This window comes from Brevibacterium spongiae, assembly GCF_026168515.1.
GTDB classification, from domain to species: domain Bacteria; phylum Actinomycetota; class Actinomycetes; order Actinomycetales; family Brevibacteriaceae; genus Brevibacterium; species Brevibacterium spongiae.
This window is the reverse complement of sequence record NZ_CP093443.1, coordinates 2,295,283-2,352,953: the sequence shown is the minus strand read 5'-3', so window position 1 is coordinate 2,352,953 and position 57,671 is coordinate 2,295,283. Positions and strand designations below refer to the sequence as shown.

General features: G+C 65.4%; 47 protein-coding genes (2 of these 47 only partly in view). 29 read left to right on the top strand and 18 right to left on the bottom strand.

Annotated features, from left to right (window positions below; translation table 11 throughout):
• Positions 1–308, bottom strand: partial view of a ribonuclease D gene (locus L1F31_RS10680; protein ID WP_265417279.1) — the start only. Its footprint begins 844 nt before the window's first position; 308 of the gene's 1,152 nt are visible here — the first part of the coding sequence; it begins with the start codon at positions 306–308; the stop codon falls past the left edge of the window.
• Positions 309–325: 17 nt separating this feature from the next.
• A complete protein-coding gene (locus L1F31_RS10675) occupies positions 326–940 on the bottom strand; it encodes a DUF3000 domain-containing protein (protein ID WP_265417278.1) in 615 nt (204 codons plus the stop codon).
• A gap of 213 nt (positions 941–1,153) precedes the next feature.
• On the opposite strand from L1F31_RS10675, the gene hemE reads away from it, so the two are divergent.
• The 3 genes from hemE to hemQ all read left to right on the top strand — a co-directional run bounded on the left by hemE (position 1,154) and on the right by hemQ (position 4,444).
• A complete protein-coding gene (hemE, locus tag L1F31_RS10670; protein WP_265417277.1) occupies positions 1,154–2,200 on the top strand; it encodes a uroporphyrinogen decarboxylase in 1,047 nt (348 codons plus the stop codon).
• Between the two features lie 4 nt (positions 2,201–2,204).
• The gene (gene hemG, locus L1F31_RS10665) at positions 2,205–3,602 is read left to right on the top strand and encodes a protoporphyrinogen oxidase (RefSeq protein WP_265417276.1); all 1,398 of its coding nucleotides are present in this window, start codon (positions 2,205–2,207) and stop codon (positions 3,600–3,602) included.
• A gap of 131 nt (positions 3,603–3,733) precedes the next feature.
• Positions 3,734–4,444: a hydrogen peroxide-dependent heme synthase gene (gene hemQ / locus L1F31_RS10660; protein WP_265417275.1), complete on the top strand. Its 711-nt coding sequence runs from the start codon at positions 3,734–3,736 to the stop codon at positions 4,442–4,444.
• Between the two features lie 178 nt (positions 4,445–4,622).
• Here the strand turns inward: hemQ and L1F31_RS10655 are convergent, their stop codons facing one another.
• The gene (locus L1F31_RS10655) at positions 4,623–4,877 is read right to left on the bottom strand and encodes a hypothetical protein (RefSeq protein ID WP_265417274.1); all 255 of its coding nucleotides are present in this window, start codon (positions 4,875–4,877) and stop codon (positions 4,623–4,625) included.
• A 115-nt stretch (positions 4,878–4,992) separates the two neighbouring features.
• Between L1F31_RS10655 and L1F31_RS10650 the strand changes: the two genes are divergently transcribed.
• Complete coding sequence (locus tag L1F31_RS10650) at positions 4,993–5,478, top strand: MarR family winged helix-turn-helix transcriptional regulator (protein ID WP_265417273.1); 486 nt, start codon at positions 4,993–4,995, stop codon at positions 5,476–5,478.
• A 2-nt stretch (positions 5,479–5,480) separates the two neighbouring features.
• On the opposite strand, the gene L1F31_RS10645 is transcribed toward L1F31_RS10650, so the two are convergent.
• A complete protein-coding gene (locus L1F31_RS10645) occupies positions 5,481–6,032 on the bottom strand; it encodes a GNAT family N-acetyltransferase (protein ID WP_265417272.1) in 552 nt (183 codons plus the stop codon).
• Positions 6,019–6,471 (bottom strand): peptide-methionine (R)-S-oxide reductase MsrB, encoded by a 453-nt coding sequence (gene msrB / locus L1F31_RS10640; RefSeq protein ID WP_265417271.1) that lies wholly within the window; start codon positions 6,469–6,471, stop codon positions 6,019–6,021. The genes L1F31_RS10645 and msrB overlap by 14 nt, the downstream gene beginning before the upstream one ends.
• A 124-nt stretch (positions 6,472–6,595) precedes the next feature.
• Between msrB and L1F31_RS10635 the strand changes: the two genes are divergently transcribed.
• Positions 6,596–7,795, top strand: a complete 1,200-nt coding sequence (locus L1F31_RS10635) for an alpha/beta hydrolase family protein (protein WP_265417270.1) — start codon at positions 6,596–6,598, stop codon at positions 7,793–7,795.
• A 33-nt stretch (positions 7,796–7,828) separates the two neighbouring features.
• Here the strand turns inward: L1F31_RS10635 and L1F31_RS10630 are convergent, their stop codons facing one another.
• Both L1F31_RS10630 and L1F31_RS10625 read right to left on the bottom strand, forming a co-directional pair.
• A complete protein-coding gene (locus L1F31_RS10630; RefSeq protein WP_265417269.1) occupies positions 7,829–10,588 on the bottom strand; it encodes a penicillin acylase family protein in 2,760 nt (919 codons plus the stop codon).
• A 155-nt stretch (positions 10,589–10,743) separates the two neighbouring features.
• Positions 10,744–11,610: a DUF817 domain-containing protein gene (locus tag L1F31_RS10625; RefSeq protein WP_265417268.1), complete on the bottom strand. Its 867-nt coding sequence runs from the start codon at positions 11,608–11,610 to the stop codon at positions 10,744–10,746.
• Between the two features lie 299 nt (positions 11,611–11,909).
• Between L1F31_RS10625 and L1F31_RS10620 the strand changes: the two genes are divergently transcribed.
• Together L1F31_RS10620 and L1F31_RS10615 are read left to right on the top strand one after the other, a co-directional pair.
• Positions 11,910–13,721, top strand: a complete 1,812-nt coding sequence (locus L1F31_RS10620; protein WP_265417267.1) for an N-acetylmuramoyl-L-alanine amidase — start codon at positions 11,910–11,912, stop codon at positions 13,719–13,721.
• A 47-nt stretch (positions 13,722–13,768) separates the two neighbouring features.
• On the top strand, positions 13,769–14,431 hold the full coding sequence (locus L1F31_RS10615; protein WP_265417266.1) for a Rossmann-fold NAD(P)-binding domain-containing protein: 663 nt from the start codon (positions 13,769–13,771) through the stop codon (positions 14,429–14,431).
• A gap of 61 nt (positions 14,432–14,492) precedes the next feature.
• Here L1F31_RS10615 and L1F31_RS10610 read toward each other — a convergent pair whose 3' ends face one another.
• On the bottom strand, positions 14,493–15,059 hold the full coding sequence (locus tag L1F31_RS10610; RefSeq protein ID WP_265417265.1) for a dihydrofolate reductase family protein: 567 nt from the start codon (positions 15,057–15,059) through the stop codon (positions 14,493–14,495).
• A 6-nt stretch (positions 15,060–15,065) separates the two neighbouring features.
• Positions 15,066–15,953 carry a L,D-transpeptidase family protein gene (locus L1F31_RS10605; RefSeq protein WP_265417264.1) on the bottom strand — a complete coding sequence of 296 codons (888 nt, stop codon included), beginning with the start codon at positions 15,951–15,953 and terminating at the stop codon, positions 15,066–15,068.
• Between the two features lie 60 nt (positions 15,954–16,013).
• Between L1F31_RS10605 and L1F31_RS10600 the strand changes: the two genes are divergently transcribed.
• From L1F31_RS10600 to L1F31_RS10585, 4 genes are all read left to right on the top strand, one after another.
• Positions 16,014–17,381: a DUF6636 domain-containing protein gene (locus L1F31_RS10600; RefSeq protein ID WP_265417263.1), complete on the top strand. Its 1,368-nt coding sequence runs from the start codon at positions 16,014–16,016 to the stop codon at positions 17,379–17,381.
• 189 nt (positions 17,382–17,570) lie between these two features.
• A complete protein-coding gene (leuA, locus tag L1F31_RS10595) occupies positions 17,571–19,337 on the top strand; it encodes a 2-isopropylmalate synthase (RefSeq protein ID WP_265420427.1) in 1,767 nt (588 codons plus the stop codon).
• Between the two features lie 91 nt (positions 19,338–19,428).
• Entirely contained in the window at positions 19,429–20,157 is a 729-nt protein-coding gene (gene recO / locus L1F31_RS10590; RefSeq protein ID WP_265417262.1) for a DNA repair protein RecO, read from the top strand.
• A complete protein-coding gene (locus tag L1F31_RS10585) occupies positions 20,154–20,930 on the top strand; it encodes an isoprenyl transferase (protein WP_265417261.1) in 777 nt (258 codons plus the stop codon). The genes recO and L1F31_RS10585 overlap by 4 nt, the downstream gene beginning before the upstream one ends.
• Before the next feature lie 220 nt (positions 20,931–21,150).
• Here the strand turns inward: L1F31_RS10585 and L1F31_RS10580 are convergent, their stop codons facing one another.
• Positions 21,151–22,950, bottom strand: coding sequence for a DEAD/DEAH box helicase (locus L1F31_RS10580; RefSeq protein WP_265417260.1), 1,800 nt, complete (start codon positions 22,948–22,950; stop codon positions 21,151–21,153).
• A 429-nt stretch (positions 22,951–23,379) separates the two neighbouring features.
• Here L1F31_RS10580 and L1F31_RS10575 point away from each other — a divergent pair, with 429 nt between their 5' ends.
• Both L1F31_RS10575 and L1F31_RS10570 read left to right on the top strand, forming a co-directional pair.
• Positions 23,380–24,762 (top strand): glycine--tRNA ligase, encoded by a 1,383-nt coding sequence (locus L1F31_RS10575; RefSeq protein WP_265417259.1) that lies wholly within the window; start codon positions 23,380–23,382, stop codon positions 24,760–24,762.
• Positions 24,763–24,873: 111 nt separating this feature from the next.
• Complete coding sequence (locus L1F31_RS10570) at positions 24,874–26,148, top strand: YibE/F family protein (protein ID WP_265417258.1); 1,275 nt, start codon at positions 24,874–24,876, stop codon at positions 26,146–26,148.
• Between the two features lie 89 nt (positions 26,149–26,237).
• Here the strand turns inward: L1F31_RS10570 and L1F31_RS10565 are convergent, their stop codons facing one another.
• Positions 26,238–27,629: an aspartate aminotransferase family protein gene (locus L1F31_RS10565; RefSeq protein WP_265417257.1), complete on the bottom strand. Its 1,392-nt coding sequence runs from the start codon at positions 27,627–27,629 to the stop codon at positions 26,238–26,240.
• Positions 27,626–28,111, bottom strand: a complete 486-nt coding sequence (locus tag L1F31_RS10560; RefSeq protein WP_265417256.1) for an Lrp/AsnC family transcriptional regulator — start codon at positions 28,109–28,111, stop codon at positions 27,626–27,628. The genes L1F31_RS10565 and L1F31_RS10560 overlap by 4 nt, the downstream gene beginning before the upstream one ends.
• A 193-nt stretch (positions 28,112–28,304) precedes the next feature.
• Here L1F31_RS10560 and L1F31_RS10555 point away from each other — a divergent pair, with 193 nt between their 5' ends.
• Entirely contained in the window at positions 28,305–29,633 is a 1,329-nt protein-coding gene (locus tag L1F31_RS10555; RefSeq protein ID WP_265417255.1) for a M24 family metallopeptidase, read from the top strand.
• A gap of 107 nt (positions 29,634–29,740) precedes the next feature.
• On the opposite strand, the gene L1F31_RS10550 is transcribed toward L1F31_RS10555, so the two are convergent.
• Positions 29,741–31,129 (bottom strand): L-lactate permease, encoded by a 1,389-nt coding sequence (locus L1F31_RS10550; RefSeq protein ID WP_265417254.1) that lies wholly within the window; start codon positions 31,127–31,129, stop codon positions 29,741–29,743.
• Positions 31,130–31,190: 61 nt separating this feature from the next.
• Between L1F31_RS10550 and L1F31_RS10545 the strand changes: the two genes are divergently transcribed.
• The 9 genes from L1F31_RS10545 (at position 31,191) to L1F31_RS10505 (ending at position 42,648) form a co-directional block, all read left to right on the top strand.
• Positions 31,191–31,739 (top strand): helix-turn-helix domain-containing protein, encoded by a 549-nt coding sequence (locus tag L1F31_RS10545; RefSeq protein WP_265417253.1) that lies wholly within the window; start codon positions 31,191–31,193, stop codon positions 31,737–31,739.
• A 248-nt stretch (positions 31,740–31,987) separates the two neighbouring features.
• The gene (locus L1F31_RS10540; RefSeq protein WP_265417252.1) at positions 31,988–33,715 is read left to right on the top strand and encodes an ATP-binding cassette domain-containing protein; all 1,728 of its coding nucleotides are present in this window, start codon (positions 31,988–31,990) and stop codon (positions 33,713–33,715) included.
• A gap of 109 nt (positions 33,716–33,824) precedes the next feature.
• A complete protein-coding gene (gene dusB, locus L1F31_RS10535; RefSeq protein WP_265417251.1) occupies positions 33,825–35,012 on the top strand; it encodes a tRNA dihydrouridine synthase DusB in 1,188 nt (395 codons plus the stop codon).
• A gap of 2 nt (positions 35,013–35,014) precedes the next feature.
• Positions 35,015–36,334, top strand: coding sequence for a deoxyguanosinetriphosphate triphosphohydrolase (locus L1F31_RS10530; protein WP_265417250.1), 1,320 nt, complete (start codon positions 35,015–35,017; stop codon positions 36,332–36,334).
• Positions 36,335–36,337: 3 nt separating this feature from the next.
• Positions 36,338–38,449, top strand: coding sequence for a DNA primase (dnaG, locus tag L1F31_RS10525; RefSeq protein ID WP_265417249.1), 2,112 nt, complete (start codon positions 36,338–36,340; stop codon positions 38,447–38,449).
• Between the two features lie 138 nt (positions 38,450–38,587).
• On the top strand, positions 38,588–39,232 hold the full coding sequence (locus L1F31_RS10520; protein WP_265417248.1) for a TetR/AcrR family transcriptional regulator: 645 nt from the start codon (positions 38,588–38,590) through the stop codon (positions 39,230–39,232).
• Between the two features lie 11 nt (positions 39,233–39,243).
• Complete coding sequence (locus L1F31_RS10515) at positions 39,244–41,076, top strand: MDR family MFS transporter (protein WP_265417247.1); 1,833 nt, start codon at positions 39,244–39,246, stop codon at positions 41,074–41,076.
• Positions 41,018–41,983 carry a D-2-hydroxyacid dehydrogenase gene (locus tag L1F31_RS10510; protein WP_265417246.1) on the top strand — a complete coding sequence of 322 codons (966 nt, stop codon included), beginning with the start codon at positions 41,018–41,020 and terminating at the stop codon, positions 41,981–41,983. The genes L1F31_RS10515 and L1F31_RS10510 overlap by 59 nt, the downstream gene beginning before the upstream one ends.
• Positions 41,980–42,648: a hypothetical protein gene (locus L1F31_RS10505; RefSeq protein WP_265417245.1), complete on the top strand. Its 669-nt coding sequence runs from the start codon at positions 41,980–41,982 to the stop codon at positions 42,646–42,648. The genes L1F31_RS10510 and L1F31_RS10505 overlap by 4 nt, the downstream gene beginning before the upstream one ends.
• Positions 42,649–42,798: 150 nt before the next feature.
• On the opposite strand, the gene L1F31_RS10500 is transcribed toward L1F31_RS10505, so the two are convergent.
• Complete coding sequence (locus L1F31_RS10500) at positions 42,799–44,226, bottom strand: glyceraldehyde-3-phosphate dehydrogenase (RefSeq protein WP_265417244.1); 1,428 nt, start codon at positions 44,224–44,226, stop codon at positions 42,799–42,801.
• 43 nt (positions 44,227–44,269) lie between these two features.
• Positions 44,270–45,322, bottom strand: coding sequence for a YhjD/YihY/BrkB family envelope integrity protein (locus tag L1F31_RS10495; RefSeq protein ID WP_265417243.1), 1,053 nt, complete (start codon positions 45,320–45,322; stop codon positions 44,270–44,272).
• 138 nt (positions 45,323–45,460) lie between these two features.
• Here L1F31_RS10495 and L1F31_RS10490 point away from each other — a divergent pair, with 138 nt between their 5' ends.
• Entirely contained in the window at positions 45,461–46,276 is an 816-nt protein-coding gene (locus L1F31_RS10490; RefSeq protein WP_346732458.1) for a DedA family protein, read from the top strand.
• A gap of 19 nt (positions 46,277–46,295) precedes the next feature.
• On the opposite strand, the gene L1F31_RS10485 is transcribed toward L1F31_RS10490, so the two are convergent.
• The gene (locus L1F31_RS10485; protein ID WP_265417242.1) at positions 46,296–47,339 is read right to left on the bottom strand and encodes a glutathione S-transferase family protein; all 1,044 of its coding nucleotides are present in this window, start codon (positions 47,337–47,339) and stop codon (positions 46,296–46,298) included.
• A 251-nt stretch (positions 47,340–47,590) separates the two neighbouring features.
• Entirely contained in the window at positions 47,591–49,399 is a 1,809-nt protein-coding gene (locus L1F31_RS10480; protein WP_265417241.1) for an AMP-dependent synthetase/ligase, read from the bottom strand.
• Between the two features lie 190 nt (positions 49,400–49,589).
• On the opposite strand from L1F31_RS10480, the gene leuS reads away from it, so the two are divergent.
• Together leuS and nadE are read left to right on the top strand one after the other, a co-directional pair.
• Complete coding sequence (gene leuS, locus L1F31_RS10475; RefSeq protein WP_265417240.1) at positions 49,590–52,505, top strand: leucine--tRNA ligase; 2,916 nt, start codon at positions 49,590–49,592, stop codon at positions 52,503–52,505.
• 122 nt (positions 52,506–52,627) lie between these two features.
• The gene (gene nadE / locus L1F31_RS10470; RefSeq protein ID WP_265417239.1) at positions 52,628–53,461 is read left to right on the top strand and encodes an NAD(+) synthase; all 834 of its coding nucleotides are present in this window, start codon (positions 52,628–52,630) and stop codon (positions 53,459–53,461) included.
• Between the two features lie 135 nt (positions 53,462–53,596).
• Here the strand turns inward: nadE and L1F31_RS10465 are convergent, their stop codons facing one another.
• Positions 53,597–54,313 carry a hypothetical protein gene (locus tag L1F31_RS10465; protein ID WP_265417238.1) on the bottom strand — a complete coding sequence of 239 codons (717 nt, stop codon included), beginning with the start codon at positions 54,311–54,313 and terminating at the stop codon, positions 53,597–53,599.
• A gap of 97 nt (positions 54,314–54,410) precedes the next feature.
• Here L1F31_RS10465 and L1F31_RS10460 point away from each other — a divergent pair, with 97 nt between their 5' ends.
• From L1F31_RS10460 to L1F31_RS10450, 3 genes are all read left to right on the top strand, one after another.
• Complete coding sequence (locus L1F31_RS10460) at positions 54,411–55,718, top strand: UDP-glucose dehydrogenase family protein (RefSeq protein ID WP_265417237.1); 1,308 nt, start codon at positions 54,411–54,413, stop codon at positions 55,716–55,718.
• The gene (locus L1F31_RS10455; protein ID WP_265417236.1) at positions 55,715–56,590 is read left to right on the top strand and encodes a DegV family protein; all 876 of its coding nucleotides are present in this window, start codon (positions 55,715–55,717) and stop codon (positions 56,588–56,590) included. Before L1F31_RS10460 ends, L1F31_RS10455 begins: the two co-directional genes overlap by 4 nt.
• 151 nt (positions 56,591–56,741) lie before the next feature.
• A protein-coding gene (locus tag L1F31_RS10450; RefSeq protein ID WP_265417235.1) for a ComEA family DNA-binding protein crosses the window boundary here: on the top strand, positions 56,742–57,671 show its 5' portion. Its footprint extends 3 nt past the window's final position; only the first 930 of its 933 coding nucleotides appear in the window; the start codon lies at positions 56,742–56,744; its stop codon lies off the right edge, out of view.

Here is a 57,671-nt window from a genome sequence, read left to right as displayed (position 1 = left end):
GCCGGGCGCATCCCACGTTCCTGCAGGCACGGCAGATCCTGAGTGACGGAATGGATGACCCACTCATCGGAGCCGAAGGCGGGATTGAGATCGCTGAGGTCCCCGAGAGTCTCGGAATCGAGGAGGAAGGTGCCAGCATCCTCCCTGCGGAGCTGAATGAGGAAGGCCCGCTGTCCGTATCTGATGCCCGAGGCCCGTTCGGCGTCGATGGCGATCGGCCCACCGGCGGCAGTCAGACTGGCGACCGAGGAGGAGAGCCCCTCCGGGGTGTCGACAACGTCGGGGACGCCGTTAGCGGGTGTTTCCAAAAGCGGTAGTTCAGATGTCATCGACGGCGCCCGGGCAGGGCAGTGACTCCTTCAGGAAGTGGTGGCAGTCCGGCGACTGTGCTGAGCAGATCGATCCAGGCCTCGAAGTGATTGCCGATCAGATCCGGCTCGTCAATCACAGGTGTCCACGAGGCGCGCAGCTCCAAGTCTATCGTGGCCGGACGATCGGCCAAGGTGCCGAAGCTCTCCGACAGCACTCGCGTCGTCGTCCCGCCGGCAGCCAGCACCTGGCAGTCATTGGACTCCAGGGCGTCTTCGAGCCAACTCCACGCGACGTGACCGAGCAGCGTCTCATTGCCGAGCTCGTGCTCGAGCTCAGCCCGAATATAGGAGACGACCCGGAAGCTGCCTTCCCATTCCTCGGGTGCGGCAGGGTCGTAGAGGACGACGATGCGGCCGGTGGCGAGTTCGTCGATGGTCTCGCCGCTGGCGCGCAGGAAGGTCTCGTCCGCGCTGACTTCGGCACCGAGCGCATAGGAATAGGGCGCGAGCTTGGCCGGGGCGGGGATCTCGGAAATCGACACATTGTTCGTGCTGCGTGCCTGACGCAGCACCGAAGTCACGGCCGAGAACTCCGCCGGAATGCGATTGAGAGGTGAGGTGTTGACCACACTTGCCACGATAGATGAGCGCACCGGGCGGGGGAATCACCCACGCCGAGGCGACCCCGGAGATTCCGGACAAGCTGATCGAACTGCGCATCCGGTCGGTGAGATCCGTGCGCTCGAGGGGTCACACTGCACCGCGAAAAGCCGGTTAAGACTCCCCGTCTTGAAACCGCACTCAGGTGGGCACCGGCAGACGAAGAATGGGAGGATGGAGACATGACATCACCTCTTTTGGCCGCCCTGCGTTCGGAGCCGGTGCCGCACACTCCCGTCTGGTTCATGCGACAGGCAGGACGCTCCCTGCCCGAGTACCGGAAGCTGCGCGAAGGCACGAAGATGCTCGACGCCTGCCGAGACCCCGAACTCGTCTCGGAGATCACCCTCCAGCCCGTGCGTCGACACGGAGTGGACGCGGCCATCTTCTTCTCCGACATCGTCGTGCCCCTGCAGGCCGCAGGCGTCGACGTCGAAATCGTGCCCGGCGTCGGACCGGTCATCGACAGCCCGGTGCGCAGCCGCTCCGATATCGCGGCACTGCCAGAACTCGACGCCGCCGACATCCCCGACATCACCGAGTCGATCCAGCGCGTGACCGCCGAACTCGGGGATGCGACCCCGCTCATCGGCTTCGCCGGAGCCCCCTTCACCCTGGCCAGCTACCTCATCGAAGGCGGACCGAGCAAGAACCATGAGAAGACGAAGTCGCTCATGGCCTCCGACCCTGATGCCTTCTCCGAGCTGCTGGCGAAGCTCGCCCGCATCTCCGCCACCTTCATCGACGTGCAGCTGCGGGCCGGTGCGAAGGCATTCCAGCTCTTCGACTCCTGGGCCGGCTACCTCAGCCGTGAGGACTACGACGCCCATGTGCTTGAGCATTCCGCCTCAGTGTTCTCGGCACTGGCCGGCCACGAGGTCCCCAGCATCCACTTCGGCGTCCAGACCGGAGAGCTGCTGAACTCCATGTCACAGGCCGGCTCCACGGCAGTGGGTGTCGACTTCCGCGTCGACCTCGCCGCTGCCGCCACCCGAGTCCAGCCCGGCCAGGCACTCCAAGGCAACCTCGATCCCGCGCTCCTCTTCGCCCCTTGGGAGGCGCTGGCTCCACGCGTCGAGGCCATCGTGAGGAAGGGACTCGACCTCGACGGCGGGTTCGTCTTCAACCTCGGCCACGGCGTGCTGCCGGACACCGACCCCGAGGTGCCCGGTCGCATCGTCGACCTCGTGCACGAAGTCTCGGCTGACATCCTCGGTCGCCGCGGCTGATCCGATGCGCCACATCACCGTCGTCGGGGGAGGGATCTCCGGTCTCGTCACCGCTTACCGGCTCTCCGCTGACCACCGGGTCACCCTGCTCGAGGCGGCCGACCGCCTCGGCGGCTGTCTGAAGCCGACCACCCTCGGCGGGGCAGTGCCCGTCGGCATCGACTCCGGTGCCGAAGCGAGCCTCAACCGTCGACCCGAGACCCGAAGTCTCGCCGCCGAGCTCGGTCTCGACCTCGTGTATCCGTCGACGCGTCACAGCTCGCAGGTGCTGGGCCAGGGTCGCCTCCACGCGATCCCGAAACGCACCATCATGGGGGTGCCCGCCGAGGCGGGCGAGGTCGAATCCCTCATCGGCACCGAGGCGGCCCGCCGCCTGAGCAGCGAAACGCTCACTCCCCCGATTGACGGCGCCGACATCTCCTTGGGCGATTTCCTGGCCGCCCGCCTCGGCGACGCCATCGTCGACTCGCTCGTCGAGCCGCTCCTCGGCGGGGTCTACGCCGGCCGCTGCCGGGACCTGTCCCTGGCCGAGACCGTACCGGCGCTTCTGCCCGCCGCGGTCGACGGCACCTCGGTGCTCGACCTCGTCTCCGAACTCCTCGCCGCCCGCGACGCGAACGCGAAATCCGGGGCGCAGGAACCGGTGTTCATGAGCTTCGAAGGCGGAATCAACCGCCTCATCCCCGCCCTGTCAGAAGGGCTCGAAAACAACGGCGGGGAGGTCCGCCTCGGTGCCGGTGTCACCGAGATTCGCCGCGAGGCAGAGTCCTGGACTGTCACCGGGGACGGTTTCGATCTCACGAGCGAGGGTCTCGTCCTGGCCACGCCCGCCCACGTCAGCGCGCGCCTCCTCGCCGAGGCGGCACCTGAAGCGGCAGGGTCACTGACGTCGATCCCGTATGCCTCCACAGCACTCGTGGCCGCCCTGGTCGACCTCGACGGAATCGAACTGGAGGGCTCTGGATTCCTCGTGCCCGCCACCGAGGGCACGTTCATCAAGGCCGCGACGTTCGTGTCGAACAAATGGCCGTGGACGGCCGATCACATCCCGGCGGGCACCGCGCTGGTGCGGATGAGCATCGGACGCTTCGGCGACGCACCCGAGGTGTGGAGCACCCTGGACGATGACGAGCTCATCGAGCGCGCCTTCGCCGACTGGAGATCGATCACCTCCCGTCAGAGTGCACGAATCCTGGCCGCCGAGGTCCAGCGGTGGAACTCTGCGCTGCCGCAGTACCTGCCCGGACATGCCGCGGCCATCGCCGATATCGATGCGCAGATCGCCCGCATCGACGGTTTGGGCCTGGCCGGGTCGGCGTTCGGCGGGGTGGGGATTCCGGCCTGCATCGCCCGCGCCGAGGCGGTTGCGCAGTGCCTGCGAGCCCGGAGCGCCGATACGTGAGCAGCCAACCTGAGCATCCAACCTGAGCAACCGACCTGAGCAACGGGCCTGAGTAACAGGCCTGCGTAACTGGCCTGAACAACCGACCTGACCGACCGAATGACAATGAACAGAGCACAGAAGGAGCAGGAATGAGCGACTACACTCAGCCGACCGAAGCCCAGATCGAAGAAGCGAACAGCCAGACGAGGTACATCGCCTACTCTGTCTTCGCCTCGGCCGGTGAACTCGGCGACGCAGACCGCGCCGAACTCGCCGAGGAACTGCAGAGCGGCCTCGGACCGCTCAAGGAGCAGGGACTCGTCGTCCGCGGCATCTACGACGTCTCCGCTCTGCGCGCCGATGCTGACGTCATGTTCTGGTACCACGCTCCGACCATCGAGCTCGTCCAAGCGGCGTACTCGGTGATCCGGCGCAGCCTCATCGGCGGAGTCCTCGAGCCGGTCTGGTCGGTCGTCGGAATCCACCGTCCGGCCGAGTTCAACAAGGCCCACCTGCCGGCGCTGCTTGTCGACGAAGTCCCCGGCGACTACATCTGCGTCTACCCGTTCGTGCGGTCCTACGACTGGTACCTCCTCGACCCGGCCGAGCGGTCGACGATGCTGCGCGACCACGGCATGGCCGCCGCCGCATACAAGGACATCAAGGCCAATACGATCGCCTCCTTCGCGCTCGGCGACTACGAATGGCTGCTCGCCTTCGAAGCTCCGGAGCTCCACCGCATCGTCGACCTCATGCGGGACCTGCGCAACACCGAGGCGCGCCTGCACGTGCGTGAAGAGGTTCCGTTCTACACGGGACCGCGCAGGGAGCTTGTCGACATCATCTCCGACTGGCGCTGACCGACTTCGGCCGGGGGCGGGCTCAGTCCACCAGGTGGGCTCAGCCCACCTCCGCCTGTCGGTGAGAGGCGATGAGGCCGCCTCTGGGGCGCGGTCCGACAGTCGCTGAGACATGAAAGGGCCGCCGCACCATTCCGGTGCGGCGGCCCTTTCATATGCGTTGTAGGGGATTCTCCAGTCAGTCGGTGGACTTCTTCACGACGTAGGAGTGGCCGTTGCCATCGGTGCGCATCTCCAGGCCCATCGCGTCGAGCTGCTCGTGACGCAGGGACTCATCCTCGAAGTATCCTCCGGGACGCGTGTTGTCGACCTGTGCCGGCCCGACGATCTTGCGGAAGAAGTTATTCAGCCAGCCGACGCCGCGCTGCGAGTTGTGCTGCGAGCGCGAGGGTTTGCCGGAACCGTCAGGGGGAGTCTGCGAAGAGGATGGCATGTGAGGATCCTATCGACGAAGCACCGCAGCGGCGGGCTGATGGGCAATTGCGGAATCTACTGACAGTGTACACTAATCATTAGTGCACTAACTAGTTCAGGTCGAAAGGGAGACGATGCTCGAATCAGATGGTGCGGGGGAGCGATTGGAGAACCCGCTGGCCCTGGAGAGTCAGATCTGCTTCGCTCTGGCCGTGGCATCGCGCGGAGTGATCGGCGCCTATCGTTCGGTGCTCGAGCCGATCCACCTCACTCACCCGCAGTACCTCGTCATGCTCGCCCTGTGGCAACACGAGAAGCTGACGATGCGAGAGATCGCCGGACTGCTGCGACTCGAACCGGCCACCGTCTCACCGCTGATCAAGAGGCTCGAAGCGCTCGACTATGTGACGAAGACCCGCAGCGACCACGATGAGCGGATCGTCGAGGTCACGCTCACTCCCACTGGCCTGAATCTGCGGAAGACGGCCGAGGCCATTCCCGGAACGATGATGGACAAGCTCGGCATGGACGTCGACGGAGTGCGCGAGCTGCATGCTGTGATGCAGCAGATCATCGCCTCCGTCGACGCCGCCGAGGCCACCGAGGCGGGTGCCGGCTGAGGTCAGTCAGCGGGTCGTTCCATCGGGGTGTGTTCGAGGCCGTCTTCGAGGAAGCGCGGACCATTGGGTGTGAAGCCGAAGGAGCCGTAGAGTCCCTCGAGGTGTGACTGCGCATTGAGCGTCAATGGCGAATCCGACCAGGCATCGACGATTCCTGCCAGCAGCCTGCGGCCCCACCCCTGTCCCCGCGCCTCGGGGTGGGTGGCGACGCGGCTGATGCTGCGCGCTCCGGGTCGGGCGGCCGGCCCGTCGGGGACGTGAGCCGGAAGCAGTCGGGCATAGGCCCACGGGGACAGATCACGGCCGAAGGCGGCACCATGGGTGTCAGCCATCTGACCGGCCGGTCTCGGGTAGAAGATGTGCAGCGTCTCCGGCAGGGTGTCCACACCGTCGGCATCGAGGAAGACGCACTCCTGCTCGACGACGAAGGCACGGGATCTCAGCTGCAGGATTCCGTAGAGCTCCTCAGGCGTCAGCTCATCGAACGTCTTCACGACCGGTGCGACCACCTCGGCGATGACTGTGTCGGTGGCAGCCGGCTCAGCCCTGTGCATCGGCGGTGTTGAGCTTGAGCGAGATCGAGTTGATGCAGTAGCGCTGGTCGGTCGGGGTGTCGTATCCCTCGCCCTCGAAGACGTGACCCATATGGGAATCGCAGTTCGCGCACCTGACCTCGATGCGCTCCATGCCCAGTGAGCTGTCCCGGATGTAGCGGACCCGGTCCTCGGCCAGCGGAGCATAGAACGACGGCCACCCGCAGTGGGAGGAGAACTTCGTGTCCGAGGGGAAGAGATCGGCACCGCAGGCCCGGCACTGGTACATGCCGGCCGCCGTCTCATCGTTGTACTCACCGGTGAAGGGCCGTTCAGTCGCTCCCTGACGGAGCACCGCATACTCCTCGGGGCTGAGGACATCCTGCCAGCGGATCTCCTCGGGTGCGGTGCCTGTCTCCTCGGGTGCACTACCTGCAGCGTGCTGCGATGGCTGGGACATTCGAACCTCCGGTGTTGAACAGTGACTGATGTGGGGGTGAACAGGCATGCGCACCCCTCTGTCGAACATAACAGCGTTTGGCTCCTGCTCATTCCGTAGGCAACAATGAAGACAGGAGGTTTTCATGTCCCGCGAGACGAAGTTCCCCGCCCGCCTGCTGGTGGCCGCTGTCGGTGTCGGCGCCGGTGTCGGCGCATTGATCTCAGTGGCGTCCTCGGGCCTGGCCGCCTACTTCGCCCGGAAGATCGTCGTCCCGGAGCATGCGCCGGAAGAACTCGACATTCTGCACATCGACGGCTTTCCCCCGAACATGCGCATCCATCTGCCCGCCGATGAGGAGACCACGGTGCCCGGCACCTACGGTCTCTACTTCAATCAGGGAGCAGGGCACGCGGTGATCGGCGACATCGTCGAATACGATCCGCGCTCTCGCACGGTCTCCCGTGAGATCCTCTCCGTCACCCGCGGTGACATCCGCCGAGCCTGGCGCGGACGCTGGACCGGAATCGTCTACCCCGACCCGGTGGCCGCGGGAGTGAACTTCGACGACATCGAGATCCGTACCGACGCCGGCAGCCTGCCCGCATGGCTGCTGCCCACCGATCATCCGGAACCGCAGGAGACCTGGGCGATCCTCATCCACGGTCGCGCGAGCACCCGAGCCGAAGGTCTGCGTGCCGCCCCCGTGCTCAACACCCTCGGCATGCCCGCGATCGCCATGTCCTACCGCAACGACGCCGAGGTGCGGGTGGAGACCACCTCCCGCTACGGACTCGGCGACACCGAATGGATCGATGTCGACGCGGCCATCGACTTCGCCGTAGCGAATGGTGCGAAGAACGTCGTGCTCTTCGGATGGTCCATGGGCGGTGCCATCGCCCTGCAGGCGGCCGCACGCGGACGCAATAAGCGCTTCGTCACCTCGCTCGTCCTCGACGGACCCGTCGTCGACTGGGTGAATGTGCTCGATGGGCAGGCGAGGAAGAACCTGCTGCCGACCCCGATCGCCAAGCTCACCCTCGAGATGATCACTCAGCCGTGGGCGCGCCCGATCACCGGGTTGGAGACTCCGCTCGACCTCGACCGGATGGATTGGGTGACCCGGGCCGCTGAGCTCGACGTCCCCGTCCTGCTCATCCACTCCGACGACGACGAATTCGTGCCCTCGGGTCCGTCCCACGCCCTGGCTTCTGTCCGGCGTGACCTGGTGACGATGCCCGACTACAGCAAGGCCCATCACACGAAGGAGTGGAACATCGACCCGGTGCGCTGGGAAGACGATGTCGCGAACTTCCTCGAGGCGAAGATCCTCCCGAAGCCCTGAGCTGGGCTGAAGACCTGAGCGGGTGAGCGGGACTCAGGGTTCGAGGGTGAGCGTGTCCTCGGCCGCCGCAGCGACCGCCTGCTTCGAGTACGGCCAGGGACGGTTGACGTTCGCTGCCCAGTCGTTCGTCTGATCATCGTAGTGCGGGTGGAATGCGTGCCCCGAGGCGCCGGTGAGGTTGATCCAATTCGAGGCGTCGAAGTTCGACAGGTCGACCATCTGGCGCATCGATGGCACCCAGTTCGTCTCATACCCGACCGAGGCATCCCAGCCGGTGGCGTGGACGACACCCGAACCGCCGGAGACCTCGTAGGGCCCGCGGTTGAACAGCTTCTCGACCGGTGTGATCCCCGATTCGCCGAGGCTGGCGTTGCGGATCGTCAGCCGGTGCAGAATGCCCCAGCGCCAGGTCGCAGGCTCGGAGCCGAGCAGATCCTCGGTCGTCGTCCACGCCGTCTTCATGGCTTTGCGCAGCGCCTCGTCCTGACTGTCGACGCCCTTGCTCTTCCACCAGGAGGATTCGGGGTCCTCGAGGAGATTCGACATCACGAGATACCACCGCGAACCGCCGCTGGGGGAGACGCCCTCGGGCAGCTTGTCCGCGATCACCTGATCGAGCAGAGTCTTCGAGAGCACATTGAAGTAGGCGGCTGCGGCACTGTTGGCTGCATCGCTGCCGTTCCACTTCTTGAGCATCTCCTTGGCGCGGAGAATATCCTCATCGCCTCTCGAATGGACCTTCGTCGCCACGGGCACGAGCTTCGAGGCGAACGGGTTGAGGTCATCGCCCTGGATCGCGCTCATATCGGCGGGCTTGAGCTTCCTGCCCTCGGCGACCGCGTCCTTGATGCGCTTCGTGATGCGACGTGCCCGGTCGCCGTAATCGAAGTCTCCGCCCAGATCCACGGTCTCGCCAGGGGCCGCGACGGGGTTGTTCGCAGTCACGATCCAGCCGCGTTCGGGGTTGTACAGGCTCGGCAGGTCCTCGAAGTCGATCCAGCCCTGCCAGTCCTCCTCGGACTTCCAGCCCCGGCGCGGCACGGTTCCGTCGGCAGTGCCGCGCCGCGGGATCATGCCCGGTGCCTGGTAGCCGATATTGCCGGCGACATCGGCATAGACGAGGTTCTGGGAGGGAACGTCGAAGAGGGAGGCCGCGTGCCGGAATTCCTGCCAGTTCGTCGCCTTGTTGATCGCGAACACCGCCGAGGCGGTCGTGCCCGGGCGCAGCGCCGTCCAGTCGAGGGCGAGCCGATAGTGCTCCTCATCGGGACCGGACTTCGGGTTCTTCGTATCGGCCCCCGTCGCAGCGTCGAGGGCCCGGCGATAGGAGCCGTCGAGTTCGGACACGAGCGGCCCGTTGCTGGTGGAGCGGATGGTGATCTCGCGTGATTCCTCGCCTGCGACCTTCACCGTCTCCTTCCGGACCCGAACCGGCTCATCACCGTCATCGCGGATGACTCGGCCATCGCGGATCTTCTCGACCACGAGGTCGGTGACATCGGCGCCGAGGTTCGTCAGTCCCCAGGCGATCGACTGGTTGTGGCCGATGACGACGCCCGGGAGCCCGGAGAAGGAGAACCCGGTGACGTCGAAGGGGCATTCCTCGGTGACCTTCTTGCACCGCAGACCGACCTGGTACCACACGGAAGGCATCGCCGGGGCCAGATGCGGGTCATTGGCCAGCAGCGGGGATCCGGACTTCGTGTGCTCGCCGGAGATCACCCACGAGTTGGATCCGATATCGTCGCTGTTCATGCCCAGCATCTGCGGCAGTGATGCGACCGTCGACCTGAGTTCGAGCAGATCATCGGCGGCGCCTGGGACATCGGCGTCCGCGCTGCCGGCGGCTGATCCAGCCGCAGGGTCGCCGGCATCGGCTGCGTCCGGGGCATCGGTGACGGTGCCTCCGGCCCGTGCCTCCTCGTCGTCGGCGGACGCGTCTGCCGAATCTGGCGCAGGATCCTGGCTGTCGGCGGGAACCTTGCCACGCCGACTGCCGTTCTTCGCCGCCTTCTCACCGGCGATGCCGCCGAGGATCGTGGGGCGAGTCTCGTACGGGTAGTCAGGGTACAGATCGTCGACCTGCTGCTCATCGAGTTCTGCGGAGAGGACTGTGCGGTCGATTTCGTCTTCGAGGTTCGACCGCAGATCCCAGGCCATGGCCTTGAGCCAGGCGACGCTGTCGACGGGAGTCCACTTCTCGATCGTCGTTCCACCGGTCTGCAGGCCGAGGACGGTGTATTCGAGGGACACCTGACTGGGGGACTTGTCCTTGAGGTAGGCGTTGACCCCGTCCGCGTAGGCCTGGTAATAAGCGAGGCTCGTCGGATCGAGCTTCTTCACTTCCTCCTCGGCGACCTTGCGCCAACCGAGGGTGCGGATGAACGTGTCGGTGCCGAGCTGAGATTTCCCGAAGAGCTCGGACAGCCGACCCGAGGTGACGTGGCGGCGGAAGTCCATTTCCCAGAAGCGGTCCTGAGCATGGACGAATCCTTGGGCAAGGAACAGGTCGTGTGCGGTCTCTGCTTCGATGGTGGGCACGCCCGATTCGTCGCGGTGAACCGTGACCGCGGCGTCGAGACCAGGCAGAGAGATCTCCCCATCGGTGGTGGGAAAGGACCGGCGGACCAAGAAGACACCGATGAGCGCAAGCAGAAGTGCGAGGACGAGGATGCCGGCGAGCACCCGGATGAGGATGCGGCCGCTCACCGACAGGGAGGAACCGCCGGATGGGCGGAACACCTTGAGCAATACGCTCGATTCCTTCTCATTCTGCGCATCGGGTTCCGCCATGAGTCTCCTTCGGCCGTCCATAAACCTTCGGTTCACAGTATCAGTGCAGGCGGCGCCCACTGGGGGTATCAGCGGTTTCTGCAGGTGTGTCGATGGCGGTTCGGCCGGGTGAGACGCGGATGTCTGACCGGGTCAGACGCGAATGTCCGGAAGGTTCAGTCGCGGATGTCCGGTACGTCCGGCTCGGGAGGCTTCGGCTTGTGGACGAAGGTGACGAGGACGACGGAGATCATCATGAGCAGGAACCAGGCGACGAGCTTTGTCAGCGGCACCAGATGCCAGCCGTCGTCCTGACTCGGGTACAGCCACGCACCGGCCGCGGTGCCGATGTTCTCAGCCAGCCAGATGAAGAAGGCGACGAGCACGAAAGCGAGGAGCACCGGCATCGTCGGTCTGCTGCGGTGCACACTGAAGTGCATGCGGCACCGGAAGAAGACGATGACGGTCAGGCCGACGAGGACGAGGCGGAAGTCGACGATGAAGTGGTGGGTGAAGAAGTTGATGTAGATGGCGGCGGCGATGACTGCGGTGAGCCACCTCGGCGGGTAATGGGTGAACCTCAGGTCGAAGAGACGGTAGACGCGGACGATATAGGATCCGACGGCGGCGTACATGAACCCGGTGAACAGTGGAACCGCACCGATGTGGAGGACCCCGCCGGGGGCGTAGTTCCACGAACCGACCGCAGTCTTGAAGATCTCCATGCCCGTGCCGACGATATGGAAGAGGATGATGACGATGAGTTCGCGTCCGGTCTCCAAGCGTGCGGCGAGCATGCCGATCTGGATGACGACGGCGAGGATGACGAGGAAATCGTTGCCGGCCACAGCCGCGTCTGCGGGATAGAGCCAGGACGTGGCGATGATGGCGACGAGCATGAGCGCGCCGAACAGGCACGCCCACGCCTGTTTGATTCCGAAGGCGAGGAACTCCCGGACTCCTGCGGGGACGCGGGGGAGGAGACGGTCTGCAAAGGCATCGAGGACGGCCTCGAGCCGGGTGAGTTCGCTGCGTGCGGCCATGGGTTCCTTCGGTGGGGAAGCAGAAGGCAAGTTTATCGCGGCTCTGCTGCGATACGGGGCGGGCGGTGATCGCGGGACCAGCACACGACGGCGGAGAACAACGGGCACAGGTGAATTCCTGAACGAATTATGCGAGTCCTCTTCACGATCGCTCGAGATCCCTTTAATCTGAGCATCAGCGCCGCAGAGTCTCTGTGGCCGGGCAGAGCCGACACAGCAGTGACGTGGGCGAAGCCGACCCAGATTGTTGGATTCCGTCGGGCCCACCCGACAGGCATGCTGAAGGGGACCTCGAACCGATGAAACCGACTCGACTGCTGGCACCGGCTCTGGCCGGTGCACTCATCGCCGCGATGACGTCCGGACCAGCGCTCGCCGCCTCGACGCCGTCGCTCGGCGGCACGGGCACGACAGACAGCGCCCCCGCGGCAACCGACAGCGCTCCAGCTGCGGACGAGACTAGTCCTGCTACGGACGGGAGCAGTCCTGCTGTGGGCGAGGGCAGTCCGACTCCGAGTGACGGCAGTCCCGATGTGAAGGACAGCGCGCCGGCCGCCACCGATGACGCCCTTGTGGTGAGCCGGAACGCGGGAACGACCACGAAGACCTATTCCGTGGCGTCGGCGAAACTCAAGGCCCTCAAACTCGACGACTCGTCGGTCACCATCATCGGAGCGAGCTGGAAGGGCAAGGACCCGGAACTCGAAATCCGCTATCAGGATGATTCCGGGTGGTCGTCCTGGGAAGAGATGCCCGTCGACGACGGAGCCGGCCCAGACGAGACCTCAGCCGAAGGCAGACAGATGCCCGCACAGGAGAACGGGACCGAAGCCGTACCCGTCGTCGACTCCACTGCCGTCGAGATCCGTCCCGGCACCTCGGGCAAGGGCACCAAAGATCTCTCTGTCACGACCGTCGCCACCAAAGTCACCGCTGCCGATGCGGCTGTGACGAAGAAGCCCGCCTCGGTGACCGCCCAGGGTGTGAAGGCACAGGTGTCCCACCACGAACTCAAGGCGAACATCGTCACCCGGAAGGAGTGGGGAGCCGACGAGAAGCTCGTGCGGTGCAAGACCGATAAGACGACCACCTCGAAAGGGGTGTTCATCCACCACACGGCAGGATCGAACTCGTACACGAAGTCCCAAGCCCCCGCCATCATCCGCGGCTACCTCGCCTTCCACACGAAGGAACGCGGGTGGTGCGACCTCGGCTACAACTTCCTCGTCGATAAATACGGCACCATCTACGAAGGCCGTGCCGGCAGCATCGATCTGTCCGTGACCGGAGCCCACGCCTCCGGATTCAACTCGTACACGATCGGCATCAGCGTGCTGGGCACCTACACCGGATCCGCTCCCAGCACAGCCGCGCAGAACTCCGTCAAGCGCCTCATCGCTTGGAAGGCCAACCAGTACGCGTTCAACCCGACGGGGAAGATGACACTGACCTCCGGCGGAGGCAGCACGAGCCGGTACCCCGAGGGCAGGAAAGTCAGCCTCAATGTCGTCTCCGGGCACCGGGACACCAGCTACACAGCCTGCCCGGGCAATGCCTTCTATTCGCGACTCGGAGCGATCCGGTCGGGTGCGAAGGCGATGCAGTCCGATGTCGGCGGCTATCCGACGAAGGGCGCGATCGGCACCTACTACCGAGCGCATTCATCGCAGACCGGTGAGGCCCGCAGCGTCGAAGGCAAACTGTCCAACCCGAACGGCGCCTACCAGCGCTTCGCCAAGGGCACCGTCTACTGGTCATCGAAGACCGGAGCGCACCTCAACAAGGGCGGGATCCGCAACGGATACCAGCGGGCCGGCTACACGAAGGGCTTCCTCGGGTTCCCGAGCAGCGATGAGAAGGCCTTCAAATACCGCAAGAGCGCCTACTACCAGAACTTCGCAAACGGTATGATCACCTGGTCATCACAGACCAAGGGGCAGCCGATGCGCGGAGAGATGCTCAAGAAATGGAAGGCCCTGGGCTGGGAGCGCAGCAGCCTCGGTCTGCCGAAGTCCAGCGAGTTCGCCTCAGCAGGCAAGACGCGACAGAACTTCGAACACGGGTACATGACGTATACGAAGAAGGACGGCGTCAAGGTCTACGTGAAGTGACCGACGGGATTCGGCGGTTCGTCGCAGGAGGGGCTTAGACTCGCATCATGCATATCCTCCTCTTCGGTGCTTCCGGCCATGTCGGCACGGGCATCGCCCAGCACCTCGGCCCCGACCACAGCATCACCGGGGTTGTGCGCAGACCTCCGGACGCTGATGCGCCCTATCAGCCGCTTGTCGTGCCTGCGTGGGTTGACGAACCCGACGAGGTGATCACCGCACTCGCCGCCTCCGAGGCGGGCCCGGTCGATGCCGTCATCGCAGCAGTCGGCGGCTGGTACATCGACGCACCGGTGCTGGAGCGAGGTCTGGCGAAGTTCGACACCGACTACGACGCCTACCTGCGCGGCCATTTCACGGCGTGCGCGATCACGCAGCAGCTGTCGACCAAGAACGACCGCCGTCCGGTGCATCTGGCCCTCAACGGCGTCGCGAGCGTCGAAGCCCTGTCGGGGTCCGGGGCGATCAGCGTGTTCGGAGCCGCACAGAAGATGCTCATCGAGGTGGCCGCCGCCGAAACGCCGACTGTGGACTACCGTGAGCTGCGGGTCATGGCTCCGATCGGCGGGGATGACCGCAATGACCTCAGCGGGGGAGTGGAAACGGTCGGGCTCGCCGAGGTGGCCGCCTCGGCGAGTGCGATCCTCACCTCACCCGATCGCTTCGATGTGAGCACGGAGATCCATGCGGGAGGAACCGCAGCCGACTGACTGACCGACTCAGTCCAGACGCAGGGACAGCTGTCCGCCGTCGTCAGCTGTGGGCGAGTGGTCAGGCTCTGCGGTAGCGGAGGAAGACCTGATCGTCTTCGGTGCGGACCTCGATGAGCCGCAGCTCGATGTCAGCCTGCAGGCCCGAGAAATGACTGCCTGCCGTATGGATGTAGCGGGGGCTGATGCTCAGCAGCAGTTCGGCACCCGGGTAGTGCTCGAGCAGGCGGAAGGCGAGGTTCGGACCCGACTCGCACACGATGAGATCCTCACCGGCGTCAGTGTCGGCGCGCGTTGCCAAGGAGGCGACCACCTCGGCGAGGGTGTCCCGGGTGAACTGACGGGCGCGGTAATCCACCCCGATATCGCCGAGCTGTCGGGCCAGGAGGTCCGGATCCGATTCAGTGAGCACGTGCACGGGCGTGTGTTCGAGGGCCTTGCCCGGAGCGTTGATGACCGGCAGCTGCGGGTTGAGCGCGGTGCGACGGTCGATGATGAGCGCTGAGGCCCGACGGCGCAGAGCGATGAAATTGCGGAAATCAGCTTCGGTCGACACCCCGGTCGACCAGTTGTCCTGCGCGAACGATCCGTTGATGGATTGGACGAGGGAGATGATGAGGCGGCGCACTGGCTCCTACTTCTTCAGCTCGGTTTCGGGGCCCATGGCGATGCGCGGATGGTCATCGGGGTCGATGGTGCGCATGATCCATGTGAGGTCGGCCTCGTCGAGGGTCACACAGCCATTCGTCCCCGAGTCGTGGTCGAGGTGCAGCCAGATTCCGCCGCCCTTGTCCCAGCCCATCGGCCGGGTCTTGTCCGTGGGCGGGGTTCCCGGTTTGCGGTTGTAGTCGATGGCGATGATGTAGTCGAACACGGATTCGTAGTCCGCACCGTAGGCGACTGTCGCCGACGAGGGCAGACGATCGTCCTGAGTGTAGGGCAGCTTCGTGCCCGGGTTCGGTTTGAATCCTCCGGCGTCGCTGAGTGTGAAGACGCCGATCGGGGTCGTCTTATCGCCTTCTCGTCGATCCTTCAGCCAGCCGTTGCTGCCGTTGTGAGCTGAGAATGTCTTGAGCTTCTTCCACTTCTTGTCCTCGAACTCGAAGAAGCTCAGCGTCGAGTTCTCCGAATCGGCATCGGGCGAGGTCGCGACGAGCACCTGAGAGGTCTCCTCGGGGATCTGGTCCGCATACTCCTTCGCCAGCCCGGGAACGGGAACCTCATGGGCGGGGCCGTTCGCCTCGGCGTCGCTCGAGGCCTGGCCGGAGTCGGTGGCGGCATCGTTTGGGGACTGGTCTGCGCTGTCCGGGGACTGGCCGGAATCGGCACCGGCAGGTGAGACCTGCTCCGGAGCCGCAAAGTCGCCGAAACTCGTCTGCTGGGCTGGAGCGGCCACAGCAGTGGATTCGACGTTCGCGGCGGATTCGCCCCCGCCGTCGGAATCGGTGCCGCAGGCGGTGAGCAGCAGAGTGAGCGCAAGGAACGCAGGCACGCTCGCACGCCGGTGGACACCATTGGACATGCGGCTATCATCTCATGAACCTTGAGAACTCCTGAGTAATGACTATGCGAAAATGACGATATGAGCATTCCACCCGTGCCGAACCACCCTCCGCGCCCCGGGCGTCGGAAACCGGCCGAGGAGTCTCCGGAGTCGATCACAACGCAGTTGTTCATCGGCCAGGACGAGTCCGCGGCCGCGGATGGTTCTACTCAAGCGCTGACCCCCGCAGAACTGAAGAGGCTGCGGTCGATGGTCGAATCCGACGGCACCGACGCCACCGAGGTCCTCAGCCTCGAGGAGCTGCGTCAGCTCGCCGCGGCTGACGGATACGAAACCGGTGGACTTCCCGCCGCGCCGCGGAAAGCGAACTCCGAGGACATCGCCGCGGCAGAAGCCGCCTCGGCGCCGAAGCAGTGGAACCCGCTGCCGAACTCGACTGCCCAGGCGGGTGCCGAGCATCCGTCGGATCCCGCACAAGCCTCAGGCTCTGCGCATACCTCAGGTCCCGCGCATTCCTCAGGCTCAGCACATCCGCACGAGGGCCGATGGGGCCAGGAATTCGGGGCGGCCGGACACGCTGCCGCAGGGCAGCCGCAGGCAATGCCGTCACCCGGTGAAGCGCAGGTCGGCGGGTCCCATCCCGCTGGGGCTCACCCCGGTGGGGCTCAGGCTGGCGGGGCTCAATCTGGCGGATCTCAACCAGGGGGACCGCAGCCGATGCCTGCCGGATACGCTCCTGCCTACGCCGCAGCTCCGGCCGGTGCCGCAGGAGGCGGTTACGGTCCAGGCCCCCACGGCCCCGATGGACCCGGCTACGGTGGTCCCGGCGGACCGGGTGGCCCTGTCGGACCGGGCGGCTACGGCGGACCCGGAGGACCCGGAGGACCGTATGGTCACCGGCCCGAGACGAAGAAGGTCCCGGTATGGCTGTGGGTGCTTGCGACGATTGCGCTGGTCCTCGCCCTCGGCATCGTCGGCTACATCGTCTGGGACTCCACCCAAGGCTCCGACGACACCTCGGCCGCTCCCACGGACGAACCGTCGATCGGACAGACCGACGACCCCGAACCCACCGACTCAGGCAGCTCCGAACCACCTGTGGCCAAGGAGTCCTTCACGTCCCCGTCAGGCAATATCGCCTGCACCATCGACTCCGAACGCGCCCGCTGCGTGATCAAGGACTACGACTACTCGCCCCCGGCGAAGCCCGATGACTGCCGACTCGACGACTGGGGCGCCATCGTCGTGGCAAACAAGGAGGGCGCAGGATTCTCCTGTGTCGAAGCCCCCGAATCCGGCGGTGCCGCACGTGTGCTCGGCTACGGCGAATCCATCTCCGCCGAGGGAATGACCTGCACGTCCTCCGAAGAGGGCATGGAATGCAAGTCCGACGACTCGGGAGTCGGATTCAACGTCCGCCGCGCCTCGGTCGACTTCCTCAAGTGAGGGAGCAGGGCCGCCTCGGCGATCTTAGGATGTGGACATCATTGGGTCTGACGGAAGGTTGAGGTCTACGGTGATGCTGTGGCACACAGGTTCCTCCTCCTTCCTTGCCGCGACGAGTCCTGAACGGACAGCACACTCGTCGCGGAGTCTTCCTATGCTGGTCAAGCGTTGAGAAACTGAGATAGAGGAATCATGAAACTGCAGAAGCCCACTCCGATGCCGTTCAGCAAATACAAGTCGTTCCAGGACCGCATCAACCTGGACATGCGCGACCGGACATGGCCCGACAAACTCATCCGCAAGGCCCCGCGCTGGCTGAGCACCGATCTGCGTGACGGCAACCAGGCACTCATCGATCCGATGACGCCGGACCGCAAACGCAAGATGTTCGATCTGCTCGTCAAGCTCGGCTTCAAGGAGATCGAGGTCGGATTCCCCGCCGCCAGCCAGGTCGACTTCGACTTCGTCCGCGAGATCATCGAACAGGACGCGATCCCCGACGATGTGCGCATCTCCGTGCTCACGCAGGCCCGAGAGGACCTCATCGAGCGCACCGTCGAATCCCTCGTCGGCGCGAAGATGCCCACCGTCCACCTCTACAATGCGACCGCCCCGGTCTTCCGCAAGGTCGTCTTCGGCTTCGACGGCGAAGGCTATGACCAGACCCGCGATATCGCCCTGCAGGGCACACAGGCGGTGATGAAGCACGCGGAGTCGCTGCTCTCCGACGCGGACTTCGGATACCAGTACTCGCCGGAGATCTTCGTCGACACCGAACCCGATTTCGCGCTCGACATCGTCGGCTCCGTGCTCGACATGTGGCAGCCGGCCGCCGGTCGTGAAACCGTCGTCAACCTGCCCGCCACTGTCGAACGCGGAACTCCCAACACCTATGCGGACCAGATCGAATGGTTCTGCCGCAACATGCCCTACCGCGACGAAGTGGCCGTGTCCCTGCACCCGCACAACGACCGGGGCACCGGCGTCGCCGCCGCGGAGCTGGGCATGATGGCCGGAGCCGACCGCATCGAAGGCTGCCTGTTCGGCAACGGTGAGCGCACCGGCAACCTCGACCTCGTGACCGTCGCCCTCAACCTGTACACGCAGGGCGTGGACCCCGAACTCGACTTCTCGGACATCGACGAAGTCATCCACACCGTCACCGAGTGCAACCAGATCGGCGTCCACGAACGTCACCCCTACGGCGGCGACCTCGTCTTCACCTCGTTCTCCGGCTCGCACCAGGACGCGATCAACAAGGCCTTCGCCGACCGTGAGAAGAAGGCGAACGCCCAGGGCACGCCCGTCGACCTCATGGAATGGGACATGCCCTACCTGCCGGTCGACCCGAAGGACCTCGGACGCTCGTATGAGGCGATCATCCGTGTGAATTCGCAGTCCGGCAAGGGCGGCGTGACCTACCTGCTCAAGAGCGAATACGGCCTCGACCTGCCGCGCCGCATGCAGGTCGAATTCTCCCGCGCAGTGCAGCAGCACACCGAGTCAGGCGGCGAGGTCACCGCCGAAGAGATCCGTCGCATCTTCAACTACGAATACCTGCCCGCCGACGACCGTGAGAAGGCCTGGGGCCGCTTCCAGATCGTGGGTCTGCGCACAGAGTCGGGCAATGTCGACGAATCCGGTTCCTCCGCCGAGCGCATCGAGGTCGACCTCATCGTCGACGGTCAGGAACGCACGTACGAAGGTCGCGGCAATGGGCCGATCGACGCGCTCGTGAAGATCCTCATCGACCAGTTCGATGTCGATGTCCGCCTGCAGGACTACTCCGAGCACGCAATCGGCTCCGGCGCCGACACCATGGCCGCCGCCTACGTCGAGCTCGCGGTCGAGGACCGCGTCGTCTGGGGTGCCGGACTGCACCCGAACATCACGAAGGCCTCGCTCAAGGCAGTCGTCTCGGCCGTCAACCGCGCAGCCCGGGACCGTCAGGCCTGAAGCTTCCGGCGGAGAACGCCGCGGTCGATCTCACAGCAGTCGCAGAGCGCGGCGGGGATGATTCCCCGCCGCGCTCTGCGATAATGGGCGGGTGCACAATTATCGTGATGAAGGCATCGTGCTGCAGGGGCACAAACTCGGCGAAGCCGACCGCATCGTCACCGTGCTCACCCGCAGCCATGGCCTCGTCCGGGCCGTCGCCAAGGGGGTGCGGCGGACGAAATCGCGTTTCGGCTCCCGCCTCGAGCCCTTCATGCTCATCGACGTGCAATGCCATGTCGGACGCAACCTCGACATCGTCACCCAGGTCGAGCTCATCGAACCCTTCGCCCGCGGAATCGCCACGGACTTCGATGTCTATTCGGCCGCCTCGGTGATGGCGGAGACCGCACGCAGCATCACCGAAGTCGAACCTCAATCTCGCACCCACTTCCTCCTCCTCGTGTCCGCGATCCGCTCACTGTGCAACCGCGAACACCCGCCGAGGCTGTCGCTGGATGCCTACCTGCTGCGCGCGATGTCCGTGGCCGGGTGGGCCCCGAGCCTGCTCGACTGCGCTCAGTGCGGCCGACCCGGACCACACCGCGCGTTCTCCGCCTCCCTGGGCGGGGCCGTCTGCACGAACTGCCGACCCTCCGGGGCGGCACTGCCCGATACCGACGCCCTCGAACATATGGCCGCGCTGCTGTCCGGCGACTGGGAGCGTGCCGAGGCGTCTGACTTACACGATCAGATCGACGGCTCGAAGCTCGTCTCCGACTGGGTGTCGTGGCACCTCGAACGCAACATCAGATCATTGAGAGTTCTGGAGAGCACATGAGCTATCCCGCACCACCGGCCCACCCCAGCGGAGCGGAGCCTCCGCGCATCGACGCGAAGTTCGTGCCGAACCACGTCGCGATCGTCATGGACGGCAACGGTCGGTGGGCGAACCAGCGGGGACTGCCGCGGACGGAAGGGCACAAGGCCGGTGAGGCCTCACTGCTCGACGTCATCCACGGCGCCATCGAGATGGGCGTGGACTATCTGTCTGCGTACGCGTTCTCCACGGAGAACTGGAAACGCTCACCCGAAGAGGTGCGCTTCCTCATGGGCTTCAACCGCGATGTCATCCGCCGTCGCCGCGACGAACTCAACGCACTCGGTGTGCGGATCGTGTGGTCCGGGCGGCGTGGCCGGCTGTGGCGGTCGGTCATCGACGAACTCGAATCCGCTGCCGAGATGACCAAACACAACACCGGCCTGGTGCTCCAGTTCTGCGTCAACTACGGGGGACGGTCCGAGATCGTCGACGCGATCAATGAGATCACCGCCGAGGTGGCCGCCGGGAAGCTCAGGCCAGGCAAGGTTTCGGAGAAGACCGTTCGCTCCCGCCTCTACGCACCCGGAGTGCCCGATGTCGACCTGTTCCTGCGGTCCTCGGGGGAGCAGCGGACCTCGAACTTCCTGCTCTGGCAGTCCGCCTATGCGGAGATGGTCTTCCAGGACGTGCTGTGGCCAGACGTCGATCGGCGCACTTTGTGGGCCGCGATCGAAGAGTACGCCCGACGTGACCGTCGCTTCGGCGGAGCCGTCGACACGCCCTCGGCCTGAGCGCGTTCACGTCCGCTTCAGCTCGGTGAACTGACACCAGCTTGGTGCATGGACCAAGCTGCTGTCGGTTCACCAAGCTGGTAGGCGGCGCGGTTCAGGCAGCCGCGGTTCAGGCAGCGCGGTTCGACCGGCGAGATCGCCACACACAAAACGGCCCCGCAGCTCGATGCTGCGGGGCCGTTGCCGACGAATGGTGACGCCTACGCCGATGTCGGCATGATCAGTAGCGGTCGCGGGCGTAGTCGTTGCCGCGTCCGCCGAACTTCTTGCCGCCTCGGCGATCACCGCGGAAGTTGCGGCCGTCACCGGGCTGCTTGTCGAAGTTGCGCTTCTTGAACGGGCGTCCCGGGCGACCTGAATCGGGCCGGATGTCGATGGGGCGGCCCTGAATCTCAGTGTGTGCGAGCTTGCGCAGCACCGAGGGATCGAGATCCTTGGGCAGGTCGACGAGCGTGTGGTTCGCACGGATGTCGATATGACCGATCTGCTTCGAGGTGATGCCACCTTCGTTCGCGATCGCACCGACCACGGCACCCGGCTGCAGGCGCTCGTTGCGTCCCACGGCCAGACGGTAGGTCGTCATGTTCTCATCACGGGCGCGTCCGCCGCGACCCGGACGTCCGCCGTCACGGCCGCCATCGCGGTCGCGTCCCTGGCGACGTGCCGGCTCCGGCATCGGTTCGGCCTTGAGCGTGTTCGACTCGAGGACGAGGGAGGCCAGGGCTGCGGCGATGTTCGAGGCAGGAACATCGCGGGAGAGCGAGTACTGCTCGATGACGTCGGTGAGCTCGGACAGCTCGGTCTGAGCCAGCACATCGTCGATGCGCTTGGTGAACTTCTCAACACGCGTGTTCGTCAGCTCTTCGACGCTCGGCAGGGTCAGCGCTTCGACCTTCTGCTTCGTAGCGCGCTCGATCGAGCCGAGCATGCGCTGCTCACGCGGGGTGACGAAGAGGATCGCTTCACCGGAGCGTCCGGCACGACCGGTTCGGCCGATGCGGTGGACATAGGACTCGGTGTCGTGCGGAATGTCATAGTTGACGACGAGCGTGATGCGTTCGACGTCGAGACCACGCGCAGCCACATCGGTGGCGACGAGGATGTCGATCTTGCCCTCACGCAGCATATCGATCGTGCGCTCACGTGCCTGCTGCGGGATGTCGCCGTTGATCGCGGCGGTCTTGAAGCCGCGGGCACGCAGCTTCTCCGCGAGCTCCTCGGTGGCCTGCTTGGTGCGCACGAACATGATGATGCCCTCGTACTGCTCGACCTCGAGGATGCGGGTCAGGGCGTCGAGCTTGTGCGAGTGCTGGACCATGAAGTAGCGCTGACGGATGTTCGCACCGGTCTGCGACTTCGCAGCGATCCGGACTTCCTTCGGATCGTCGAGGTACTTGCCGGTGATCCGGTGGATCGAGGTCGGCATAGTGGCCGAGAACAGAGCGACCTGACGGTCCGGGCCGACCTGGCTGAAGATCTCTTCGATGTCCTCGGCGAAGCCCATCTTGAGCATCTCGTCGGCCTCATCGAGGATGAGGTGCTTGAGGCTGCCCAGCTTCAGGGAGCCCTTCTTGAGGTGGTCGATGACACGGCCCGGGGTGCCGACGACGACCTGCGCACCGCGGCGCAGACCCGCCAGCTGCGGGCCGTAGGCCTGACCGCCGTAGATCGGGAGGACGGAGAAGTCGTCGAGGTTCGTCGCATACGAGGTGAACGCCTCGGCGACCTGGATCGCGAGTTCGCGAGTGGGGGTGAGTACGAGAGCGAACGGGCCATCGTCGGCGCGCCCCGCCTCGGCGAGGTCGGACAGGGCCGGCAGGGCGAACGCTGCGGTCTTACCGGTTCCGGTCTGGGCGAGACCGATGACGTCACGGCCCGACAGGAGGGTCGGGATCGTCTCGGCCTGGATGGGGGTGGGGATCTCGTAGCCCTGGGCCTCTACGGCCTTGAGCACGAGCGGGTGAAGTCCCAGTTCGGAGAATCTCGGAGTGGTTTCGTCGGTTGCGGACACATCGGTCATGAGTGATCTCTCTCACGTCGGCACACACTTGATCGCAGATGACTGTAGTGGCGATCTACCCAGCGGCCGCTTGTGCAATCTTCGTGAGCAATCCGGGCCGAAACCGTAGAGATCCAAGAACTCGCTTGGACAGACGTGAAAACGTCGGTACGGAGAATAGGTTTGGGTGTGCCCCAAGTCTACATGCCGCACCCGCACCGAGGTGGCTCCTGAGGGAGAATCCGAATGTGAGATCAGTCGCCCCCTGGGCTCCAGCTGCGCGCCTACCGCGCTCCCCTCGCGTGACCGCGAACGGGTATCGGGGCAGGTCGGACACGGGTATCTGGGCAGGTCGGGCCGTCATTGAGGAAGCGGCGACGTGACCAGTTAGGCTGGTACCTGCGCGCCACGGCAGCCGGCCGTCGGCGAACTGAATCAAGGAGAGAACAAGTGGCACAGTCCAAGTTGGATGCCGTCATCGCCCTGGCCAAGCGCAGAGGATTCGTCTTCCAAGCCGGAGAGATCTACGGCGGTTCCCGCTCGGCATGGGACTACGGTCCCTTGGGCGTGGAGCTCAAGGACAACATCAAGTCTCAGTGGTGGCAGCAGTTCGTGCGCGGCCGCGAAGACGTCGTCGGCCTCGACTCCTCGATCATCCTGCCCAAGCGCGTGTGGGAAGCCTCCGGTCACGTCGCGACCTTCGTCGATCCGCTCGTCGAATGCCTCAACTGCCACAAGCGCCACCGCGAGGACCACCTCGTCGAGGCCTATGAGGCGAAGAACAAGAAGGCCCCTGAGAACGGCATGGCCGATATCGTCTGCCCCGACTGCGGAACCCGCGGTCAGTGGACCGAACCGCAGGAATTCTCCGGGCTCGTCAAGACCTACCTGGGTCCCGTCGACTCGGAGTCCGGACTGAACTACCTGCGTCCGGAGACCGCGCAGGGCATCTTCGTGAACTTCAACAATGTGCTCACCGCTGCCCGGAAGAAGCCGCCGTTCGGCATCGGCCAGGTGGGCAAGGCCTTCCGCAATGAGATCACTCCGGGCAACTTCATCTTCCGCACCCGTGAGTTCGAGCAGATGGAGATCGAGTACTTCGTCCACCCGGACGAGGCCGATGACTACTACAAGCAGTGGGTCGAAGAGTGCTGGGCCTGGTTCCTCGACCTCGGCATCTCCGAGGACAATGTCCGCCGCCTCGACGTGCCCGCCGAGGATCGAGCGCACTATTCGGCCGGAACCATCGACATCGAATACCGCTTCGGCTTCCAAGGATCCGAATGGGGCGAGCTCATGGGTGTGGCCAACCGCACCGACTACGACCTCGGCACCCACACCGAGGTGTCCGGGGCGAAGCTGCAGTACTTCGATCAGGCCAGCGGCGACCGGTACACCCCGTATGTCATCGAACCCTCCTTCGGTCTGACCCGGTCGATGATGGCCTTCCTCGTCGAGGCCTACACCGAGGACGAGGCACCGAACACGAAGGGCGGGGTCGACAAGCGCGTCGTGCTCAAGCTCGACCCGCGCCTTGCCCCGGTCAAGGCCGCGGTGCTGCCGCTGAGCCGCAATGAGAAGCTGACCCCTGCGGCCAAGGAACTGGCTGCCAGTCTGCGTCGGCGCTGGAACATCGACTTCGACGATGCCGGCGCCATCGGCCGCCGCTACCGTCGTCAGGACGAGATCGGCACCCCGCTGTGCATCACCGTCGACTTCGACACCCTCGACGACCAGGCGGTCACGATCCGCAAGCGTGATGACATGAGCCAGGAACGTGTGAGCATCGACCAGGTGGAGAAGTACCTGGCCGACCACCTCGGCGGAGCCTGACACCTCCCATTTGCTACCCGACGGCGCCCCAGCAACCTGGCGCAAGGTTGCTGGGGCGCCGTCGGGTAGTTCTTTCATCGGTCAGCCACCTCCTGAAGGCCCGCCATGCATATGACGTCCCAACACGAACCGAAGGCCTCGCCGCGGGTTCGCCTGATCATGATCGCCTGCCTCATTCCGCTCGTGCTCGTCACGATCGTCGGAATCGTGCTGCTGTGGCCCGGGAACACGGACACGGAGCTGCCTGGAGGAGGGCCGACGACGAACTCCGCCGAAGGCGCCTCGTCCACCGAAGCGACCGTCACCGGTGTCGACGCGACCGCATGCGAGGCGGGGGAGACGGACCCGATGATCCGCGCCGACTGCACGCGCTACACGGTCGAAGCCGGAGGCAGAGAAGGCAGTCTCTACGTCACACCCGACGCCGTCAAGGCCGGAGTGGACGTCGGTGACACGGTCAAGGTCCTCGACTTCACGCAGTCACCGGACCGTGCCGAGTTGGGCACCGACTACGTCTTCATCGACTTCGACCGGGATGTGCCGATGCTGGCACTGGCGATCCTCTACGCTGTGGTCGTCCTCCTCGTCGCCGGCCTGCGTGGTCTGCGGGCGCTGATCGGACTCGGGTTCGCCGGTGCCGTGCTGTTCGTGTTCATGCTGCCGGCGATGCTTGATGGCAGACCGCCGCTGCTCGTGGCGATGGTCGCCGCGAGCGCGATCATGGTCATCGCCCTCTACCTCGCTCACGGAATCTCGGCACGGACATCGACGGCCCTGTTCGGCACGGTGCTCGGCATCGTCATCACGGGCATCCTCGGTGCGTGGATGACGTCGTGGGCGAACCTGGGCATCGCCTATTCGGAGGACGGCTACCTGCTCGTCGATACGACGGATCTGGCGATGACCGACATCATCGTGTGCGCGATCCTCATCACCGGCCTCGGAGTGCTCAACGACGTCACGATCACTCAGGCCTCGGCCGTCTGGGAGCTGGCGACGGCGGCACCGACTATGAAGCCGGCGCAGCTCTTCGCCCGCGAGATGCGCATCGGCCGCGACCACATCGCCTCGACCGTCTACACGATCACCTTCGCCTATGTGGGTTCGGCGCTGATGACGCTCATCATCGTCTCCGCCCACGATCAGCCCTTGTTCGACACATTCACCCTCGGAGACATGTCCGTGGAGGTGGTGAGCATCCTCGTGTGCTCGATCGGGCTGGTCATTGCGATCCCACTGACGACCGGACTCGGAGTCCTCGTCGTCCGCTCGGGGCTGCGCCCACAGAGGCAGACCGCACCGACAGCGGAAGAGGACGAACCCGGCACGGCCGCTCCGCTCACGCGCAGGGAGGCCCGACTCCTCGATCGCGACCGCGGCCGCTGAGCAGCCTCCCACCACGTTCTAGAACTACCCGACGGGCCCCCAGCAACCTCGCGCGAGGTTGCTGGGGGCCCGTCGGGTAGTAACTGGGGTCAGAGTTTGGTCCAGGCTTCCGTGAGGACGCCGCGGATGATCTGCTCCATCTCATCGAACTCGCTCTGGCCCACGGTCAGCGGGGGAGAGAGCTGGATGACCGGGTCACCACGGTCGTCGGCACGGCAGTACAGGCCGTTCTCGTACATCTTCGCCGACACGAAGTTCTTCAGGATCCGCTCGGATTCCTCATCGGTGAACGACTCCTTCGTGTCCTTGTCCTTGACGAGTTCGATTCCGTAGAAGAATCCCTCACCGCGGACATCTCCGACGATCGGCAGGTCCTTGAGCTTCTCGAGCGTGAACTTGAACGCCGCTGCGTTCTCGTGCACGTGATCGTTGAGCTTCTCGGCCTCGAAGACGTCGAAGTTCGCCATGGCTGCGGCACAGGCGACAGGGTGTCCGCCGAACGTGTAGCCGTGGTAGAAGGTCTCGTCCCCGCCGGGGCCGAAGGGCTCGAAGAGCCGATCGGAGGCGATCATCGCACCCAGCGGCGCATACCCGGAGGTGATGCCCTTGGCCGAGGTGATGATGTCGGGGACGTAGCCGAAGTCGTTGCAGGCGAACATGTCGCCGACGCGACCATAGGCGCAGATCGTCTCGTCCGAGACCAGCAGCACATCGTGCTCAACGCAGATCTCGCGAACACGGTCGAAGTATCCCGGGGGCGGCGGGAAGCAGCCACCGGAGTTCTGCACGGGCTCGAGGAAGACTGCGGCGACGGAGTCCGCACCCTCGAATTCGATGGCCTCACCGATGCGGTCGGCGGCCCAGCGTCCGAAGGCCTTCTCGTCATGGGCGAGGTGCTCGGGCGCCCGGTAGAAGTTCGTGTTCGGCACCTTGTGAGCTCCGGGGACGAGGGGCGCGAATTGCTCACGCAGACCCGGCAGGGAGGTCACCGACAGCGCACCGTGCGGTGTGCCGTGGTAGGCCGTGGCACGCGAGATGATCTTGTGCTTGCCCGGCTTTCCGACGAGTTTGAAGTAGTTCTTCGCCAACTTCATCGCCGACTCGACCGAATCGCCGCCGCCGGAGGTGAGGAAGACTCGGTTGAGGTCGCCCGGCGCGTAGTTCGCCAGGCGCTCGGAGACCTCGATCGCCTGCGGGTGAGCGTAGGACCACAGCGGCATGAACGGCAGCTTCAGCGTCTGGTCGTACATCGCCTTCGCGATCTCCTCGCGCCCATGTCCCACCTGCACGGTGAACAGGCCGGCGAGACCGTCGATGTACTTCTTGCCCTTGTCATCGAAGATGTGGTGACCTTCGCCGCGTACGATGACCGGCGCCTCCCCACCGTTGAACAGTGACTGGTGTGGTGACATGTGCATCCACACGTTGTTGCGGATGGCATCCTGATAAGGAGTGCCGGCCCTGGTGACATTCTCTGTCATCGCGTCCCCCAATTGTATTTCTGCTTCTCGAGTGAGAGGTACATGAAGAGCTCCGTGTCCACGACGGCATCGATCGAGCGGAGCTCCTCATTGACGAACTCGATCAGATGCCGATCCGATTCGCACACGATCTCCACGAGAAGATCGAACGAACCTGCGGTCACGACGAGATAGTCGATCTCGTCGTAGTCGTGGAGTCGATCGGCGACCGCGGTGATGTCCCCGCGGACCTTCAGCCCCACCATCGCCTGCCGGGCGAAGCCCAGACTCAGGGGATCCGTCACGGCGACGATCTCCATGACTCCGGACTCGATGAGCCGCGAGACCCGCTGTCGCACAGCTGCCTCGGACAGTCCCACGGACTTTCCGATGGCCGAATACGACTTCCTTCCGTCGTGCTGCAGTTCGACGATGATCGCCTTCGATTTCTCATCGAGATTTCCCAGTCGGGAACCGCCGCCGTTCGGCAGGAACTGGTCCATTCTTCACCTCCGTGATGTTCGTCTCAGCCCAATCTACCACTGATTCTGCTGAAATGCCCCGTGTGGCGTGCGAAATCCGTCGAAACTGAAATTGTTTGATTCTGGATTCGTCAGAAATGTGCGGAATCGCCGCTGACAACACGCCCATCCGCAGTGATTGACAGGCTGTGAGGAGGATCACCACACTGGAGCCATGAATGAGGGTGAGCTGTTCTACGGCGGCGAAGATAATCGCCCCGATGTCTACGGTATGCGGCCCGGTGCCGAGCAGGGGCAGGCGAACCAGGAGGTCAAGGCTCGTCAGCAGCCGATTCCCGGTGAGGTCGATTCGATCGGAGCCGACGAGCTGTCGTTCACTCCGGAGGAGTACCTCGGCCGGATCGCATCGGTGCGCAATCGCATGGTCGACCAGGGGCTGGCCGCACTCATCGTCACCGACCCCGCGAACATCTACTACCTCACCGGGTACAACGCCTGGTCCTTCTACACCCCGCAGCTGCTCTTCGTGCCGTCATCGGGGCCGATGACGCTGTTCATGCGCGATATGGATGCGCGCGGGGCCTCGCATACCTCCTGGCTGCCGCCGGAGGATATCGTCGGCTACCCCGAACGCTATGTGCAGCGCCCCCACATCCATCCCTTCGACTGGGTCGCCTTCGCGCTGCGTCAGCGCTGGGAGGTCGCCCGCGCCTCGACCTCACCGGTCGGAGTTGAGATGGATTCGCACTTCTTCTCCCCGCGCGCCTTCCGCGCGCTCGTCAACGGGGTGCCCGAGTGGCGGCTCGTCGATTCCTTCGAACTGGTCAATTGGATCCGTGCTGTGAAGTCCCCGGCCGAGATCGCACTCATGCGCAAGGCCGCGCAGGTGACCACGGCGGCCATGGACGCCGCCCTGGGAACGATCGGGGTCGGAGTCGGGCAGAACGAGGTCGCCGCTGCGATCTCCGAGGCGCAGACCCGCGGCGGCAACGGGGTGTGGGGCGACTATCCCGCGATCGTCCCGCTCATGCCCACCGGCGAGAGCGCGGACACCCCGCATCTGAGCTGGACCGATCGGAAGTTCGAGGCCGATGAGTCCGTGAGCATCGAGCTCGCCGGCGTCCATCGCCGCTACCATGTGCCCTTGGCGCGGACCGCGGTGACGGGGCGACCGAAACAGGAACTCGTCCGACTCGAGGGCGTCGTCGCCGAGGCGCTCACCGCAGTTCTCGAGGTCGCCGCACCTGAGGTGCCCACCGCTGAACTCGCCCGCACCTGGAACCGTGTGCTCGCCCTGTCCGGGCTCGAGAAGCCGAGCCGGCTGGGCTATTCGATCGGCATCGGCTATCCGCCGGACTGGGGCGAGCGGACGATCTCGATCCGCACCGAGGATGATCAGATCCTCGAAGCGGGCATGACCTTCCACCTCATCGGCGGAATGTGGATGAACGGCTACGGCATCGAACTGTCCGAGCCGGTCCTCATCACCGACACCGGGTGCGAACCGTTCACGCACTTCCCCCGTGAGATCATCCGCGTCTGACGGCGAGAACACCCGCGTCTGACGACGAGAACACCCGCGCGTGACAGGCTGAACCGAGTCACGTCCGTCCTAGCCGGACGATCCCGCGCTCACGAATTGTGTCCCGCTCACGCGAAGAACTGGATGAACAGCCCCAGGAGAAGCGCGTCGATCCCGGCCACGGTCAGCGCCCGACCCTGGACCCAGGCGATGTCCCGCGCCGAGGCGGGGGTGGAGGCATCGGCCATCTGCACCGCCATCGCCACCCGGGGAGGAGCGGCCAGGGCCGCCAGTGATCCTGCGGCGTTGCCCGCCGCGACGACCGGCAGCGCAGCCACATGGGAGGAGCCGGCCACGGCCGTCAGTGTGCCGGTGAACATCGAGTTCGCCCCTGTGTTCGACCCTGTGAGCACGGCGCCGGCGGCGGTGAGCCAGGGGGTGAGCAGGATGAGCCCGGCCGGCATCGCCGCGCCGATGGCCTCGCTCATCCCCGTCGTCGTCATTATCCAGCCCATGAGCATGAACGCTGCCGTGCCCACTCCGATGGGCACCCATGACCGTGCGGCCGAGCGTGTGACGCCTCCCCGGCCGGGCACCCGGATGGCGGCGATGAGACAGGCGACGGCCAGCCAGAACGGAGGTGAGGAGATGATCTGGGTGGGCACCGACGGAAGCGCCGAATGCAGCCACCTCGCGAGCAGGAGTCCGATCGTCAGCGAGCCGTAGGGCAGCACGGCCAGCCCCAGGTCCCGAGTGAGGCCGGCGCTGCGCTGACGGAGGATGAAGACCGTGCCCATGACGATGATGACGAGGAGCGAGCCGACGATTCCGGCCGGGGCCATGCCGATGACATAGCTGGCAGCGAGGATGCCCGCCCACATCAGCCCGGCGGCCCCGATGATCCCGAGCGCCGAGGCGGGAGAAGGGCGCATGATCGCGATCACCGCGATCGTGACGATGATGACCGGGATCGCGTTGAGCCATGCGGTGGCCAAGCCGAGTTCGTCCACGTCGAGTCCGGCCAGGGCTGCGGCGACCGTGGTGCCGGGCCCCAGGGCGCCCCAAGGCACGGCGATGAGGCCGAGGAGTCCGAGGATCGCGGACTGTCGCAGGGAGCACCCGAGGTGCCGCAGGACCGGCACTCCGATCGTCACACCGATCCCGAAGCCCGTGACCGACTCGGCGAAGGGCACGAGGCCGAAGACGACGAGCGCGACGCCGAGCGGGCGACTGGGGGAGCGGGACTCGACCCATGAGGAGATCTGCGACATCGCCCCGGCGGACTCGAGCAGCCGGGCCAGCACCATCCCGAAGAGCAGGATGAGTGCGACCTCGAGGATGAGGGGGAAGTAGTCGACACCGGATTCCACCAGCACCGAGGCGGGGGTTGGGAAGACGAGTGCGACGAGGATCGCCGCGGCGACGGCTCCGGCCAGCGCCGCGATCCACGAACTCTGCTTGAATAGGAGCAGTGCGATCGCCACGAAGATCGGCACGATGGCCAGCACTGCCGTCATGGGCACAAGTTTCCTTTGTGAGAAATGCGTCTACTATTCAAGAATAGTCTATGATTCGACCATGGTGAAAGAAGAGGACCTCGGAGCACGCGTCTTCGGAGCTCGCATCAGAGCGCGGCGCAAGTTCAACGATCTCACCCTCAACGAACTCGCCTCCAGGGCGGGACTGTCCCGAGCCGCACTGTCGAAGATCGAACGAGGAGAGCAGGACACCTCGGTCTCGAACGCGATGGGGCTCTCCCGCGCCCTCGGCGTCGATGTCGGCGAACTCCTCGCCGCCCCCGAAGTGACGATCACCCGCGCCGAGGCGATCCCGACCTCATCGGACTTCGGGCGGGGAGTGCGGCGTCGGGACCTGCCGTCGGCGATCGAGAACATGGACGTCGTCCACTACAGGTTGGACCCCCGCAGCGAGACATCGGCATTCGCCGCCCACCGCAGCGGATCGCGTGAGAGCTTCTTCATCCTCTCCGGCAGCATCGAGATCGTCACCATCGACCGTCGCACCACACTCCACGCCGGGGACTGCGCCCAGGCGCCCGGGGACGTGCCGCACCAGCTGGCGAACCCGCACGACGAGCCTGCCGAACTCATGCTCATCATCGTCTGAGGCCGATCGCCCAAACCCCGGAACTACCTGACGGGCTCCCAGCACCCTGGCGCCAAGTTGCTGGGGCGCCGTCAGGTAGTAAGAAGGGGTAATCGGGGCAGGTCTTGACTCGCCGAGGCGATTCGTCCACCCTTGATTGTGTTCCATTCCCGACGAAGGACGTCTCGACAGTGAAGTGAATCCTCATGCCGTGAACTGCGGGTGCCACGGGCCCGCGGCGCTTCTGCGTACACGAAATGAGGACCCTCATGCCTTCAGCAATCACTGTCTCCGGACTGGACTACCGCCTCGGCGACGATACCGAGATCTTCTCCCAGCTGACCGCCACGATTCCGGCCGAACTTGTCGGACTGGTCGGTGACAACGGGATCGGCAAATCGACTTTCGCGAAACTGCTCGCCGGCCACATGCCGGCCACCCTCGGCAGGATCACCGGCACGATCACCGGCGCGGACAGCGCCGTCTACGTCGACCAGCTGCTGCCGCATTCGGCCCAGCGCGTCGACGCGGCCCTCGGCATTGCGGACGTCCGGTCTGCACTGCATCGCGCGCTGAACGGGGACGCGGGCGAAACCGATTTCGCGCTCATCGCCGACGATTGGGACATCGAAGAGCAGGCGCTGGCGGCCGCAGCGGATCTCGGCCTGCAGCTGGACCCTGGCGACCTCGATCGCAGCCTCAGCAGCTTCTCCGGCGGACAGGCCACCCGCATCGGCCTGGCACGGGCGGCTCTGGTCGCGGACAACTGGCTCATTCTCGACGAACCGAGCAACAACCTCGACGAGGGTGGTCGGCAGCTGCTGAGCTCCCTGCTCACCGCCCGTCGCGGTCCCACGCTCGTCATCTCACATGATCGCACCCTGCTCGAGCACATGGACTCGATCATCGAGATGACCGACCGTCTGCGCGTCTACGGCGGGAACTTCGATGACTATGAAGCCATGGTCGCCGCCGAAGAGGAGGCGAAACAGCAGAAGGTCACCGATGCGAAGAAGTCCCACCAGGTCGAGAAGCGACAGCGAATCGAACTGGAGACGAAACTCGCCCGCAGCGAGCAGAAAGGGGCGAAGGACAAACTGAATAAGCGTCGTCCCCGGATCGCAGCCAACGCTATGGCTCACTTCGCGGAGAAGTCTGCAGCCAAACGCCGCGGCGACAAAGCCGCCGACGAATCAGCGGCCTGGGACGAACTCACCACTGCCAAGGATGCGCTGCGCCGCTCAGCGAGCGTACGCCTCGACCTGCCGGACACTCAGGTGCACGCATCCAAACGCGTCCTCGAGGTCGCCTCGGTGAGCCTGGAACGACCGCGGCAGCTCGTCGGACCCGAGCGGATCCGACTGACCGGACCGAACGGAGCGGGCAAGTCCACTCTGCTCGCCGCCATCATGTCGGCCGCGGGAGAGGACCGAGAGCTCGGCGCGAGAGGCGGCGCGGGTCCGACAGCCCCCGTTGCGGGCGGGGAGGCAGAAGTCGTCGAATACGGCCGAGCAACCGCTGAACCCGGCCCGCCGGTCGCGGAGCTCTTCGGGGAGCTGGCGATCACGGTCGGCGTTCCTGCGGCCCACCTCGACCAGCAGTACCGGCTGCCGCCCGAACTCACCGTCATGGAGGCTGTGCGCGCAGACAACCCGAGCCTCGATCCGCACCGCGTCCACGAAGTGCTCGCTGCGATGGGACTGCGTGCCGGCCGCACCGACCAGATCTGTGCGACGCTGTCCGGCGGTGAGCGCTTCCGCGTCGCCCTCGCCGCAGGGCTCCTCCAGGATCCCGCCCCGCAGCTGCTCATCCTCGACGAACCGGGCAACAACCTCGACCTGTCCTCACTCGAAGCCCTCGTGACCGCGCTCGAGGGATTCGGCGGGGCGATGGTCATCGTCACCCACGACGATCGGCTCGCCGCCGAACTCGCCGTCGACATCGAATGGGACGTCCGGGAATTTCTGCGCACCGATTCGGTTGACACGAAGAGATGACGCAACAGGACGGGGAAGCCCGCAGAACAGCGCAGCAGATCGGGCCATGACGGAGACGGAGAACGAGGGCGAGAATGTGCGATTTTGACTGCACTGGGATAATGGTCTCGTGAGTGTTATCAGTCCTGCCCCAGAAACCGCATCCCCGAAGCCCGCAGCACCTCTGCGCATCGGCCCCATCGAGCTGTCCTCACCGGTCGTGCTCGCCCCGATGGCCGGGATCACGAACACCGCCTTCCGCCGCCTGTGCCGCGAGTACGGGGCTGGTCTCTATGTGACCGAGATGGTCACCACCCGTGCCCTCGTCGAGCGCAGTCCGAAGACCATGCGCATCATCCACCACGAACCGTACGAGACCCCGCGCTCGGTTCAGCTCTACGGAGTCGATCCGGTGACGATGGGCCAGGCCGTGCGGATGCTCGTCGAGGAGGACCGGGCCGATCACATCGACCTCAACTTCGGCTGCCCCGTGCCCAAGGTCACCCGCAAAGGCGGCGGCTCCGCCCTGCCGTGGAAGCAGGATCTGTTCAAGGCCATCGTCACGACCGCCGTCACCGAGGCGGCCCGCGGCGGGATCCCCGTGACCGTGAAGATGCGCAAAGGCATCGACGCAGATCACACCACCTTCCTCGATGCCGCCGAGACCGCACGCAATGCTGGCGCCGCCGCCGTCGCGCTGCACGGCCGCACGGCCGCCGATCTCTATTCGGGGACCGCCGACTGGGACGCGATCGCCCGACTCAAGGACCACCTCGGCGACACCGTGCCGGTGCTCGGCAACGGTGACATCTTCGCCGCCGAGGATGCCCTGGACATGATGGCCAAGACCGGCTGCGACGGCGTCGTCATCGGCCGCGGCTGCCAGGGACGCCCCTGGCTGTTCGGCGACCTCGCCAATGCCCTCAACGGCAGCGATGAACGCCATCGTCCCGGCCTCGCCGAGGTCGGGCAGGCTGTGTACAAGCACGGGCAGTACCTCGTCGACCACTTCGAAGACGAGTTCTACGGTGTGCGTGACCTGCGCAAACACATCGCCTGGTACTTCAAGGGCTATCCGGTCGGGGGAGAGCTGCGCAGTCAGCTGGCCATGGTCTCCTCGCTCGAGGAGCTGGCCGGGCTGCTCGACCAGCTTGACCGCGACGCTCCCTATCCGGGAGAAGCCGCCGAAGGTTCCCGCGGACGCACGACCAGACCGAAGAAGCCGCACCTGCCCGAAGGCTGGCTGGACTCCCGCATCTTCGACCCCAGCGGGAAATCGCTGCTGTCGGAGGCCGAACTCGACATCTCTGGAGGATGAGAATGCCCTTCGACACTCACCCGCACACCTCGGTGCGGACGGGCACCGTGGCGGTCTACACGCCATGGGACGAGGAACGGTGGGTGCGCGAACCGGCAAAGAATCCACGACGCTCGGCCTTCCAACGTGACCGCGCCCGCGTCCTCCACTCCTCGGGTCTGCGCCGCCTCGGTGCGAAGACCCAGGTCGTTTCGCCCGGCACTGACGACTTCGTGCGCACCCGCCTGACCCACTCCCTCGAAGTGGCCCAGGTCGGACGCGAACTCGCCCGCTACCTCGGCTGCGACCCCGATATCGTCGACACCGCCTGCCTGTCCCACGACCTCGGACACCCGCCCTTCGGCCACCACGGGGAGACGATCCTCGACGCCCTGTGCAAGGACATCGGCGGATTCGAAGGCAATGCGCAGACCCTGCGCCTGGTCACCCGCATCGAACCGAAGGTCATCGCCGAGGATGGGCGTCCGGCCGGACTCAACCTGTCCCGGGCGAGCCTCGACGCACTGACGAAGTACCCGTGGCCGCGCGCCGAAGCCACCGCCGGCCGCCGCGACTCCGGGGTGCGCAAGTTCGGCGTCTACGATGATGACCGCGCCGTCTTCGACTTCTACCGCTCCGGCATCGACAACGGCAAGAAATGCATCGAAGCCCAGGTCATGGACTTAGCCGATGACATCTCCTATTCCGTCCACGACGTCGAAGACGCCGTCGTCGCAGGCCACCTCGACCTCGCCGACTTCGGTTCCAGCCAGGCCTCGGAGAACCGTCGGGCCGCACTGTTCGAGATCACCCGCCAGTGGTACCTGCCGGAGACCACGGACGCAGAGATGGACAAGGCGCTGAGTCGGCTCCAGGCGGCCGCCTATTGGCCCGGGGAGCCCTTCGACGGCTCGCGCCGCGCCCAGGCGAGCCTCAAGCACATGACCAGCCAGCTCATCGGACGGTTCATCGGCGCCGCGGAATCGGCGACTCGTGAGGAGTACGGGTGGGAGCCGCTGGCCCGCTATTCGGCCTCACTCGTCGTCCCCGAGGCCACAGCGGTCGAGATCGCCGTGCTCAAGGGCATGGCGACGCTGACCGTCATGGTCGCCGAGGACCGCCTGCGGCTCCACGATATCCAGGCCGCAGTCATCGGCGATCTCGCCGAATGGTACGCGGAGAATCCGGAGCACCTCGACCCGATGTTCCGCGCCGACCATGCCGAAGCCGCCGATGACGCGGCCCGGCTGCGCGTCATCGTCGACCAGATCGCCTCCCTGACCGACCACTCCGCATGGGCCCTGTACCACCACCTCAACGCCGGGGCGGAGGATCGGCTCTAGACCATGGCCGGACTCATCAAGCGCGAGGACATCGACGAACTGCGCACCCGCACCCGCATCGACGAGGTGATCGGAGAGTTCGTCACACTCAAGACCGCGGGCATCGGATCGCTCAAGGGGCTGTGCCCCTTCCATGACGAGAAGACGCCGTCGTTCACCGTGCGCCCGCAGGTCGGGATGTACCACTGCTTCGGCTGCGGAGAGTCCGGCGATGTATTCACCTTCCTGCAGAAGGTCGAACAGCTCAGCTTCGTCGAAGCCGTCGAGACACTGGCCGGCAAGGCCGGGATGCATCTGCGCTACGAAGACGGGAAAGGCCCTGACCGGGAACAGGCCAGCCGTCGACAGCGTCTGCTCGAGATGCACGAGGTCGCCCAGCGATTCTTCTCCCAAGCACTCGAATCCGAGGCCGGCCAGATCGGTCGCGAGTTCCTGTCCGGTCGCGGCTTCCCCGCCGAATCGAGCCGCGAGTTCGGCATCGGCTTCGCCCCGAAGTCCTGGGACGCGCTGACCTCCCACCTGCGCAAGGCAGGATTCACCGACGAGGAGATCCTCGCCGCCGGCCTGGCCAGCGAAGGCGGCCGCGGCATCTACGACCGGTTCCGCGGACGCGTCATCTGGCCGATCAAGGACATGACCGCCCGAACCATCGGCTTCGGCGCCCGCAGACTCTTCGACGATGACAAGGGTCCGAAGTACCTCAACACCCCGGAGACCGCGCTCTATCACAAGAACCAGGTCCTCTACGGCCTCGACCTGGCGAAGAAGTCGATCGCGAAGACCAAACGCGTCGTCGTCGTCGAAGGCTACACCGATGTCATGGCCGCCCACCTGGCCGGAGTCGATCAGGCAGTGGCGACCTGCGGCACCGCCTTCGGCGCCGAACACGTGAAGATCATCCGCCGTCTCCTCGGCGACGATCCCACCGGACAGGTGATCTTCACCTTCGACGGAGACGCCGCCGGACAGAAGGCCGCGCTCAAGGCCTTCGAATTCGAGAGCCTGTTCACCGCGCAGACCTTCGTCGCCGTCGAACCCGATGGACTCGACCCCTGCGACCTGCGGATGCAGAAGGGCGATGCGGCCCTGCGCGAACTCATCGACGGATGCAAACCCCTCTTCGAGTTCGTCATCACCACGGCGATCGCGCGCTTCGACCTAGACACCGTCGAAGGCAGGATCTCCGCAGTCAAGGCCGCCGCCGATGTGCTCACCGATATCCGCGACCGCAACAGCCTCACCCACTACTACCGCTTCGTCGCCGGACGCATCGGCGTCGACATCGACGAAGTGGAGACCGCTGTGCGCACTGCCCAGCGGAAGCCGAAGCAGAACCGCCAGACCGCCGAGGCGCCTTCCCCGCAGACGAACTTCCGCGCGGGCCCGCCGCCGGCACCGCCCGCACCGCCGGCACCAGGGCAGGGCGGCTCCGCAGGGTCTGCGACGGGGACGGGCTCTGGGCCCGCGGCACGGCAGGGATCCGCAGCAGGGCAGAGACCTGCAACCGGCACCGGAGCCGCGGGCGGGGCCGGACCGGTCGGGACCGGACGCGAGCCCGGTGCCGCCTCGGCGGGGGAGATCTCCGACGAACGCGGGATCGAATACGTCTATGAGGAACGCCCCGACGTCTCGAACCTCTCCGCCCCCATCAGCCCCGCCCGGCTGAAGACGGAGAAGGGCGTCCTCATGGTCGCTCTCCAGCACCCGGAGGCCGTCAACGCGAAGCTCTTCGACTCGCTGTCGGCCAAGGCCTTCGAACACCCCGGCTACCGGCGGATCCAAGACGCGATCAAGGCCGCCGGGGGACTGGGCTCGGCCGGTTCCGAACAGTCGAAATGGGCCGAGCGAGTCCTCGAAGCCAGCGCCGAGGATCTCCGACCCTATGTCGCACAGCTGATCGTCACCCCGCTGCCGATCATCGAAGACACCGGCATCGACCGGTTCGCCCGCGGCATCGTCGCCCGCCTGTTCGACTACGACCTCGAACGCATCGCCAAGGAGCTGCACTCCCGCCTGCAGCGGCAGGACACTGCCGATGGTGCTGGGCAGGCGACTCTGCTCGGTCAGCTCCAGACCCTCGAGCAGCATCGCGCCAGGCTCAAGATGCTCATGTGACGCATCTCCGTGTGATGCGTGTTCGACAGCAGAGGCGGAAGGCCGCTGCACCGTCCGGGCAGGGTTGCACACAGTGAAATAGTGCACAATTGCAGATTTGCAGTTGGTGAAAGTTTGCATGAGATGCAAAATGGTCTTATGCCTGTTGAAGAATCCCTGCGCTCGAAGAAGGCCCGGCTGACCCGCAGCGCCCTCCACGAGGCCGCGATCACCCGAGTCCTCGAAGATGGTCTCACCTTCGCGACCGTGGCGACCATCGCCGCCGACGCAGGCGTGTCCACGCGCACCTTCTTCAACTACTTCGAGACGAAGGAAGACGCAATCGTCGGCCTCGGCGCCGACGTCAGCGTCGATGAGAGCCTTGCCGACGACTACGTCTATGCGGACTCCGGGCTCGACACATTAGCCGAGGACACAGCGCGTTTCGTCCGCGAAGCGCTGCTCATCGGCTCCGTCGATCCGGAGATGCCGGCCAGGCGCCGCCGCCTCTTCGCCCTCTACCCCGAACTCGTGAGCAAGAGCTTCGACCGGGCAGAGGCTCTCGAGGAGATCGTCGCCGGCCATGTGCTGCGACGCCTGCGCCACCTCGGACAGGAGTTCTCGACCGAGGACTCCGCCCAGCGCAGCGCGCGCATGCTCACCCAGCTCTGCCGCGTCCCGCTCAACCATGCGGGACAGACGATCAAGCGATCACCCGAGGTGGTCGAGGACAGAGGCGGGACCAAGGAGATCTTCGAAGACTCCCTGGGACTCTTCCTCAAGGTCCTCGAGCGCCTGCAGTGAACAGGCCGCGAATGACGAACGAGACGACGAAACAGACGAAAGCCGTGATGAGAAGCAACCGCGATATCGAAACCGAGACGATGACAGTGAAACCCCAGACAACCTCCTCGGCCACCGAGGCACCGGCGACACCCGGCGATGACACGGCACCGATGACCACCTCGGCGATCATCCTGCTCTTCGTGGGCCTCATGATCGCAATGTTCATGTTCTCCCTCAACCAGACGGTGCTCGCCACCGCCCTGCCGACGATCGTCGGCGAACTCGACGGCGTCGACCAGATGCTGTGGGTCTCCACCGCATTCATGCTCGCCTCGACGATCATGATGCCCGTCTACGGCAAGGTCGGCGACCTGTTCGGACGCAAACCGCTGTTCATGTTCGCGATCTGCTGCTTCCTGCTCGGGTCGGTCTTCGCGCTCATCGCCAACGAGATGTCGACGCTCATCTTCGGCCGCGTCCTCCAGGGCATCGGCGGCGGAGGGATGATGATCCTCTCACAGTCGATCATCGCCTCGGTCGTGCCCGCGCGTGAACGCGGCAAATACATGGGCATCATGGGCTCGGCATTCGCGGTGTCCTCCGTGGCCGGACCGCTCATCGGCGGTTGGCTCACCGAAGGCCCCGGCTGGCGCTGGGCCTTCGCCATCAACTTCCCGCTGGGCATCATCGCCCTCATCGCCGCCGCGATCTTCCTCAAGGTGCCCAAGCACGCCAGGGGCAGCGGTCCCCGCCCGAAGGTCGACGTCTTCGGCATGGCGCTGATCTCCGTCGTCACCTCCTGCATCGTCCTCGTCTCCGCCTGGGGCGGCCACGACTTCGCATGGGGATCCTGGCAGATCAACGGACTCATCGTCACCGGCGTCATCGCCGCCATCGCCTTCGTCTTCGTCGAACTCAAGGTGAGCGAACCGGTCATCCCCATGTACCTGTTCACCAACCGGGACTTCCTCCTGTGCACGATCGCCGGTCTCTTCGTCGGCATCGGCATGTTCGGCGTGCTCTCCTATATGCCCACCTACCTGCAGATGGTCCACGGCATCGACGCCACGATCGCCGGACTGATGATGGTGCCGATGATGGGCACCATGCTCGTGTCCTCGACGCTCGTCGGCTTCATCGTCTCGCGGACCGGCAAGTACAAGAAGTACCCGTTGGCCGGCATCCTCATCATGGCAGCCTCGCTCGTCCTGCTCTCCCAGCTGAAGGCCGAGAGCTCGGCCTGGGAGACCATCGGCTGCCTGGCACTGCTCGGACTCGGCCTGGGACTGAGCATGCAGACGCTCGTCCTCGTCGTCCAGAACGCCTTCCCCGTGAAGATGGTCGGCACCGCGACCGCAGCGAACAACTACTTCCGCCAGGTCGGTGCCACCCTCGGCATGGCCTTCATCGGCTCCGTGTTCACCCAGCGCCTCATGGACAACATCAAGGACGGCATCACCGAGATCGCGAAGGCGGCCCCGCAGGGTCACCTGCCGAAGCTCTCCTCGACAGGACTGACCCCGGAGATCGTGTCGAAGCTGCCGGAGCCGATCCACTCGCTGATCATCAACTCCTACAACGACGCCCTCGTCCCGCTGTTCCTGTGGGTGGCCCCGCTGGCAGTGCTCGGCTTCATCTTCCTCTGCTTCCTGCCCAACACTCCGCTGGCGCAGACGCTGAAGAACGAACCCGCGAAACGGGAGAGCCTCGACGTCGCCGCAACGGAGAACCGAGGCGCCGAGACCCCCGGTGCGGTCTCATCGGTTAGTCTGGCAGAAAGCCCGCTGCCAGAGGAGACGAGGAATGACGGTACTGACGATACTCAACTCACCCGGAACAGAGATTCCCGACCTGCTCACTGACCTGGGGGACCGGGAGGGAATCGAACTGCGCATCGCCGAGGCGGACACCCTCGGTGCTGCGCTGCCGGGCACAGATGTGCTGCTGATGTGGGATTTCTTCTCCACTGCCCTCAAGGACGCCTACGGCAGCGCCGACCGGCTCGAATGGGTTCATGCCGCTGCGGCCGGAGTCGATTCCCTCCTCTTCGACGAACTCGTCGAGGCACCGGTGACGGTGACGAACGCGCGAGGGACCTTCGACCGTCCGATCGCCGAATTCGTGCTCAGCTACATCCTCATGCACGCGAAGAACTCCGTGGGATCGCTGAGCGATCAGGCACAGGAGAAGTGGAACCGCCGCTCGACGCGCGATATCGCAGGGACCACGGCGCTGATCGTGGGCACCGGAGCGATCGGCAGGGAGATCGCCCGACTGCTGAGCGCCGTCGACATCTCGGTCACCGGGGCCGGTTCGCGCGCCCGCAGCGGCGACGCCGACTTCGGTGACGTCATCGACTCCGCCACCCTGGCCGACAATGTCGCCGGATACGACTGGGTCATCGACATCGCTCCGCTGACGGAGAGGACCGAACGGCTCGTCGGTGCCGAGGTGTTCACCGCCATGGACGACACCGCTGTCTTCATCAACGTCGGTCGCGGCGACACCGTCGACACCGACGCGCTCGTCGATGCCCTGCGCACCGGGAAGATCGCCGGAGCCGGACTCGATGTCTTCGACGAGGAGCCGCTGCCGGCCGGACACCCGCTGTGGACGATGGACGATGTCATCATCACCCCGCATATGAGCGGCGACACCGACGGCTGGCGGATGCGTCTGGCCCAGCAGTTCCACCAGCTGTTCGAGCAGTACCTCGCCGGTGAGGAGTTCCCTCACACCGTCGATAAGAAGCTCGGGTACGTGCGTTGAGCCAGGCAGACGACCCTGCTGCCCAACGAGCCTTTCTGGCCAGGGTGCTCGCCGAGCTCATCGCCGTGCGTCGGGCTCGCCTGCTGAGCATGCTGGTCATGGCGGCGGCGATGCTCGTCGCAGGCCTCGGCGCAGCACTGCAGGCCCAAGGCGATCACATCGACGCCGTGCTGCTGTTCTCCGCCTTCAGCCTCATCATGATCGGCATCGTGTGCGCACTCGGAGCGATCATCGCGTGGACGCGGATCAACCGCGACATCCTCGACTCGGTCGCTGCGAGCCGTCCGGCGAAGGCTCGAGCCCCTCGCACACGGACCGCGGGTCTGGCCGTGGCCATCGGCTTCGTCGTGATCGGGATCCTCGTCGGCGCGCTGCTGTGGTCACAGACGCCGATCCTCGCCGGCGCGATCGTGCTCGCATGCCTCCTGCTCGCCTGTCTGGGACCCATCTGGGCGGGGAGCTCGCCGGTGCCGACGACCGACTGGCCGTCATCCTCGACAGCGATGACGAGCTGTCCGCCCGATTCGCCGACTTCACCCCGATCTGGCTGCACGAAGCGATGGAGTCCGACACTGCCGAGTGATCATCCCCTCTCGGTGCCGGCAAAACCTCCCGTTCCTGCGGGAGGTTCTGTCGTTCCCGAGGGGTTGTGGCGGGAACTGTAGGGGGTGACGCTGCCGGTGCGGGATGGTGCGGGAGTGGGAAGCGGACTGCCGGTGAATGACGAAGGCGCCCGGAGTCGTAGGACTCCGGGCGCCTGCCTCAGCTGCTCAGCGACGAATCATCTGAGGATCCGGTGGGCCGCCTCGGCGATATCAGGGGAACGCGGGAACGTCGACATCAGCCATCTTCGCCACGCAGCGCACCACCTGGCAGGAGTAGCCGAACTCGTTGTCGTACCAGACGTAGACGACGACGCGGTCCTCATCGACGATCGTGGCCAGACCGTCGACGACTCCGGCGCGCTTCGAGCCGACGAGGTCGGTGGAGACGAGCTCGGGGGAGGTGACGTAGTCGACCTGGTTGCGCAGCGCCGAATGCATCGACACCTCGCGCAGGAAGGTGTTGAGCTCATCCACGGTGGTGGCGTTCTTCAGGTTGAGGTTGAGGATCGCCATCGACACGTTCGGGGTGGGCACGCGGATCGCGTTGCCCGAGAGCTTCCCGGCGAGCTCCGGCAGGGCCTTGGCCACGGCCTTGGCAGCGCCGGTCTCGGTGAGGACCATGTTCAGCCCGGCTGCACGGCCGCGACGGGAGCCCTTGTGGAAGTTGTCGATGAGGTTCTGGTCGTTCGTGAACGAGTGCACCGTCTCGACGTGGCCGTTGCGGACACCGAACTTGTCGTTGATGGCCTTGAGCACGGGGGTGATCGCGTTCGTCGTGCACGAGGCGGCCGAGATGACCGTGTCCGTGTCGAGGATCGCATCGTCGTTGACTCCGAAGACGATGTTCTTGACATCGCCCTTGCCGGGAGCGGTGAGCAGCACCTTCGAGGCGCCGGGGCAGGCGAGGTGCTTGGACAGGCCCTCCTCGTCGCGCCATTTGCCGGTGTTGTCGACGATGATGGCGTCGTTGATGCCATAAGAGGTGTAGTCGACCTGCGACGGATCATCGGAGTAGATGACCTGGATGAGGGTGCCGTTGGCCTGGATGGTGTTGGCCTCTTCGTCGACGACGATGGTTCCGTCGAAGGAGCCGTGCACCGAATCGCGGCGCAGCAGGGACGCCCGCTTGACGATGTCGTTGTCCCCGCCCTTGCGCACGACGATGGCGCGCAGACGCATGCCGGTGCCGCCGGCGCGGTCGATGAGGATGCGGGCCAGCAGACGTCCGATGCGGCCGAATCCGTAGAGGACGACGTCGCGGACTTCGCCCTGACCGGACTGCGAATCGACGACCTCGGCGAGTGTCTCGGCGAGGAACGCATCGACATCGCCGTTCGGGTCGTCGAGCTTCTCGATGAGGCGGCCCAGGTCGATGCGGGCCGGCGCCAGGCTGAGCTCGGACAGAGCCTTGACGATGCGGTGCGTGATCTGGATGTCCAGCTCTTCACCGAGGAAGTGGCGCGCATAGCGGTGGGCCTTGATCATGCCGGTCACCGACTTGTTCAGCAGCGACCGTCCGAACAGCGTCAGCAGCACGTCGTTCTCACGGTACAGGCGTCCGACTAGCGGAATGAGTTCTTCGGCGGCGGTCTGCTTCTTCGCCCAATCGTCCAGGCGTGCCGTCGTTGCGTCAGTCAAAGGTCGTGTCCCCTCGGTCAGTTGAAACGGATGCGGCCCCAGTCTACCGTCTCAGCTGTTCGCGATCGGACCGGTGCTCGTCGTAGCGTTTGAAGCCGAGCAGGGTGAGCGCGACGATGCCGGCACCCGCGATGAGCGCGCCGAGGCTCTGTGCCTGCACCTTGGGTACGACGAACTGGTAGTCCGGGTCGTCCTCCTCCCGCGGCCTCGGTGCCTTCGCTGTGCCGATCCACGCTGCGATGAACAGGATGATGCGCGCGAAGACGTTGAGGGTCAGCATGATCGCGATGATCGACCCGAACACGCCGGCGGCCTTGTTCCCGGAGAAGAGATTGACGAGCACGGTGGAGAAGTTGATGAGGATGAGGAACGCGACCGCACCGATGAGGGCGCCGCGGTTCTTCGCCTGTTTGTCCACGGGCTTCTCCGGGAGCATCGTGAACAGGAACCAGAAGATCAGCCACGCGGCTCCGAACGTGAGGACGAGTGGGACGACGAAGAGCAGGCCGGCGGCGAATCCGCCGAGGCCGAGGAAATCGGCGATCATCGACCGCAGACCGGTGCCGACGACGGTGAGCGCCACGGCCAGCAGGAGTCCGATGATGAGCCCGATGAGGGTGACGATGTTGTTGAGGATCTTGCTGACGAATGACTTCTCCGGGACGGCATCGTCGAAATCGTCATGAAGCTGTGCGCGCACCGCCGCACCGAGGTTGCCGATGAATCCCTGACCCGTGTAGAGACCGGTGAGGATACCGATGATTCCGACTGCCTGCCAATCGAGGAGGTAGCTCTCGAGCTGCTCCGTGAGAGTGGAGTTGCCGGCAGTGAAGGTCTCGATCTGATCGGTCACCTGGGGGAGGAGCTCGGGGCGCACGATGTCGAGGACGAAGCCGATGGACGCGAGGCTGACCATAGCGATGGGCATGACCGCGAGAACGAGGAAGTAGGTGATGGCAGCACCGAACTGGTTGCCAAGACGCTGGCCGAACCGCTGTACGGCGCGCATGAGGTGTGCGGGTCCCGGCCGATTGACGGCATTGTGGCCGACCTCGGCGACAGTGTTGCGCGAGGCCAGTACTTTGGCTGGTGCCACGTGGTTGCTCCTTCGATGTCTGTCCGTCGATGCCTGCGAAGAGATACCTGCGATCGTCCTCGGAGGTGTCCGTTTCCACACTAGCCGCTGTGAGGCCACTGTGAGCGGCAAGCCGCGCTGTTATCTAGAATTTTGACCATGCCGATCTCATTTTCGACCACGTCATCTGCCCTTCTCGCCCAGGCGGCGACCGGCGGTGACCCCTCGGGTGGAACCCTTGCCGGCAGCGGCGCTCTCGCCGCAGGTGGCAATGTCCTGGCCGCCGGCGGCGGTGCGGCGGAGGGCCTCAGCGGATTCTCGGCATGGACCGTGACCATCATGGAGACCCTCGGGCCGCTGGGCGTCGGGTTCCTCGTGTTCCTCGACAACATCTTCCCGCCCATTCCCAGCGAACTCGTTCTTCCCCTGGCCGGGTTCACCTCGAGTCAGGGGCAGCTGAACATCGTGGCCGCGATCATCTGCGCGACCTTGGGCTCACTCATCGGCGCCATCGTGCTGTGGGCGCTGGGCAAGTGGATCGGCATCGAACGCATCGCGCGGATCGCGGTGAAGATGCCGCTGGTCGATGTCGACGATGTGCATAAGACCGTCGACTGGTTCGATCGGCACGGCGACAAGGCAGTGTTCTTCGGTCGGATGATCCCGATCTTCCGATCGCTCATCTCCATTCCCGCGGGAATGCGGGACATGCGTCTGCTGAAGTTCACGCTCCTGACGACGGCCGGCAGCGCGATCTGGAACACCATCCTCATCGTCGCCGGCTTCTACCTCGGAGAGAACTGGGCGATCGTCGAAACCTATGCCGGATACTTCCAGAAGATCGTCATCGTCGCCGTCATCGTCCTCGTCATCGTGTGGATCCTGCTCAAGGTCCGCAAACGCCGGCGCAAGAAGGCCGCCGGCGCCGACGTGACCGAGAACGATCACATCGAACCCGGAGAGTTCGACTCCTGACCTCGCCGAGGCGGCCGCCTCACTTCTCCCAGGCGGCCGCGGTGTGGGCGAACGCCACCTCTTCACCGTCTTTGACGGGGCCCGGAGCGCTCCCGTCGCCGAAGGGCGAACCGCCGAACTTCGCATCACGACCGTGATCGCTCAGCCAGCCCGACAGATCCGGTCCCTTGGGCACGATCTGCGTGGGATTCACGTCGCGGTGGACGATGTAGTAGTGCTGTTTGATCTGCTCGAAGTCGACGGTGTCGCCGAATCCGGGCGTCTGGTACAGGTCGCGGGCATATCCCCAGAGGTTCTCGAAGCTCGTCAGCGGCTGACGGTTGCACTTGAAATGGCCGAAGTAGACGGGATCGAAGCGCACCAGGGTGGTGAACAGACGCACATCCGCCTCGGTGATGGTCTCGCCCATGAGGAATCGTGACCGGCTCAGGCGGTCTTCGACGATGTCGAGGGCATTGAACAGACGATCGAAGGCAGCTTCGTAGGCGTCTTGGGAACCGGCGAAGCCGCAGCGGTAGACGCCGTTGTTGATCTCCGTATAGATATGGCGCATCACCTTGGCCATCTCGTCCCGGGATTCCTCCGGCCACAGGTTCGGTGCACCGTCCCGATGGTAGTCGGTCCACTGTGTGGAGAAGTCCTCGGTGATCTGCGGGAAGTCGTTGGTCACGACGACCCCGGTGGGAACGTCGACGATGGCGGGCACGGTGATTCCGCGCGGATAGTCCGGGTAGCGGGCGAAGAAGGCCTGCTGCAGACGTTCGATGCCGAGCACCGGATCCACTCCGCCCTGATCGAGATCGAAGGTCCAGGACCGGGCATCATGGGTGGGGCCGGGCATGCCGATGGAGATGGCGTCCTCGAGGCCGAGGAGGCGACGGACGATGATCGTCCGGTTCGCCCACGGGCAGGCGCGGGCCGCGACGAGGCGGTACCGACCGGGTTCGACCGGCCACTGGGCGTTCGGATCGTTGAGGATGCGATCGTCGATGTAGTTCGTATCGCGGTTGAATTCCTGGCCCTCGGTCACATAGCTGGGAATGTGTTCGGCGTTGTCGGCCATGGCGTCTGCCTCCGTCTGCTTCGATGATTGAGACTTCTTCCCTCAGCTTACGACGTGAGGCTCCCCAGCGGGCCGGCCAGGGCCAGACAGGGCGCAGGCGGTGCGCACGGAAACGGCCCGGGCGCGGACTCGCTGTGAGTCCGCGCCCGGGCCGTTCGGTGAGGAGATCCGTGAGCGTGCGGCGGGTTCAGCCCGAACGGATGGGCGAAGCAGCCTGCTCCTGAGCTGGGTCAGCCGGCTCGCGCACTGGATCAGCTCGCGTAGAGGGCGTCGATGTCCTCGGCGAAGTCCTTGTTGACGACGTGGCGTTTGACCGACTGCTTGGCCGAAAGATACCCGTTCTCTTCGCTGAGCTCGATGGGCAGGATCGTGAACTTCTTGATGCCCTCGGCCCGTGAGACCGTCCGGTTCACTGCCTCGACGGCCTTCTCGATCTCGGCCCGAATCGTGTCATCGGCGGCGGCCTCGCGCAGATCCATCTCCGGCAGGCCGTGGTTCTTCAGCCATCCGGGCAGCATCTCAGAATCGAGGAAGACGAGTGCGGACACGAACTTGCGGTTCTCACCGACGACCACCGGCTGGCCGACGAGCGGATGGCGACGGAGCACATCCTCGAGCGGAGCGGGTGCGATGTTCTTCCCGCTGGAGGTGACGATGATCTCCTTCTTGCGGCCGTTGATCGTGAGGTAGCCGTCGTCGTCGATTGAGCCGAGGTCTCCGGTGCCGAACCAGCCGTCATGGAACTCCTTGGCCGTGGCCTCGGGGTTGTTCCAGTATTCGCGGAAGACGGGCACGCCCTTGGCGAGGATCTCACCGTCGGGAGCGATCGCCACTGAGACACCGGGCAGCGGAACGCCGACAGTGCCGATCTTCGAGTTCTCCGGCACATTGACGGTGATCGGCGCCGTGGTCTCGGTGAGGCCGTAGCCTTCGAGCACGATGATGCCGAGTCCGCGGAAGAAATGCCCGAGGTGTGCTCCCAGGGCGCCGCCGCCGGAGACGGCATGAGTGACGTTGTCGCCCATGACCGCGCGCAGCTTCGAATACACGAGCTTGTCGAAGAGCGCGTGCTGCAGCTTCAGGCTCAACGGCACATTGCCGGTGTCCAGTGCCTTCGAATAGGCGACCGCGACCTGCTCGGCACGACGGAAGATCTTCTCCTTGCCGCCGGCCTGTGCGGTGGCCAGGGCAGAATTGAAGACCTTCTCGAAGACGCGGGGCACACCGAGGATGAACGACGGATGGAAGCTGCCCATCGCATCGGTGAGCTTGGTCAGGTCCGACTGGTGAGCCAGCAGGGCGCCGTTGCTGATCGAGAGCACTTCGATGAACCGGGCGAACACGTGAGCCTGCGGCAGGAACAGCAGGCAGCGCATCGAGGTGTCGAGGACGCTGGGGATCTGGTGACGGGCCGCCTGGGCGGTCTGGACGAAGTTCGCGTGGGTGAGCACGCAGCCCTTCGGTTTGCCGGTGGTGCCCGAGGTGTAGATGATCGTGGCCACGGACTCGGAGCCGACCTGGGACCGAGCCGATTCGAGCTGCTCGTCGGTGATGTCCTTCCCCGCCTCGGCGAGGTCGGCGAACGCACCCGCACTCCACACCCGCAGCGCTGGTTCGGGCCGTCCGGCGGCCGCAGCCGCCGCCCTGACTCGGTCGGCGTGCTCAGGTGTGGCGACGAGCCCGCGGGCGACGTCGGCGTCGGTGAGCATCCACGCGAGCTGGTCTTCCGAAGACGTGTCGTAGAACGGGACCGAGATGCCGCCGGCATACCAGACGGCATAGTCGCTGAGGGTCCACTCATATGACGTGGGGCCGAAGATCGCGATCCTGTCGCCGACTCCGACCCCCAGAGCGATGAGCCCCTTCGCTGCGGCACGCACCTCCTCAAGGAATTCGCCTGCCGGCACTTCGATCCAGCTCTCGCCGTCGGGCTTGGCGACGAGAGGGCGCTTCGGATCCTCGGCTACGGTGCGGAGGAAGATGTCGGTCGTCGACGAGACGGTATCGACTTCGAATCCGACGACGGGAGTTGTCGCCTGCGGCATTGTCGTTGGGCTCATGGGTCTCCTTCGAGGACGTAAGTTACTGCCCGGTTATCCTACCGTTCGGTACGTGCACAGTGAAATCGATCACGTTTGCTGTGATAACTCGCCGGTGAACGCTCTGTGAGCAGTCTAACCAAGTCGGATCAAGGGGTGTTCAGAGTACGATGGTCGGAACCCGCTCACGTCTGTCCAGCGAAGGAAGGTAATGACGACGAACCCTGAGGAGACCGGTTTCCGCTATGATGCGGCGCTGGCCGAGAAGATTGAGAAGTCGTGGCAGCGCACATGGGAGGAATCGGGCACATTCCACACCCCGAACCCCACCGGAGACCTCGGCGAGCTCGCCTCCCAGGACACCCCGTCGCCCTACAGCCCACCGGCCGATCTCAGTGAGCGCGAATCCCTCTACATCATGGACATGTTCCCGTACCCCTCCGGTGCGGGACTGCATGTCGGCCACCCGCTGGGCTACCTCGGCACCGATGTCTACGGCCGCTACCAGCGGATGCGCGGGCACAACGTCATGCACGCCCTGTCCTATGACGCCTTCGGCCTGCCCGCCGACCTCTACGCAGTGCAGACCGGTCAGCACCCGCGCATCACCACCGATGCGAACATCGCGAACATGACCGAACAGCTGCGCCGCCTGGGCCTGGCTCACGACGTGCGGCGCCGGTTCGCCACCACAGATGACGGGTTCGTCAGGTGGACGCAGTGGATCTTCCTGCAGATCTTCAACTCGTGGTACGACCCCGAGGCGACCACGCCCGACGGTGAAGCGAAGGGAGCGGCCCGCCCGATCGCCACACTCATCGAACAGTTCGCCTCCGGGACTCGGGCGACCCCGGACGGTCGCGCCTGGTCCGAACTCGGCCACGCCGAACGCGAAGACGTGCTGCAGGGCTACCGCCTGGCCTATGTCTCCGAATCGCCGGTCAACTGGTGCCCGGGACTGGGCACAGTGCTGGCCAATGAGGAAGTCACGGCCGAAGGGCTGTCCGAACGCGGCAACTACCCGGTGTTCACCCGCCGGCTGCGCCAGTGGAACATGCGCATCACCGCGTACGCCGACCGCCTCATCGACGATCTGGACGGCCTCGACTGGCCGAATGCGATCCACGCGATGCAGGTGAACTGGATCGGCCGCTCGAAGGGCGCGCTGCTGCGTCTGCCCGTCGTCGGAGCAGAAGACCGGGAGATCGAGGTCTACACGACCCGTCCGGACACCCTGTTCGGCGCCACCTACCTCGTGCTCAGCCCCGAACATCCGCAGGTTGCCGAGCTCACCGCCGCGGCCTGGGACACATCCACGCCCGAATCCTGGCGAGGCGGTCAGCCCACCCCCGCCGAGGCGATCGCCGCCTACCAGCGCGCCGCCGCGGCCAAGACCGATGCCGACCGGCAGCAGAGCCGGGAGAAGACCGGCATCTTCACCGGCTCGTACGCACTCAACCCGGCCACGGGCGACCAGGTTCCCGTCTTCATCGCCGACTACGTCCTCATGGGCTACGGCACCGGGGCGATCATGGCAGTGCCCGCCGAAGACGCTCGCGACTGGGACTTCGCGAAGACCTTCGACCTGCCCTATATCCGCACCGTGCAGCCTCCGGCCGACCACGATGAGGACACCCCGTACACCGGGCCCGGAGTGATGGTGAATTCGGCGAACGCCGAACTCGACATCAACGGGCTCGACATCGATGCTGCCAAGGCCGCGGTGACGCAGTGGCTGGCCGGCAAGGGCCTGGCCACCGAATCCACGCAGTATCGTCTGCGGGACTGGCTGTTCTCCCGGCAGCGCTACTGGGGCGAACCGTTCCCCATCGTCTACGACCAGAACGGCACCCCCATCGCCCTGCCCGATGAGATGCTGCCGGTGGGCCTGCCCGAGGTCGACGACTTCGCGCCGCGCACCTATGCCCCCGACGACGCCGACAGCCGTCCCGAACCGGCGCTGAGCCGCAACCAGGAGTGGGCCGAAGTCGTTCTCGACCTCGGCGACGGTCCGAAGACCTACCACCGTGAGACGAACACGATGCCCAACTGGGCCGGATCGTCGTGGTACCAGCTGCGCTACGCCGACCCGCACAATGACGAGCGCCTCGTCGACCCGGTCAACGAAAAGTACTGGTTGGGACCGCGGGCGTCGAAGCCGCGCGGCGGTGCCGACCTCTACGTCGGCGGGCAGGAGCATGCCGTGCTCCATCTGCTCTACGCCCGGTTCTGGCACAAGATCCTCTTCGACCTCGGGCACATCTCCTCCTCTGAGCCCTTCCACCGCCTGGTCAACCAGGGATACATCCAGGCCTATGCCTATACGGATTCCCGCGGTGTCTATGTTCCCGCCGCCGAGGTGGAGGAGAAGACCGAAAGCAACGGCGAGCTGACGTTCTGGTACAACGGCGAGCAGGTCAACCGCGAATACGGGAAGATCGGCAAGTCGCTGAAGAACTCGGTGATGCCCGACGAGATGTACGACGCCTACGGTGCCGACACCTTCCGCGTGTACGAGATGTCGATGGGACCGCTCGAACAGGACCGCCCGTGGGAGACCCGAGCCGTCGTCGGCGCCCACCGCTTCCTGCAGCGGGTGTGGCGACTCTTCGTCGACGAGACCACCGGCGAATCGGTGATCGAAGACGGCAGTGCCGACGCCGAATCGCTCAAGGTCCTCCACCAGGTCATCGACGGCGTCCGTGACGACATGGATCATCTGCGGTTCAACACTGCGATCTCCAAACTCATCGTGCTCACCAACCATGCGACCAAGCAGGGTGTGGCGAGCCGGGAGCTGCTGGAGCCGCTGACGATCATGCTCGCGCCCTTCGCCCCGCACATGGCCGAAGAGCTGTGGAAGCGCCTCGGCCACGATTCGACGGTCACCTATGCCTCCTTCCCCGAGGCGGACCCGGCCCACCTCGTCGACGACACCGTCACCTGCGTGGTGCAGGTCAAGGGCAAGGTGCGTGCTCGTCTCGAGGTCGCCCCGGACATCTCCGCCGACGACCTGGAGAAGCTGGCACTCGAATCTCCGAATGCCGTGAAGGCGCTCGGCGGTGCGGGAGTGCGCAAGGTCATCGTGCGCGCTCCGAAGCTGGTCAACATCGTTCCCGACGCCTGAGGACCCGTCCTCGGCGCCTGTGGCCGGCGGACACATCGCTGTAACACAGGATCTGGGACACTGCATGAGTACCCGGGGTGATGCACGACGAATCGCCCCTCCGACGACGACTGGTGAGAGCATTGACGAACGAGAGAGCTCAGGACGAGATCAGGCACGCCCTCGGCGTGCGACCGCAGATCGACCCGGCGACGGAGATCGCGCGGAGGGTCGAGTTCCTCGTCGACTACGTCCTGACCACGGGTGCCAGGGGCCTCGTGCTGGGCATCAGCGGCGGCCAGGACTCGACCCTGGCCGGTCGGCTGTGCCAATTGGCCGTGGAAGGTCTGCGTCGCCGCGGTGCCGAAGCGGAATTCTGGGCAGTGCGACTGCCGAACCATGTGCAGGCCGATGAGCAGGACGCGCAGGATGCGCTGTCCTTCATCGGTGCCGACCATGAGGTCGTCATCAACATCGGCGCCGCCACAGACGCGGCCGCCGACGAGTACGAGAAGGCAACCGGAACACCGATCACCGATTTCGGCAAGGGCAATGTCAAGGCCCGGATGCGGATGATCGCCCAGTTCGAGCTGGCGGGGGAGAAGCGGGCCCTCGTCGTCGGCACCGATCACGCCGCAGAGGCGGTCACCGGCTTCTTCACGAAGTTCGGTGACGGGGCTGCCGACGTCGTCCCCCTGGCAGGTCTGAACAAACGGCAGGGACGAGCGCTGCTGGCTCACCTCGGTGCTCCCGACCACCTCATCGTCAAGGTTCCGACAGCCGATCTGCTCGATGACGAACCCGGGCAGACCGACGAATCATCGCTGGGACTCAGCTATGAGCAGATCGACGATTTCCTCGAAGGCAGGGAGATCGAACCCGCGGCCGCCTCGGCGCTCATCGAGAAGTACCGCAGGTCCGAACACAAGCGACGGACTCCGGTGGCTCCGACGGACACCTGGTGGATTCGGCACTGAGCTGATTCGGCACCGAAGAGGTGCATGAATGACGGACCGCCCCTGACGATCATGTCAGCGGCGGTCCGTCGTCTCCGGCCTGGGGAAGCCGGGACAGCTGTGCTGTGCGGCCGCAGCGGCTGGGCGAATTCGGCCTCAGTCGTTGAACGGCGGGGCCCCGGAGACGAGTCCGAGTTCGAGCGCTGTCTGGTTGAACTCCCAACGCGAGGAGACGAAATCGTCGCTGAGGCGTTCGCCGCGGCTGCGGGCCTCAGTGTATTCGCGCCAACCGTCCTTCCTGGCGTCACCGGGACGGATCTCGCGAATCGTCGAATCTTCGCCCGACACCTGCGTCTCGTCCTTGACCCAGAGCGACAGGCCCTCGGCGGCCCGGTAGAGATTCATGAACGCCGTGTGCGAACGCGGATTGGCGAAGCTGGCCTTCTTGAACTCCTCGCAGAACGTGTAGAGGGGTTCGAGCTCGTCGGTGGCCAGGGTGCCGAAAGTGGCATCGAGACGCAGAGATTGGACGAGCCCTCCGGAGTCCGGGATGAGTTCGAGGATCCGCCGGGCGCGTCGCTCATCGGGCAACAGTTCGACAGTGTCATCGACCGGGGTCAGTCCGGGAGTGTCCATCCGCCCGCGCTCGACACTGAGCTGCTGGCGCAGCGCGTCGATCTGGCGCTGCGACCGACGCCATTCGCCATGGAAGAGCAGCAGTGCGACGATCACGCCGAGACACAGCACGAGACCGATGATCCATGCCGCAGAATGCAGTCCGGGGATGGCGAAGGCCACGACGCCGAGCACGGTGAGCACCGCAAACGTCACGGCCGCCGGTGAGTTGGTGAGGAAATCGAGGAAACGCTTCACGTTTCCAAGCCTACTGTTTCAACCTCCACATATCGTGCAACCGGGTGGCATATAGTGTGGTGCGAAAACGCATGCCTATTCGCAGGGAGAACTCGGTTTGAAGATTTCAGTCATCGGTTGCGGATATCTCGGCGCGGTGCATGCGGCGGCCATGGCCTCATTGGGTCACGAGGTCACCGGTGTCGACGTCGACGAAGCCAAGGTGGAGGCGCTGACCGCCGGGCGACCGCCCTTCTACGAACCGGGGCTGAGTGAACTCCTCGTGAAGGCACAGGAGAAGGGCAAGCTCGAATTCACCACCGACATCTCCCGCGCCGCGGATGCGCGCGTGCATTTCGTGTGCGTCGGGACTCCGCAGAAGCCCGGCGAATTCGCAGCCGATGTCACCTACGTCGATGCGGCCGTCGAATCCCTGCATGAACATCTGACTCCGACGTCGATCGTTGTGGGCAAGTCGACGGTTCCGGTCGGCACAGCCGAGCGGTTGGCCGGACTCATCGCCGACACGGGCGCTGCGATGATGTGGAACCCCGAGTTCCTCCGCGAAGGCCACGCCGTCGAAGACACACTGCACCCGAACCGTCTGGTCTACGGTGTGGCCACCGGGCCCGAGGGGCAGGACGCGGCGGCGGCACTTGACGAGGTGTATGCGTCGATTCTCGCCGAGGACACCCCGCGGATGATCACCGACTTCGCGACCGCCGAACTCGTCAAGACCGCTGCGAACTCGTTCCTGGCCACGAAGATCTCATTCATCAACGCCATGGCCGAACTCTGCGAGGCCTCCGGCGCCGACGTCACCCAGCTCGCCGATGCGATCGGCATGGACGACCGGATCGGACGGAAGTTCCTCAACGCCGGCCTCGGCTTCGGCGGCGGCTGCCTGCCGAAGGACATCCGCGCGTTCATGGCCCGTGCCGGTGAGCTCGGAGCCGACCAGGCGGTGGCGTTCCTCAAGGAGATCGACTCGATCAACATGCGTCGCCGCGTGCGGATGGTCGACATCGCCCGCGACGCCCTCGGCGGATCCTTCATCGGCAAGAAGATCACGATCCTCGGCGCCGCATTCAAACCCGACAGCGACGACGTCCGCGACTCGCCGGCACTTGCCGTGGCCAGACTCATCGCCACCCAGGGCGGGGTCGTCACCGTCACCGACCCGCAGGCGATCGACAATGCCGCGAAGTCGTTCCCCGAACTCAACTACGTCACCGACACCACTGAGGCTCTGACCGGGGCCGATGCGGTGCTGCTCCTGACCGAATGGCGCGAATACCGCGACCTCGACCCGGTCGCCACCGGGCAGCTGGTCAACGGGCAGGTCCTCGTCGACGGCCGCAACGTGCTCACACCGGGACAGTGGCGCGAGGCCGGCTGGACATACCGCGCCCTGGGTCGTCCATGAAGATCGGGCTGGTCACCGACTCCACAGCGCAGCTCTCGTCTGCCGAAGTCGACAGGCTCGAGCAGCTCACCGGGGGACTCTTCGCAGCGGTCCCGCTGACAGTGCTCGTCGGCGGCGTCGCCTTCGCCGATGGTGAGATCTCTGCCGGCCAGCTGTGCGAGAAGATGACCGCCGGTGACGACGTCTCGACCTCGATGGCCACCCCCACCCAATTCGCCGAGGCCTACTCCACCCTGCGCAGCCGAGGAGCCGAAGCCATCATCGTCATCACCATGTCCGGTGACCTCTCCGGCACCCGGGACTCCGCGGTGAATGCTGCCGAATCCGAAGACATCCTCATCGACGTCGTCGACTCACGCTCCACCTCGGCGGGCCAGGCAGGCGCCGTGGAGGTGGCCGTGGCCGGCATCCGGCAGGGACTCGACGTCGAATCGATCGCCGGCACCGTCGCCGACTGGTGCGCGAGCGAGACCCGCACGGTATTCGTCCCAGGAAGCCTCGAACACCTGCGCCGAGGCGGTCGCATCGGGGCCGCCGCATCGCTGCTCGGCAGAGCCCTGCAGATCGTTCCCGTGCTCGGCCTCAACGCGGGAGTCGTCGTGCCCCTGGCCAGGGTGCGCACCCGAGCGAAGGCGCTCGACAAGATCGTCGCACTGAGCACCGCCGCCGCCGAGGAGCTGTCCGAGCACGGGCCGAAGGTGGCAGTGGAGATTCAACAGGCCGAAGGCGAGATCGACGACGCCGATGTCGTGAGCCTGACCGAACGCCTGAGCGAACTCGGCGTCGACACTCGATTCCGAACCCTGTCGACGATCATCACCGCACATGTCGGGCCCGGCACGATCGGTGTGAGCGTCCAGACGACACCCTGAGACCGGCCACGTCGACACCGGCCACTTCGGCACCGCCGGCTGGGGATCGGTTTGCGACTCTGACACCAGGAGCCTGTGGACCCAGCAAAGCCGTCCACAGGCACCTTCGCCGAGCTCGCACCGCGAGGGCAGGCGTCCCTAGCCTCGGACCATGGCTGTGTCTCCGGATGATCGCTTCGCCGGGCTCCTCAACGCCAGCGCCGAGCGCGGCGGGTGGGTGCCCGGCGACGTCTTCACCGCTGACACTGCCGGCGAAGAGGAACCTGTCGCACCGCGCCGGGTGCGACTGCCGATCCTCGTGGCCGTCGCCCTCGCCACGGTCGGAGTGCTGATCCTCGCCTTCTTCCTCTTCCGTCCTGCCGACCAGCACGCAGCGACAGAGACCGGCGGGAATTCCAGCGGGAATGCCGGCGGGCAGGATGATGGCCGGGCCGCAGATGAGTCGGCCGGGTCCTCGTCCGCGCCTGACGACGGTCAGCCGGAGAAGGAGGGGACGAACGACGCACAGGAGGGAGCCGCCTCGGCGAAGGCTGACGGAAAGGTCATCGTCCATGTCACGGGAGCGGTGAAGACACCATCGGTGGTCACGCTCAAGGCCGGAGCCAGGGTGCAGGACGCCGTCGAGGCCGCCGGAGGACTGGACGCCGGGGCCGACGCCGAATCGGTGAACCTCGCACGGGTGCTCGGCGACGGCGAGCAGATCCACATTCCCACTGTCGGTGAAGCACCTGCCGCAGCCGCGGCAGACGAGGGCGGTGCAGGTGGTGGGCCGGGCTCCGACACAGGCGGCGCAGCGGGTCCCGATCCGGCAGCGAGCTCCGATCCGGGAGTCGCGGCGAACGGAGCCGGCGGTGCAGGGCCGGAGGGAGCCGGCGACGCTCCGGGCGCCGGCGGGAAGGTCGACCTCAACTCCGCCGATCTCACCGCTCTGCAGACCCTGCCCGGGGTCGGTCCGGTCACTGCCGAGGCCATCGTCAGCCACCGGCAGGCCCAACCGTTCGGCAGCGTAGAGGATCTGCTGCTCGTCAAAGGCATCGGACCGAAGACCTTCGAAAGCCTCAAAGACCTTGTCACCGTCGGC

Coding starts and splice junctions, on each gene's coding strand:
- L1F31_RS10550 (WP_265417254.1), bottom strand. CDS start 31,129: ATGACGGCAGTGCTGGCCATCGTGCCGATCTTCGTGGCGATCGCACTG.
- L1F31_RS10635 (WP_265417270.1), top strand. CDS start 6,596: ATGTCCCGCGAGACGAAGTTCCCCGCCCGCCTGCTGGTGGCCGCTGTC.
- hemG (WP_265417276.1), top strand. CDS start 2,205: ATGCGCCACATCACCGTCGTCGGGGGAGGGATCTCCGGTCTCGTCACC.
- L1F31_RS10560 (WP_265417256.1), bottom strand. CDS start 28,111: ATGGACCAGTTCCTGCCGAACGGCGGCGGTTCCCGACTGGGAAATCTC.
- L1F31_RS10585 (WP_265417261.1), top strand. CDS start 20,154: ATGAGCTATCCCGCACCACCGGCCCACCCCAGCGGAGCGGAGCCTCCG.
- L1F31_RS10620 (WP_265417267.1), top strand. CDS start 11,910: ATGAAACCGACTCGACTGCTGGCACCGGCTCTGGCCGGTGCACTCATC.
- L1F31_RS10540 (WP_265417252.1), top strand. CDS start 31,988: ATGCCTTCAGCAATCACTGTCTCCGGACTGGACTACCGCCTCGGCGAC.
- L1F31_RS10515 (WP_265417247.1), top strand. CDS start 39,244: ATGACGAACGAGACGACGAAACAGACGAAAGCCGTGATGAGAAGCAAC.
- leuS (WP_265417240.1), top strand. CDS start 49,590: ATGACGACGAACCCTGAGGAGACCGGTTTCCGCTATGATGCGGCGCTG.
- L1F31_RS10485 (WP_265417242.1), bottom strand. CDS start 47,339: ATGGCCGACAACGCCGAACACATTCCCAGCTATGTGACCGAGGGCCAG.
- L1F31_RS10655 (WP_265417274.1), bottom strand. CDS start 4,877: ATGCCATCCTCTTCGCAGACTCCCCCTGACGGTTCCGGCAAACCCTCG.
- hemQ (WP_265417275.1), top strand. CDS start 3,734: ATGAGCGACTACACTCAGCCGACCGAAGCCCAGATCGAAGAAGCGAAC.
- L1F31_RS10455 (WP_265417236.1), top strand. CDS start 55,715: ATGAAGATCGGGCTGGTCACCGACTCCACAGCGCAGCTCTCGTCTGCC.
- L1F31_RS10645 (WP_265417272.1), bottom strand. CDS start 6,032: ATGCACAGGGCTGAGCCGGCTGCCACCGACACAGTCATCGCCGAGGTG.
- L1F31_RS10480 (WP_265417241.1), bottom strand. CDS start 49,399: ATGAGCCCAACGACAATGCCGCAGGCGACAACTCCCGTCGTCGGATTC.
- L1F31_RS10580 (WP_265417260.1), bottom strand. CDS start 22,950: ATGACCGATGTGTCCGCAACCGACGAAACCACTCCGAGATTCTCCGAA.
- L1F31_RS10520 (WP_265417248.1), top strand. CDS start 38,588: ATGCCTGTTGAAGAATCCCTGCGCTCGAAGAAGGCCCGGCTGACCCGC.
- L1F31_RS10555 (WP_265417255.1), top strand. CDS start 28,305: ATGAATGAGGGTGAGCTGTTCTACGGCGGCGAAGATAATCGCCCCGAT.
- L1F31_RS10545 (WP_265417253.1), top strand. CDS start 31,191: ATGGTGAAAGAAGAGGACCTCGGAGCACGCGTCTTCGGAGCTCGCATC.
- hemE (WP_265417277.1), top strand. CDS start 1,154: ATGACATCACCTCTTTTGGCCGCCCTGCGTTCGGAGCCGGTGCCGCAC.
- L1F31_RS10615 (WP_265417266.1), top strand. CDS start 13,769: ATGCATATCCTCCTCTTCGGTGCTTCCGGCCATGTCGGCACGGGCATC.
- L1F31_RS10630 (WP_265417269.1), bottom strand. CDS start 10,588: ATGGCGGAACCCGATGCGCAGAATGAGAAGGAATCGAGCGTATTGCTC.
- L1F31_RS10625 (WP_265417268.1), bottom strand. CDS start 11,610: ATGGCCGCACGCAGCGAACTCACCCGGCTCGAGGCCGTCCTCGATGCC.
- L1F31_RS10510 (WP_265417246.1), top strand. CDS start 41,018: ATGACGGTACTGACGATACTCAACTCACCCGGAACAGAGATTCCCGAC.
- L1F31_RS10570 (WP_265417258.1), top strand. CDS start 24,874: ATGACGTCCCAACACGAACCGAAGGCCTCGCCGCGGGTTCGCCTGATC.
- L1F31_RS10490 (WP_346732458.1), top strand. CDS start 45,461: ATGCCGATCTCATTTTCGACCACGTCATCTGCCCTTCTCGCCCAGGCG.
- L1F31_RS10600 (WP_265417263.1), top strand. CDS start 16,014: ATGAGCATTCCACCCGTGCCGAACCACCCTCCGCGCCCCGGGCGTCGG.
- dnaG (WP_265417249.1), top strand. CDS start 36,338: ATGGCCGGACTCATCAAGCGCGAGGACATCGACGAACTGCGCACCCGC.
- L1F31_RS10605 (WP_265417264.1), bottom strand. CDS start 15,953: ATGTCCAATGGTGTCCACCGGCGTGCGAGCGTGCCTGCGTTCCTTGCG.
- L1F31_RS10650 (WP_265417273.1), top strand. CDS start 4,993: ATGCTCGAATCAGATGGTGCGGGGGAGCGATTGGAGAACCCGCTGGCC.
- msrB (WP_265417271.1), bottom strand. CDS start 6,471: ATGTCCCAGCCATCGCAGCACGCTGCAGGTAGTGCACCCGAGGAGACA.
- L1F31_RS10530 (WP_265417250.1), top strand. CDS start 35,015: ATGCCCTTCGACACTCACCCGCACACCTCGGTGCGGACGGGCACCGTG.
- L1F31_RS10565 (WP_265417257.1), bottom strand. CDS start 27,629: ATGACAGAGAATGTCACCAGGGCCGGCACTCCTTATCAGGATGCCATC.